Here is a 57,671-nt window from a genome sequence, read left to right on the forward strand (position 1 = left end):
TTAAGACTCAGCCTACTGAGGTGGCCAAACTATGCCTGATATCGAAAATCCTGTCTTAAACCGGAAAAAGTAAATAATTCACTCTGAATTACTGATGATTGATTTTGCATTTTATAAATTCCAATGTATTTTGTAATTTTGCAAAACTGAAAATACAGGTGGCAGTTGTCGCTTTTTTCAAATTTTGGGCAGATTTGTTTATTGTTCAGCCTTTTCAAAGAACTAATAAACGTTGAGGATATCGACTTCACTTATTTTAATATACCCCTAACGTTTTATTCTTCAGAAGATTAGGTAAACGAATAATCGTTTTGCCCATCTTGTCAGCAATACGTATTTATTGCTGATGGACCTTAAAATTTAAATGTACAGGTTATAATGATTATTCAAGAAGCATTAGAAAAAAGAATTCTTGTTATTGATGGCGCCATGGGAACCATGATTCAGCGCTATAAACTCGATGAGGAAGATTTTAGAGCAGAAAGGTTTAAGGATTGGCATCAGGATGTAAAAGGTAATAATGACCTGTTGAGTATTACCCGTCCTGATATTATCGAACAAATTCATACGCAGTATCTGGAAGCAGGTGCGGATATATTAGAAACCAATACATTCAGCTCAACAAGTATTGCACAGGCAGATTATGATATGAGTAATCTTGCTTATGAGTTGAATGTGGCTTCTGCTGCATGTGCCCGTAAGGCTGTCGACAAGTATCTGCAAACTCCAGCAGGAAAAGAAAAAGCAATGGTGTGGGTGGCCGGAGCAATAGGGCCCTTGAATAAGACCCTGTCCTTATCCCCGGATGTCAATAATCCCGGATACCGCGCCGTCAGCTTTGATGAAGTGGCCCAGGCTTATGAAGAACAGATTAAAGGGCTGGTCGATGGAGGTGTAGATTTGCTATTAATAGAAACCATTTTCGATACATTAAATTGCAAAGCGGCTATTTATGCCATTAAGAACTTTTTTCAAAAGGATGGCCGACCGGAACTGCCTATTATGATTTCAGGTACGATTACAGATGCCAGTGGCAGAACTTTAAGCGGTCAGACCCTGGAGGCATTTTATGTTTCTGTAAATCATGCCAATCCCTTAAGTGTTGGATTAAATTGTGCTCTGGGAGCCTCTGAAATGCGTCCTTACATTCAAGAACTTAGTACGATAGCATCCTGTTATACTTCAGCTTATCCAAATGCCGGTCTACCCAATGCAATGGGGGAGTATGATGAGACGCCTGATCAGACAGCACATTTTCTGGAGAATTGGGCTGCCAATGGCTTCGTAAATATAGTTGGAGGTTGTTGCGGTACGACGCCGGATCATATAAAGCATATAGCCGATTCGGTTAAAAAGCTTAAACCCAGGAAGCGTCCGGAAGTAGCCCTTACTTTATAAGGCTATTTGTTCAGGAAAACCTGTTTCTATGCAATTTTTATCATTACGCTTTTTAGTTTCATAAAATATCATGCTAAAACCTTATTTACAGTTAAGCGGCCTTGAACCTTTGTCAATACGTCCCGAAACAAATTTTGTCAATATTGGAGAAAGAACCAATGTGACAGGTTCCAAAAAATTTGCCCGGCTTATCAGGTCAGGGAATTATGAAGAAGCGCTTAGTGTGGCAAGGGATCAGGTTGAAAATGGTGCTCAAGTTATCGATATTAATATGGACGATGCTTTGCTGGATAGCAAAACGGCCATGACCACATTTTTAAACCTGGTACAGTCAGAACCTGAAATTGCTAAGATTCCAATTATGATTGACTCCTCTAAATTTGATATTATAGAGGCCGGTTTAAAATGCGTACAAGGTAAATGTATTGTCAACTCCATTTCGATGAAAGAGGGAGTGGAGAAATTTATTAAAGAAGCCAGAATATGTAGAAACTTCGGAGCCGCGGTTGTTGTGATGGCCTTTGATGAGCAAGGGCAGGCGGATACAATGGAGAGGAAAGTTGAAATCAGTTCCAAAGCCTATAAAATTCTTACAGAAGAAGTAGGGTTCCCTCCACAGGATATTATCTTCGATTTAAATATTTTTGCTATTGCGACAGGATTAGAAGAACATAATAATTATGCTGTCGATTTTATTGAGGCAACCAGAACTTTGAAGCAAAAGTTTCCCCTGGCTAAAATCAGCGGGGGAGTCAGTAATTTGTCTTTTTCCTTTAGAGGTAATGAAACAGTCAGGGAGGCCATGCACAGTGTATTTTTATATTATGCCGTTAAAGTAGGCATGGATATGGGAATCGTTAATGCTGGACAGCTGGTGGTGTATGACCAGATAGAACCCAAACTCAGAGATCTGGCAGAAAAGGTTATTTTAAACCAGAATAATGAAGACAATAGTGCTACTGAGGCGCTGATTACTTTTGCAGAAACAGTTAAGGCGAAAGGGAAAGTCGTGAAAAAAGACGATGCCTGGCGCAATGGTTCTGTACAGGATCGTTTAAGCCATGCGCTTGTAAATGGGATAACAGATTATATTGACCAGGATACGGAAGAAGCAAGATTACAATATGCACGACCTCTAGAAGTTATTGAAGGACCGTTAATGGTGGGAATGGATATTGTTGGAGATCTGTTCGGGTCTGGTAAAATGTTCCTGCCTCAGGTAGTAAAAAGTGCACGTGTTATGAAAAAAAGCGTTGCCTATTTATTTCCTTTTATTGAAAAAGAAAAAAGGATTAACCACGTTTTGCCTATGGAGCCAGCAGAGAGTAAAGATGCTTCCAAGCCAGTAGTGGCCCAGCAAATAAAACTTTCTGATATGCTGGCTAAATCGGAAGTCGCCACCGGGGATTTTTTAATAAATCAATCGATAGGAGTAGACCAGGTAACGGTAGACGCACTTTCTAAATCAGCTCATCTGGCAATAGTAATTAAAACAGCAGAAAATAAATTACTACCAGTAGCAGATGTCGAGGCGAATCCACCTACGAAAGAGGCTGAAGAGGCTGCTATCGCTCAAGAGACTTTATTAGAAGATCAGTTGGAACAATATGGATATCATTTACTTGCTATTTCTGAGAATGAATTGTTGGAAAATGCAGATTTGGTACAACATGTGATTACAAAAAAAATTGAACAGATTGAACAACTTGCTGCAAAACTAAAGGAAGCGACGGAGCAGGGTGCCCAAAAGTCTGGCGCAAAGAAAATTCTTATGGCAACGGTTAAGGGTGATGTTCATGATATTGGTAAAAACATAGTGGGTGTAGTACTTGGCTGTAATGGTTATCAGGTACAGGATCTGGGTGTTATGGTTCCTACAGAGAAATTATTGGATACTGCTATTAAGGAAAATGTAGATATTGTCGGAGTAAGTGGACTGATCACCCCATCTTTGGATGAGATGGTAGGGGTCGCCAAAGAAATGAAAAGAAGGGGGATGACCATTCCTCTTTTGATAGGAGGAGCCACTACTTCACGCATTCATACAGCGGTTAAAATTGCTCCCGAATATGATAATGGTGTTATTCATACATTAGACGCATCCAGATGTGTCACCGTTGTGGGCCAACTATTTAACCCGGATTTAAGGGACGAATTCTTAAAAGTGACAAAAGAAGATTATGTAAAGCTCAAACACCAATTTGAGAATAAAAAACCTGTAAAAAAATATATTCCATTTAGTGAAGCGCAGGGCAATCCAGTACAGATTAACTGGGAGGGGTATACACCTCCTATCCCGTCCTTTATTGGAACCAAGCTCTTTAAAAATTATGATTTAAGGGAGATTCGCAGTTATATAGATTGGAAGCCTTTTTTTATCAGCTGGGAACTACATGGCAATTTCCCGGATATATTAACCGATGAAATAGTTGGGGTGGAAGCCACCAAAGTATATAATGATGCAAATGCAATGCTGGATACCATTATCAATGAAAGGTGGCTACATGCAGATGGAATGGTTGGATTTATGGAAGCTGTAAAAACAGGGCCTGATACGGTAGAAGTTGCCATGGGTGATAAAAAGGCCACTTTACAGTTTATTCGCCAACAGGTAAAAAAAGCCGTAGGCCAACCCAATATTTCTTTGTCTGACTTTTTACGTCCTGCAAGTTATGGTAAAGATTATTTAGGCAGTTTTGCCGTTACCATCCATGGAATTGACCCTCATTTAAAAAGATTTATTGAAGACAATGATGATTATAACAAAATCATGATTCAGGCTTTATCAGATAGGTTGGTAGAAGCTTTTGCAGAAATGTTACACCAGAAAACGAGAACGGAACTCTGGGGGTATGATAAAGAAGAACAGTTTAGTGCTGATGATCTTATTCACGAAAAATATACGGGCATCAGACCAGCTCCAGGTTATCCGGCCTGTCCGGATCATACGGAAAAAATCAAGTTGTTTGATTTATTACAGGCCACTGAAAATGTAGGCATAGAATTAACAGAATCATTGGCGATGCATCCGGCATCAAGTGTTTGCGGCTGGTATTTCTCACATCCGCAAAGCCAATATTTTGGAATTGGTAAAATCATGCAAGACCAGTATGATGATTATAAGCAAAGGCAGGGTTGGAGCGAAGAATATGCAGAAAAATGGCTGAGACCTGTAATGGAATAAAGGAAATGGGGGGAGATTAGTCAATAAGCGCCATTTGACACAAAGTATTTGCAGGATTTATACTTTTAGAGTATCATTGTAGTGGAGATTATACGAATTGAATACAGTTAATTGAAATCTAAAGTATTGATAATCATGTATAAAAAAATAATGCAAATAGCGGCCGGGGCTATAGTGACCTTAGCTATTATGCCTGCCTGTGCTCAAAAGGCAAATACTCAAAAGCTTTTAGACAAGACCATAACAGCATCTACTACGACCAGTTTGCTATCAACCTTGTCAGCAGATGATATGGGAGGACGTAAAATTGGAACTCCCGGTATCCAAAAGGCGGCAGCTGTTATCGCGAATGAATTTAAAAAGGCCGGGTTAAAACCCCTATCCAAAGACAGCGGTTATTACCAAAATTTCACCTTGGTGAATAGTCAAATCACTCAGAAGTCAATTGAGGTGAACAGCATTACATTGCCAGATAGTTTATCAGCCATTATTTCAACTCAGGCAAAGATTGCAGCAAGCGATAAAAAAGGATATGAAATTTTGACTCCAAAGGATCAGCAAGAGATTTATAAAATGCTGATGTCTCGTCGCAATCCAAAAAATAATGCCTTGGTCGTACTGCCTAGCCGATTTCAGCGCTTGCTAAAATTGGCATCAAGACTTCAAAGCAACCAAATTTCTTCTCCTTATAATACCATCATAATATGCCTGGATGAACCTGTTGAATCTTTTGATGTTCAGGCGGAAAATCAATTGCAAATTACCCATTTAGCCAATATCGTTGGAATATTGCCGGGGAAAACAAAACCCGATGAAATTGTTATTTTCTCCGGGCATTATGATCATTTAGGTATTGACCCGCAGAACCCAGAAGATAGTATTTATAATGGCGCTAATGATGATGCTTCAGGCACTACAGCAGTCATGCAGCTGGCAAAATATTATACCAAGTTAGGGGGCAATGCCAGGACGCTGGTCTTTGCTGCATTTACGGGTGAGGAGGAAGGTGGATTTGGATCTACTTATTTTTCCAAACAATTCGATCCACAAAAGGTAATGGCTATGTTTAATATTGAGATGATAGGAACTCAAAGTAAATGGGGGGAGAATTCCGCATATATAACTGGGTATGAAAAAACAAATATGGGGGAAATTCTGCAAAAGAATTTAAAAGGTACCGGATTTACCTTTTATCCGGATCCTTATACAGATCAGCATTTGTTTTACCGTTCAGACAATGCAACCTTAGCCAGGTTAGGAGTCCCTGCTCATACTATATCCACCTCCAAAATGGATGCAGAACCCAATTACCATAAAGTATCCGATGAAATAAGTACGCTGGATTTACCAAATATGAACCGAATTATCCGGTGCATTGCTTTGAGTGCACGTAGTATCGTACAAGGAGAGGATACTCCTTCAAGAGTCAACACTGCGGAGCTAGATTAAAATAATTTTACTATATCCATAATTGTAGGCAGTAAAAAACCCGTTCATTTTATAGCTGAAAACTATCAACTATAAAAATGAAGGGGTTTTTTAGGGACACCAAGATGGCTAATTATTTGTTGAGAACTTAACTTGTTCCAATGCACTTATCATATCCTTACCGGTAGGAGACTCAAAAACTTCAAGCCCGAATTCGGGGGCTATGGTCAGTAAATGATCAAATATATCGCTCATGGTATCCTCGTAAGGGGCCCATCTGACATCTGCTGTAAAACACCATAACTGCAGAGGTAATCCTTCTGGCGTCGGATCCAGTTGACGAACAATAGTTGTGAGACTATGATTAAGTCTCGGATTAGCATCCAGGTAGTTTTTTGCATAAATTCGGTAAAGACCTATATTGGTCAGCCTCCTTGTATTTGCACTTATTTTCGCATCTGCACCCAGCTGCTGATTGAATTGTTTAATTTCATTTTCTTTTGTAATGATATAATCATGCAATAGATGATACCCTTTAAATTTTTCAATCATGTCTTCGTCGCAAAATTTAAAACTGCTCATCTTTAAATAAATCGGGCGTTTGATTCGTCTGCCGCCTGTATCGGTCATCCCACGCCAATTTTTAAATGAAGAGGTTAGAAAGCCAGCTGTAGGAACAGAGGAAATGGTTTTATCCCAGTTTTTTACTTTTACTGTATTTAAATTAATGGAGATTACATCCCCGTCCGTGTTATAATCAGGCATTTCAATCCAATCTCCAACCCGGATCATATCATAGGCTGAAATCTGGATACTGGCTACAAAGCCCAAAATGGTATCTTTAAAGATAAGCATTAATACTGCTGTCATGGCGCCCATAGCACCTAAAAAATAGAGAGGGCTTTTGCCCAATAAAACAGATAAAATCAGAATGCCTGCAATAAGGTAAACAAAAATATTTATAACCTGAATATAGCTAAAGATGGGCTTTTCCTTTAAAGTTGGCATTTCAGACAATGCAGCAGCTAGAGTATTTAATACGGCGACTATAACAATGGCAAAGATACCAATAATAAGTACATCCATCAATCCAAGCATGTAATGGCAGATTGTTGGCAAAGATGAAAAAATGATTGGTACAGCTGCCTTAATTATAAAAATTGGCAGTAAAGCACAAATTTTCAAAAATACCTTTCTTTTGATCAGATAATCATCCCATTTCGTTTTAGTCTTTTTGACGATTTTATGAACAACCAACAGACATAGTTTTCTGGCAATCCACCATATTAGACAGGAAAATAAGATTACACTAATTAATAAAAGAGGAATTTTAATGTAATTGATATGATCACCGGTTAAATGAAAATTTTGAATGATCCATTCATCCATGGTCTTGAACATTGAATTTGCAGAAACATTGACAATACCCAATAGGGCTTCTTTAGAAAATAGCATACATAATTATTTCAATTGCCGCATCGGCAATAATGAAGAATCATAAACAGAAAAATAGTTTTGTACTTCTGTTTATTAGAAACATAGGGTATTGACCCTAATACAAGGTTACTTTGAAATAACCTGATGGTGGCAAACATAAGCAATAAGGAAGTACAACCCAAATAAGTTAGCGTCTAATAAAAATTTATTAAGATTTTTAAACTAAGAATTAGCAAAGAATCATATGTTTTCTCCCTTTTATACGGGCAAAACAAAAGCCCCAATAGAAATTGGGGCCGCAAGTACAATGTAATAACTAACTAAGAAAAATTTATGGGTGTAATTTAATGAAAATTACACGAATTTTCCATTAGGGAGCCGGAGTAAAACGTAAATAAGGTTTTAACTCTCTAACTCCTTTAGGGAATTTTTGTTTTGCTTCTTCAGTAGAAATCTTTGGAGAGATAACTACATCTTCACCTTGCTTCCAGTTTGCCGGTGTAGAGAACCCTTGATTTTCAGTTAACTGCAGGGAGTCAATTACACGCAGGATTTCATGGAAGTTTCTACCTGTACTGGCAGGGTAGGTGATGATTAATTTTACTTTTTTATCTGGACCAATCACCAGCAAAGAACGTACCGTAGCAGTTGCAATTGCATTAGGGTGAATAAAATCATAAAGATTAGAAACCTGACGGTCTTCATCTGCAATGATTGGGTATTGAACATCAACATTCTGGGTCTCATTAATATCTTTGATCCAGCCTTTGTGGCTTTCGACACCATCCACGCTAAGTGCAAGCACTTTTACATTACGCTTTTCAAACTCACCTTGGAAAGCAGCGGTAGCTCCTAATTCTGTTGTACAAACAGGAGTATAGTCTGCAGGATGAGAAAACAAAACTCCCCAGCTGTCGCCAAGGAACTCATAGAAATCTATATCACCTATAGAAGTCTTAGCCTGAAAGTTAGGAGCGGTATCGCCTAATTTTATGGACATAGTTTTAATATTTAAAAAATGATAAAAGCGTTTAATGATGCAAATATATTATTACTCTACTAAAAAACAAGACTATTAATAAATATTTTTTAAATTAATATGTAAAAGCAAAATGTGACTAACTTGTATATATCATTTAATAACCATTTGTTGAATATCTCAAAACTTAACACGTTCTTTGCAGTATTAATTTATAATTAACTATTAAGAAGGGCGATCTATTCGAAGAAGAATTTATTTCTTTTGCATTAAAATTCTAAAATTATGTTATTGAGAAAAGCATTAAAACTTTTGGTAATCATGTTATTACCTGTTTTTGCCATGGCTCAGGTTACGACCAGTTCGATTATAGGAACGGTGAGCAATGAGTCAGGTGCCCCACTTGAGGGTGCAACCATCAAGGCCATTCATACTCCTTCAGGGACAGTCTATTCAACATTATCCAGAAGCGGAGGTAATTTCACCATTCCAAATATGCGTGTTGGCGGGCCTTATACTATTACAATTAGCTATGTAGGTTTTCAGGATTTAAAGTATGATAATATCAATTTGGATTTAGGTGATCCCACAAAACTGACACCTGTCTTAATTGATAGTTCCACCAACTTAGCAGACGTCAGTGTACTGGCACAACGTAATTCATTGATTAGTAAAAACTTAACAGGGACAAGTGTTTCTGTTGGTAGACAAGAAATGTCGATGCTGCCAACCATCTCCAGAAATATCAATGACTTTGCACGGTTAAGTCCAATTGCACAGGTTCGTACTAGTAGTTCTGATGGTAGTCCAATGGGAATAAGTTTTGGAGGACAAAGCACTAGATATAATCAATTTACAATTGATGGTGCAAATGCAACGGACGTATTTGGTCTTTCCAGTAACGGCACAAATGGTGGTCAAGCCGGAATTAACCCCATTCCATTTGATGCGATTGATCAGTTACAAGTGATATTAGCCCCATATGATGTAACCCAGGGAGGTTTTACAGGAGGGGGTATGAATGCGGTAACCAGAAGTGGAACGAACGAACTTCATGGTTCTGCGTATGGCTTTTTCCAAAACCAGGGATTAGTTGGCAAAAGTATTGATACACGTGATAAGTATGGGAAATTCTCAAATTGGCAATATGGTGCAAGGCTCGGTGGCGCCATTATTAAGGATAAGTTATTCTATTTTATTAATTATGAAGGGTTAAGTCGTTCTCAACCAGTAGCTAATCAGCCAGGGTCCGGCTCTTCAAATCTCGGCAGCGATGAAATTGCAGCAGCACAGGATTTGTCTGATTATCTAAAATCGGAATATAATTATGATGCAGGCGCAATAACAGGCCTCAATCAAACCAGAAAGTCTAATTCTGTTTTTGCAAGAATAGATTGGAACATTAATGATAAGAACAAATTAATGATCCGACATAATTATGTTAATGGTAATAATTACAGCATCTCCGATGCATCAAATTCAATGTCATTCGGTAACAATGGTTATACTTTCAGATCTAAAACAAATTCTACCGTACTGGAATTGAACTCAAGCTTCAATAGTGGCCTTTCTAATATGCTTCGTTTAACTTATACGTCAGTAAATGATAAACGTGATGTAGGAAGTCCGTTCCCAAGCGTTTCAATTACTGATAATGGTGCGACCTATAAATTTGGTAATGATTACAGTTCTCAGGCAAACAGTCTGGATCAGCACATCGCCACCCTTACGGATAACCTGAATATTTACAAAGGAAATCACACCATTACCTTAGGAACAGATAATGAGTTTTATACAACGAAGAATATATTTTTGCAAGGGTTATTTGGAGACTATACATATAAAAGCCTTGATGACTTTTATAATAATACCAATTTAAACCAGTACCAGACAACATATTCTACCAATTCAAATGATCCTTATGCACCTGCGAGTGTAAAAATGGGGCAATTTGGCTTATATGCTCAGGATGCCTGGAGCATTAAAAATAACTTTAAACTTACCTATGGTTTAAGAGCAGATTTACCGGTTTTCTTCAACGATCCAGTTGCTAATGATGATTTTAATTCTTCTGACATAGCAAAGGAGTTTAATGTTCAAAATAATCAACCACCAAAATCTAAAATTCTGCTTTCTCCCCGTCTTGGATTTAACTGGGATGTGTTTAATGATGCAAAAACTCAAATTAGAGGAGGTGTGGGCTTATTTACAGGTCGTGTACCAATGGTTTGGGTATCTAATCAGTATTCTAATACTGGTAAAGCCACTATTAAATATAAAGCAACAGCATCTGATGTAGCTGCAAATGGTATTACCTTTGATCCTAGCAATCCTTACAGAGGAACTCCAGCAGCCACAGCAACAGAAATTGACCTGACTGATCGTAATTTTGTCGCGCCAAGAACATTAAGAGCTAATCTGGCATTAGATCAGAAATTGGGTTGGGGACTTGTTTTAACTGTTGAAGGTGTATACACCAAAATTATTAAAGACATCATGTATCAGGATTTAAATCTTAAGGCAGCTGATACAACCCTGGATTTAGGCAACGGCGTGACCAGACCATTCTATGGCTATTCGCTTCGTGATTCTAGATTTACGAATGTTCTTTATCTGACAAACACTAATCAGGGACACGCTTACAATGTATACGTAAGATTGAAAAAGGAGTATTCCAGAGGTTGGATGGGAAGCATTTCCTACTCTCTTGGACATTCTTATGGGCTTAGTGATGGCACTTCTTCCACAGCGTTATCTAACTACCGTTTTGCCTATAATATTAATGGCTTAAATAATCTGGATGTAGCACGTAACAATACGGACCAAGGTTCAAGAGTTTCCTTAATGATTGGTAAGCAATTTAACTATGGAAAGTTTTCGACCAACCTGGGCTTGTTTTATAATGGACAGTCTGGTCAGACACTCTCTTATGTTGTATATGGAGACTTAAATGGTGATGATGGTTCTAAGTCTACTTCAATTAGTACTTCTGGCGGTGCTGATTTGATGTATATTCCTACAAGTGCAGATGACTTTGCTGCCTTTACAAAAAATGGCGCTACCGTTACCCCAGAACAACAATTAGAAGATTGGAATAAATATTTAGCATCTAACGATTATTTAAGCGCCAATAAAGGCAAGAATTTAAAAAGAAATGGCACTCGCCTTCCTTGGGAAAATCATGTGGATTTCAAATTTGCAGAAGATTTCCAAATAGCGGCTACTCATAAAATTACCTTATCCGTTGATATTTTCAATATTGGTAATCTGATTAGTAAAAATTGGGGTAAAGCTTATTATTCTGGGAACCAAGAGTTGACTCCATTGACTCTTAAAGGTTTCCAGACGACTAGTGACCCTAAAGTAATCAAACCAGTGTATACCTTTAACTCTGCCTACGGTTTAAATCAGTATACTAATAAGCCATGGGCTTATTCTGATTACTTATCCCGTTGGAGTATGCAAATCGGGTTAAGATATACATTCTAGTTTTTTCATAATTTAGTAAGATAAAAAGGACGGTGGATAATTTCATCGTCCTTTTTTATTGACTCAAACCTTTAATTCAATATTTTAGATTAGATATTAATCCCTAGATATTTATATGGATAAGATAATTGATGTTTTTATAAGGCTTAATAACCAATAGGTTAGGAGAGTATAATGGCTTTTATTAAAAAAGTGAAAAATAAAGGATAAAAAACTCTTTTATTAAGGTTTTTCACTTTACCTTTGCCCTGTAAATAAAGATATGTTGTTTTCAAAAACCTGCGAATACGCAATTAGAGCCTGTATTTATATAGCGCAACAGTCTGGGGAAGACAAGAAAGTTGCCATTAAGGAGATCGCTAAAGGCATTGATTCTCCGGAACATTTTATCGCAAAAATTCTACAGAACTTAAGCAAAAAAGGATTTATAAATTCCGTAAAAGGCCCTAATGGGGGCTTTTATATGGACAAAAAGAACATGAAAACAACTATTTCCGATATCGTTTTATTAATAGATGGAGATAGTCTTTTTACCAAATGTGTACTGGGCTTAAAGCAATGCTCCGAAAATAAGCCTTGTCCGCTTCATAATCAATACAAACATACCAGAAAGGAAATAATTGAATTGTTCAGAAATTCTAAAATCGGACAAATCAGTGAACAAGTTGATCTCAATGAAACCTTTCTGAAATTAAAATAAAAAATTGGTAATCCTATAAAGACTAGAGTCTGAAAAATTAGTCTGAATTTCGTTCTATTTTTTTAGAATAATACAAGATAAAAAGGTATTAATATCTATTATTTAAACTGACCATCTCATGAAAATTAAACGCTTCAAATTCCTATTTATGGTTATGTTCTTTGTCAGCTTACTCAGTACTACTGTGCCCGTCTTTGGGCAGGAACAAGCCGGCGTTTTTGCTAAAACTCATCCTCAGTTAGGCTTCATTTTGTTTATCGCATTGGCAACCATAGGCATAGTATCTCTGGCTGTTTGGCTTAAATCAAGGCAAGGACGAATCAATCAGGAGACTAAAAATTATGATGCTCCTGTACAAGAAGATAAATTGGACACTTATATAAAAAATATGGATAGCGAACAAATAGATGCGTTTTTAAAATTCAAATCCAGCTCACGCAAAAGCTCAGGAAAACCGGTCGGCATTATTGCCACACTGATTATGCTGTTACCGGCAAGTGCTCTTTTGGCGCAAGATCCTGAACCTGCTAAAACAGCAAACGATTTATTAGGGGAAACAGGAGTCATAATTACCATTGTCTTAATTCTGATACCCGTTTTGGTGGGATTAGTATTAATGGTACTTAAAACTTCAAATGTTTTAAGACAATTAACGAACAGAAGGCGATTAAAGGAAGCTGACCGCCTGGCAGAAATACTGGAAGATACTGAAGATCCTGAGTTAATTGCTTCTTTGGAAAAAAGAAGAGCGGCATTGGACTTTCAGTTAAGCAAAAGGGAACTCTCCGGTAATTTATCACCAGAAGATAACAGGGGGCTGATCAATATAAAATCAAATGCAGGTTTGCCAGTAGTGGAACCCAAGAAAAAGGCGGTAAAGCGGCCAAAGGTTGACCCCAAACTATCCAAAATGGTTCTCTGGTACCTTGGGTGTGCTACCTTTTGGCTACTATTTGGAACAACGGTGGGAGAGTATTTGGGAATTAAATTCGTAGCGCCAGATGCAGACTCTCTGGCATGGCTTAGTTTTGGCAGACTAAGACCCGTTCATACCAATGCCGTATTCTGGGGCTGGGCTTCTCTGGCCATGTTGGGGCTGGCAAACTATGTTGTTCCAAGAGTCGGTAATACCAGATTAGCCAGCTATAAAATGGGTTGGTGTTCCCTGATATTGATCAATCTGACTGTAATTCTGGGCTCCCTTTGTCTGATGGCAGGCATTAATAATGCCGGTGGTGAATACAGGGAGTATATCTGGCCAGTGATGCTGCCCTTTGCCATTGCTCTTGTACTTTCACTGATTAATTTTTTAAATACTGTTGCAAGACGCAAAACCACAGAAATATATATTGCCAACTGGTATATTATTGCAGCTATCATTTTTACAATTGTAATTGCGCTGGTCGCTTATTTGCCCTGGTGGCAAAATGGGCTCGGTGAGACCATTGCTCAGGGATATTATATGCATCAGGGAGTGGGGATGTGGTTTATGCTTTTTACCTTGGGTGTGGTGTATTATTTCTTGCCGCAGCAACTCAATAAGCCAATCTATTCCTATAGTCTGGGTATCCTGGCTTTCTGGACGCAAATTCTGTTTTATACCCTGATTGGTACTCACCATTTTATCTTCAGTCCGATTCCCTGGTGGTTACAGACCGTAGCCATTGTAGGAAGTATGGGCATGGCCATTCCCGTAATCGCAGGAACGACTAACTTTTTAATGACATTTAAAGGAGGTTGGCATAAAGTCTCTGGTAGCTATACCTTACCGTTTTTTATCGTGGGTATTATCTTTTATTTTACCGGCTCCATGCAGGGGACTGCAGAGGCCTTCAGGACTACAAACCTCTATTGGCACTTTACAGATTTTACGGTCGCCCATTCACATCTGACTATGTATGGTATAATTTGTTTCTTTATGTGGGCCGGAATCTATGCGCTGGTGCCTAGGCTGACAGGAAAGGAGCCGCCACAAATTCTGGTCGGAGCCCATTTCTGGCTGGCATTAATCGGACTAATGTTCTATACCGTTCCTCTGATGTATGGAAGTACTTTAAAAGGAATACTTTGGATGCAGGGTAAACCTTTTATTGACGGAGTTGTATTAATGGCGCCTTATTGGGTATGGCGCGCCGTAGGAGGCTCTCTGATGTGGCTTTCTCATCTATTCTTTGCTTATAATTTTTACCGCATGGTGGTTAAAAGAAAAGAAGTCAATGTCGCCAGCGCGGCTATTAAAAAACTAAACCCTTCACTGAATCAATCATTATAAACAGCAGAAATAAAACCGTCATGGAACTTTTTGATAATCATAAGAAGTTATTTACCACTGCCGCCGCCTTTTTTATCGGATTAACCACTTTGGTAGCCATTATTCCGGCAGTTCAAACTGATAAAATCAACCAGCCTTTGCCCGGTGCTGTAAAGTTGAGCCCCGATGCACAAAAAGGAAAGGCTATTTATGTTGCCAATGGTTGTATTGCCTGTCATACTCAACAGGTTAGGAATCTGGATATGGATAAAGTATGGGGTAAGCGTCCCAGCGTGGCTGCTGATTATGCCTTGGATAAAAGACCGGACGTATGGCATAATACAGCTACACTTATGGGATCTGAACGGACGGGGCCGGATTTAACCAATATCGGCAACCGGCAGCCTAGTAAGGACTGGAACCTGGTCCATTTATTCAACCCAAGAGCTGTTGTAAAAGAGTCCGTAATGCCCGCATACCCCTGGTTGTTCATATATAAGGAACAACCAGCTAAAACAGATATTGTAGTAAATGTACCTGCTGAATTTATGGAGGGTAAAACCGGAAAATATGTAGCCACCAAAAAAGCAATGTACTTACTGGCCTATCTACAGTCTTTAAAGCAAACGGATTTGCCAGACGGAACAACAGCACCGGATTTCTTATATAAACAAGCCGCAGCCAAAACTGACGCAGCAGGTGGCGGCGCTAAAGTCGATGGCGCCGCTTTATACACCGCTAATTGCCAGAGTTGTCACCAGGCGAGCGGTGAAGGGTTGCCCGGTGCATTTCCGCCACTCAAAGGCAGCAGTGTGGTCACCGGTGACAATCTGGAATTATATGTTGGTATTATTATGAACGGCTATACCGGTAGAGAAAAAGAAGGGTTTGGGCCCATGCCCAATGTAGGCACGACCGCCAATTTGAGTCCAGAGGAGGTTACAGCCATAATTAACCATGAACGAAGCAGCTGGGGTAATAGTGCTCCGGAAGTCAAAGTCGATGATGTTAAACGTTTTATGGATGCGGCCAAGTTATCTGCGGGGCAATAATATTTATAACCGCTTAAAAAACAACATTTTTTAACAACCTTACTTAAAAATAAGTTTTAAATTAGTGGAGAATCACCATTGATTATGCTATAAGCCGAAGCCGAGAATACTCATTAAGAGCCGGATATTTTACAAAACAACGCCGAGGCCGAATTCACTAAAATAAACTGGATTTTAAAAACCTTAAAATGTTGTGCAATGAAAAATTATGAAACAGTTACCGAAGCGGTAAATGACTTGAATCAAAGAGGATATACGCATGATTTTAATTTGGGCGAAGATTGCCTGATTTGTGGCGAAACCATTTCTTTATCGCCGACAGAATTTGAGATTGATGAGTTGTATCGTTTTGAAGGCATGACAGATCCTGGTGATGAGATGATCGTCTATGCCATCGCCTCTGTAGATGGTGATGTTAAAGGAGTATTAGTGAACGGTTATGGCTTATATGCGGACAGAGAAAGTTCTCTGATCATGAAAAAGCTTAGTGTTCCGGACCACAGACAACGTGGGAGTGTTTAACGCCACCTACTATTTTTAACATCGACTTCCATCTCGCTTTTAATATTATATATAATTAATATTTATGATATTCCGTAAAATAAATTGAGATGAATAAGCAAAAATTTTCCTTTAGGCCAATGAGTAAGGTTGTGTTAATACTGCTGCTTTGGGGCAGCAGTATTAACATGGGTAGTCTGGCATTCGCTTGCAGCATCTGCGAAAAGCAACAACCCAGGATTCTTAGAGGCATTACCCATGGAGCCGGTCCACAAAGCCGGTTCGATTATGTGATTATCTGGATAATGGTTGTAATTACCATGGCCACCCTTTATTATTCCGTTAAATGGCTGGTACGTCCGGGGGAAAAAAATGGGGGCCATATAAAAAGATTCATTTTAAACGAAGAGTAATATGGAAATGGTGTTAAACAAAACAGTAGCCTTAGAGGCAAGAAGCAGTATTCTCATCTTCATTGACGATGAGCCTAAACCCATTGCAGATTTTATATCTCCCGTAAATTTCGAGCTGGATACCACTAAATTAGTGGATGGTAAACATACCTTAAAGATTGTAAGCCGCGACCCCGACGGTAAAGAAGGGGTTAGGATGATCCCCTTTGAGGTACAAAACGGCCCGGCCATTGCCATTGAAGGCATTAAGGAAAATGCGGTCGTCGATGGAGTTTTACCGCTGATGATCAATGCTTACGGAAAGGGAAATGCACAAAATTTTAATATAGTGGGTAGCGAGTCTCCCAGAAGTATCCCGTCCTGGGTCTGGATTATTATTATCGGATTTTTTGGCTGGGCCATGTATTATTTAATTTCTTACCTACATTTGAGGCCACAATAACATTATGGAAAAATTAAAAGACATACTTACCCTGGAGGATTGTAAAACCTTAGTAGATAATTTTTATGGAAAGGTGCGCAAGGATCCTTTAATTGGCCCCATCTTCGATGCGGTGATACAGGACCGTTGGCCGGAGCATCTGGAAAAAATGTACCGTTTTTGGCAAACAGTACTATTAGAGGATCATACTTATTTTGGCAGCCCTTTTCCGCCCCATGCAACCTTACCGGTAGAATGGACGCATTTTGAAAAATGGTTGGAACTGTTCAATCAGACAGTGGATGAGCATTTTACGGGAGAAATTGCTGCAGAAGCGCGTTGGCGTGCAGGAAAAATGGCTGAAATGTTCAATTTTAAGATTCAATATTATAAAAACAACCAGGCAAAACCTCTTTTTTAAAATTACAAGAAAAGATAAAAAGGTCTTCTACTCCAAGAATCTTAAATTCACTAATAACCAGTTGGTTATTGTCTTAATTGATAAATATATTAAAAATGAATTCACAGGCTGAACAGCGCTATCCCTACGCATTACCCGCAGTTTTTTTATGGATTGGCTTTTTGATGGCCATTAGCTTTATGGAAGCCTGGTTGAAGTTCCGGGCGCCGGGTGTGACAATTACTATTGGCCTTGGCATAGGGAAATTGGTATTTGGCGCCTTGAATAAAGTAGAGTGGGTGTTAATTATAATTACTGCAGCTAATTTTTTCTTTGTCCCACAAAAATTAACCAGTTATCGCAATCTTATTTTTATAGGGGCAGCTTTGATGACTGCCCTGGAAACTTTTTGGGGCTTACCGGCTCTTGATAAAATAGCCGATCAGATTATTGCAGGTGGGGCGGATAATAGCCCGTCCGTGCATATTATTTATGTGAGCATGGAAGTATTGAAACTCATCCTGCTGATTTTACTAGGTACCTATTTAGTCAAAAAACATCAAAAAATCAATCATGCAAATTAGTAAAGAAACCATATTGGGTGATATTGTAGCAGAAAACTACCAGACAGCTGAAGTATTAGAAAAATACCAATTAGATTTTTGCTGTCACGGAACACGCAGTTTAGCAGAGGCCTGTCTGGGCAAAAATCTGGACACGGATCATGTTGCCAGAGAACTGCAGCAGGTAATAGATGGAAAGACCGGTATTACCGATGCCACGGCCGGTGTTCCTGCCGGTTTAAAAGACTGGCCACTGGATCTAATGGCAGATTACGTGGAAAAGACGCATCACCGGTATGTTACCAGGCAAACACCGCTCATTGAGGGATATCTTAATAAAATCGTACAGGTACATGGAGGTCGTCACCCAGAACTCTCTCAGATCAGGGACATCTTTTTGGAAACAGCCGGTGAACTGGCCATGCACATGAAAAAAGAAGAGCTGATGCTCTTTCCTTTTATTCGGAAAATCACTGTCGCTTCTATAAACGGAACCAGAATTGCGCCGCCGCCATTTGGCAGCATTGCCAATCCTGTGAATGCTATGCTGGCAGACCATGAAGCAGAAGGCGAGCGTTCCGCTAAGATTCGTCAACTCTGCAATGATTTTAATGCTCCTGATGACGCCTGCAATACCTATAGATTAACATTTAGGCTTTTACAGGAGTTCGAACAGGATTTACACCAACATATTCATATAGAAAATAATATACTGTTCCCAAAATCTATTGAACTTGAACCCAGTGTTTTAGCTTAATATTCTACTGCCTGAGCTTGTCACGCAATCAGTGTGACAAGCTTAGTGATAAAATTATTCCTTAACTTAGTTCATCTGGCAATTATGGCAATCCCGATAATAAACTTAAAAAGAGCTTTTCAACCCGCATCAGCTGATGATGGATGGCGCATTTTAGTAGACAGGCTATGGCCCAGAGGCATTAATAAAGACAGAGCGGCCATCAAACTTTGGTATAAAGTGATCGCTCCATCTATTGAGCTGAGAAAGTCCTTTGGTCATGAGGTGGAAAAATGGCCGGACTTCAGGCAAAAATACAAGCAGGAGCTCAGAGCCAATAAAGTAGCCTTGGAAGAATTACTGAATGTAGTACGTCAGCATCCGGTTATTACCCTGGTGTATGCGGCCAAAGATGAGGAGCATAACAATGCAGTGGTTTTAAAGGAAGTACTGACAAATCTCTTAAAAAAATAAAGTCATGGCACCCATCAAAAGAAGTGAATACCTGAAACCATTATCCAGGGAACATCATTACAGTCTGCTCTTTGGCTGGAAATTACGTCAAGGAATCAGCCGAGGGGTGAGTATAGATCGTATGGTGGATTATATCCGTTATTTTGAACTCCATATGTTGATTCCCCATTTCAAGGAAGAAGAAACCTGCCTTTTTATTTATAGCGATAGTCCTTATGTCCAGCAGGCCCTTGATGAACACAGGCATATACTTTCCATTATTGCCACTATGAAAGTAGAACCGGGAACCACTCATTATGCTGACCTGGAAGCTTTGGCGTCCTTAGTAGATAGTCATGTTAGGTTTGAAGAAAGACAGTTATTCCCTTATTTTGAACAAAATCTTACGCAGGCACAACTGGAAGCCGTGGCAGCAGCCATAAAAGATGGCCCGGCTGTTGGTGACGATTTTGAAGATAATTTTTGGGAATCGCCTAAAAACTAATAAAATAAGTTCAGAAGCATCCGGACATATAAAAAAGGGATCTATGTTTGATTTTATGTAACCATTTGTACGCTGTACACTGCCTTTAATCTATTTTTAGCTATTTTTTAGTTTCAATATTGCCATTCTCAATAAATCTTTGCTATATTAGAGTTTAGTATTTCTTTACAGGCCTCTATTAAAAAGATTCTTTATGCGCACTGGCTACCTGACGATATTATCCCTGCTTTTTCTTTTATTTCTTGGTTCCTGCCACACGAAACAGAGTGTAGATTTACTAATATATAATGCCACCATTTATACGGTAGATTCTAGTTTCTCAAAGGCGACTGCCATGGCTATTAAGGATGGAAAGATAATAGCAACCGGTGACACCAAAGATATCCAACAGGTGTATGTAGGTCAACAAAATATTGATGCACAAGGGAAGTTTATTTACCCCGGTTTTATTGATGCACACGCACATTTTTTAGCTTTCGGGCAAAGCCTGCATCAAATTGACCTGAAAGGAACCACCAGCTGGGAGTCTATTATAAAAAAACTAAAAGAATTTAAAAAAACAAGAGCAGCCAATGATACTGGCTGGGTAGTGGGTGATGGCTGGGATCAAAATGATTGGGCTAATAAGCAATTTCCTAATAAATCAGCATTGGACTCTTTATTTGCCGATGCCCCTGTGGTCTTAACACGTATTGACGGACATGCCATTATTGCCAATCAGAAAGCCCTGGATCTAGCCGGCATACATGCCGGCGATACTATAAAAGGAGGGAAGATTCTGGTTCAGGATAGTTTACTTACGGGTGTTTTGATTGATAATGCAACCAATCTTGTTTATCGTGAAATTCCTCATCCAAATACACTAGAAGCAACCAGTGCTTTGATGGACGCTCAAAGCAAATGTTTTGCTGCGGGGCTGACTTCCATTCAGGATATGGGAGAAGATGCCCGGTTAATACCACTGCTGGACAGTCTAAATAAAGCCGGACAATTAAAGATCAGACTATATGTTTTGCTCATGGATAATCCTTCCAACTTTGATTACCTGGTCAAAAAAGGCATCATTCATACTGAGTGGCTGCATGTACCCGGATTCAAAGTGTTTGCGGACGGCGCATTGGGATCCAGGGGCGCCTGTCTTCTAGAGCCCTATGCAGATGATTCCGCGCATGATGGTTTTTTATTAAATACAGTGAATCATTATGATTCTGTGGCCCGGTTCATTTATCAGCATCATTTTCAAATGGCCACTCATGCCATTGGAGACTCGGCTGTGCGTACCATGCTTAAGATATATGCCAAATACCTGAAAGGTCCCAATGATTTAAGATGGCGTATTGAACACGCGCAGATTGTTGACAGCAGCGATGTGCATTATTTCAACGACTATCAGATTATCCCATCCGTTCAGCCTACTCATGCTACATCTGATATGTATTGGGCTGAAAGCCGCCTGGGGCCGGGTAGAATCAAAAATGCTTATATCAATAAAACCTTATTAGATCAAAATGGATTTATTCCTTTAGGAACGGATTTTCCGGTAGAAGATATTTCGCCCATAAAAACATTTTTCAGTGCGGTATTCAGAAAAGATGCCAGTGGCAATCCGCCTGCCGGATTTCAAATGGAAAATGCTTTAAGCCGGGAACAGGCCATAAAAGGCATGACCATCTGGGCGGCAAGAGCGGCCTTTGAGGAGGATGAAAAAGGGAGTCTGGAGCCGGGAAAAAGGGCAGATTTTATTGTGACTGATAAAGATTTAATGCAAGCCGAAATGGGAGATATCTTAAAAACCAGGATTCTTATGACCTTTGTTGGAGGAGAAAAGGTCTATGACCGTTCCGGCAGACCGATTTTACAATAATCCTTAATCAAACAAACTGAGCTGTCTGGCCTCACCTGGTCTTTTGAATAATTCATGATTCAATTGTAATCTGGTTTCATTTAATTGATTTAAGCGAGCATGTAATTTAAAAGTCTGACCAATGATGCTGGCCAGGTGCCCTTCTCCGCGCATCCGTCTGCCAAAGACACTGTCATTTACCTTGCCTGCATGACATTGCTGGATACTATGATACACCTTTTCAGCTCTGTCTGGGAACGTTTTAAAGAGCCAGTCCTTAAAAATATCAGCTATCTGTCCATTTAAACGGACTATGGTATAACCGGCCCATTTCGCACCGGCCATGGCTACAGTCTTTAAAATCTGAGGAATTTCCGTATCATTCAATCCGGGAATTATAGGAGCCTCCATAATCCCTACAGGTATGCCTGCCGAAGATAATGATTCGATTATCTTTAATCTTTGCGTCGCAGTTGTTGTTCTGGGCTCTAGCTTTTGCCTTAATTTCTCATCCAGGCTGTTGATGGAGACATATACAGCACATAGCTGCATTGCCGCCATATCTTTTAAGATATCCAGATCTCTTAGAACCAGTGAATTTTTGGTGATTATACTAATCGGTTGGCGATATTCCAGGGCAATTTCCAATAACTGTCTGGTTAGTTTGAATTTTCTTTCCGCAGGCTGATAACAATCTGTATTGCCCGATAAGGAGATGGTATCCCCTGACCAGGATTTTTTATTCAAAAAAGCCCTGAATAGACCGGGTGCACCGGATTTAATCAGAATATTTCGTTCAAAATCCAATCCTGCACTATAACCCCAGTATTCATGAGAATTTCTTGCATAACAGTAGATACAACCATGCTCACAACCCTGGTAAGGGTTTAAGGAATAGGCCATTCCCACATCCTGACTATCCACCTTGTTGACAATGGTCTTGGCATTGGTTTTTATGAAATTCGTCTGAACATGCTCTTCCAAAGCCCAGTCATCAATACCCTCTGGCTCAAATTGTCCATAACTATGGTTCAAAAAGCGATTGTGGGGATTGGATTGTGCCCCCTGACCCTTTTGGTATTGTATATTTTTGGTATTTTCCTGGTCCATTTTATAATAAATTTACTGGAGTTATTACAAATATACTAATTAATTTAGATTGTCAGGAATGTTTTTTGTCAATTTTTTTGTATTTTTAAACTATGAACCTAAATAACCCGCAGCACACATCCGACAAAAAAACAAATAATAAGGCCCGATTTTCTGGCAATTGGATGCGTTACCTTAGTTATGGCATTCAACTGATGGCCACTATTGGTATCGGATTGTTTATAGGCTATAAGCTAGACGAGGTATTGAAGGTAAAGTTTCCCTTACTTGTATGGCTCTTACCCACCGTACTGCTCATTTATATGCTGGTCAAACTAGTAAAAGATTTTTCCAAAAATGGAAAGCAATAGTACGGGATCATTGTTTTGCCCGTAAAAGGAGTAAACTGGTTTGTTCATCAATTATTACGCAACAGGCAATCCGTACCATACTGCCTGACAATGCTGCGTCAGTCACCAAAATAATTACTATTTTTGCTACTTAATTTAAACGCATGAACAAATTCCGGTTACAAAGAAATTACATCAACTTGCTATTGTTGTTCTTGATTGTCAATGTCTTTTGTCTTCTTTACAGAGACGGATCCATCCATTTAAGTTTCTATTTGGATGTATATGTGGTGGTAATCGCTAATTTGTTGCTATTCCTGCTGGCCCTTTTAGGATCCTATCGGCATGCCAAGGCTTTAGAAGATAAAAATCCTAATGTCTTTATCCGATCCATCATGGGTATGACGGTGCTAAAATTCTTTGTACTAGTGGCTGCAGCATTGATTTATGTTTTTACTGCTAAAGAAAACAGGAATCTTCCAGGTATTTTGATTGCGCTGGGATTGTATATTCTGTATGCTGTATTAGAAGTAAGCGCTGCTTACCGACTGAACAAAAACAAGTCAAATTCCTAAAAGCAACTCTTTTCCAAAAACAAATGGCAAAAGCTGAACGCCATCCCTTATCTTCATTAAGCCATTATCTTCCGGATAATACCCTGGAAGATGTACTGTCCTTTATTAACCGGTACAAGGTCCAACTCACGATTACCAGGGCCAGAAAATCAGTTTTAGGGGATTATCGTAATGCGCATGGTACAGAAAATCATCGTATCTCAGTTAATGGCAACCTTAATAAGTATAGCTTTTTAATCACGCTGCTTCATGAATTGGCGCATTTAGTCACCTATGAAACTTATCGGCACCGCGTTCAACCACATGGCAGGGAGTGGAAGGATAGTTATGCGGCAATATTGCGGGTATTTTTAGAAAAGCAGGTATTTCCGGGTGATATAGCGATGGAACTCCACCGATCCCTGCATAATCTGGGTGCCAGTAGCTGTTCCGAGCCTGGACTGATGCGCGTGTTGAAAAATTATGACAATGATTCCATTGGCCTAAGCCTGGTTGAAGACCTGAAGCCTGGCGAGTGGTTCGTCACAAGGGATAATAAAGTCTATATTATGGAAAAGAAAATCAGGACACGTTATTTGTGTACTGCTTATCCTAGCAAGAAACAATATCTGTTTAACGGCCTTTATGAAATTAAAATCCTGGAACAGCATCCCGAGTTCCCCTGATCGAATCAAGGATGGGTGATCATTGAATAAAAAAAAACCTTAAAAAATAGATGCAATTCCATTTTTTAAGGGTTTTTTTGCTGACTACCGTTATTTTATTTAGAAAAATAACTCAGATTGGTAGAAGGACTTAGAGCCAGCAGACTTTGATACATGAGTTCAATGGTAGATTCAATATCTGAGCGGTGCAGCATTTCTACGGTTGTATGCATGTAACGTAAAGGGATAGAAATAAGCGCTGATGGACAGCCGTCATTGGCATAGGCAAAACTATCCGTATCCGTGCCCGTACTGCGGCTAGTAGCCCTGAGTTGAACTTCAATTTTTTGCTTAGCGGCCACATCCTGAATAAACTGCAACAATTTATTCTGAACGGCAGGTCCATAAGTCAGGGCTGGACCCTTTCCGCAGGAGGTATCTCCTTCAATATTCTTATTGATAAAAGGAGTTTGCGTGTCATGCGTCACGTCAGTGATGATGGCTACATCTGGTTTAATGCGACGTGCAATCATTTCTGCGCCCCGAAGGCCTATTTCTTCCTGTACCGCATTTACTATATAAAGTCCGAAGGGTAATTTCTTTTTATGCTCCTTGAGCAATCTTGCTACCTGAGCAATCATAAATCCTCCGATTCTATTGTCAAAGGCTCTGCCGATTAAATAATCATTGGCTAACTCATCAAAACCATCCTGATAGGTTACAACGGCACCTACGTGAATTCCAAGAGCTTCCACTTCTTTTTTGGAGCGGGCGCCGCAATCCAAAAACAGGTTGTCCACTCTTGGGGTCGGTTCTTTTTGGTCAGGAATGTGCCGGGTATGAATGGCGGGCCATCCGAAGACAGCTTTGACAGGTCCTTTTTTACCGTGGATCCAGACGCGCATGGCAGGCGCAATCTGGTGATCGACACCACCGTTTCTTTTTAAATAAATAAAGCCCTGTTCTGTAATATAATTAACAAACCAGGAGATTTCATCGGCATGGGCTTCTATAACCACTTTAAACGGATGCTCCGGGTTAATGACCCCGACGGCCGTGCCATATGGGTCCGTAAAATGTGTATCCACATAGGGCTTGAGATAATCCAGCCATAGTGCCTGACCACTGTGCTCAAAACCGACAGGGGATGCATTATTAATATAATCAGTTAAAAATTGCCAGTCTTTTTTGCCCAGTTTAGGGGCTATTGCTTTTTGTTTTTTTTCTTTTGCCATCAGTGTGCTGTTTTATAAAAATCAAAAGTACGCATTTTCGCGAAACAGTAAATATCCTAAAATTCCAGAAATGCCTTTTAAAAGCATTAGTCCGTCAATTACGATCAGATAAAATAAAATAGGTTTTCTTCTGTGCATGGAATAGGCAACAGCCAGAAGGCAGATAAAAGGCAAGGTATTGATTAGTGTCCTTGGCCAGCTAAAATGCTGGGTGGTGGCAAAACCCCAAAGCGCTATCAGGCCGATGGCGATTAATGGCAGTAAAATCCTGAATATGGTTTTTCTAAGCCCTACACGGACAACAAAGGTTTTCAGATGCTTATTATAATCATCCGCATAATCTTTAATATCAAACATAATGCAAAGAACAGATATATACATCCAGTTTTTAATCAAGAGCCAGACAGACATGACCGAAATTTCATAATGCTGGTTGATTTGCCATTTATAAAACATCACCGGATAAATAGTTACGGCGCCTGCCCATACAAACCCAATAATAAAAGGCTTTAACCATCCGGAGTTTCTTAAATTAATTTTTATTATCGGAAAATAATCATTGCCGTAATAAAAGAAAGCCACCAAAGGTACCGCCAACAGCATCAGCCATTCGTCGGCATGCAGGCTGAAGATTTCATGGAATTCTTTTATGACCAAATAAAGGGCCGCCGCTATAGCGATCAGTGTATAGAAAAACTGGGTGAGCGTAATGAGTTTATAGTTTCTGGTATACCAATCGGTTCTGCGATTATAGTAACTGTTGGTGGTCATGGATGTCCTGGGCCTGCCGACCAACTTGTTAAAAACATTCAACAAATGCAATTCACCCATATAAGCATACGTATAATAAACAAGAGTGCCGGTCACCAGCAGTACATAATAGGCAGGAGTATTTAAAGGGACCCCCTGCTGCAATGAGGCTTCCATAGACAGTGCCACCGTGCAGAGCGCATAAAAATAATTACCAAAAAATATAAACTCGGTTAATTTCTTTCTCAAAATACTGCTTTACACCTTGAAATAAATGATGCTCTGTTGTTTTTGATTAGCAAAGGCTCCTGCTTGCTTTTCAGGCCCTAAAAATAGACAAATTACCCCAGAAACCTGGGCAGCAAATGCAGTTTTGGGGCTGGTTTTTACCATAATCCGTCAAATACTGAAAAAAACGAGTATTATCTGTTCAAAATACTTAAATTTAGATTTTAGAACCTGCTTTTATTTTATTTCAACAATTTTTTAAACATTCAAACGGCATTACATGCGCAGAAGAAAATTTATTCAGCAAACAGCCTTATCTGCAATGGGCGCGACCATTGTGCCCAGGTTTGTGTTAGGAGGGAAAGGCCATACAGCCCCTAGTGACCGGCTGGTTTTAGGGTATATCGGTAATGGTAAACAGTCCCATGGACTGATGCAATATATTAACGGCCCCAAACAAACGATTATCGGTGCTGCATCTGATGTGGATTCAAAAAAGCTACATAAATTTATAGAATTATCCAATGCGCAAAACAGTGCCAAATTCAGTAATGCCAGCCAGGTGAAAGGTTATAAACAGTATAGGGATTTGCTCGCCAATAAAGACATTGATGCCGTAGTAATCGCCACCCCAGACCACTGGCATGCGCAGATAGCCATTGATAGCGCCAAAGCTGGTAAAGACATCTATTGTGAAAAACCCTTGTCCTTAACCATTGCAGAAGGCAGGGCTATGGTGGAGGCTACCAGAAAATATAAAAGGGTATTCCAGACGGGAAGCATGCAACGGTCCTCCTATAATTTCAGGCAGGCAGCGGAACTCGTTCATAACGGTTATATCGGTAAGGTTTCAGAAATCAATGTATCTGTTGGAGGCCCCGTGGTGCAATGTGATTTACCTACTCAGCCTGTACCGGATTATCTGGACTGGGACCTTTGGGTGGGGCCCTCTTTGTTTCGTGGCTATAATGAGATTCTGGCACCGCCTATCGAAGCTAAAGACTGGGCATGGTGGCGCGGCTACAGGGATTTTGGAGGTGGTTATATTACCGATTGGGGCGCGCATATGTTTGATATCGTTCAATGGGCCCTCGGTATGGATGAATCGGGCCCTGTTAAATTCATTCCCCCTAAGAATCCAGACAGCCAGGAAGGGCTCTATTTTTTGTATGATAGCGGTGTGCAGGTTAACCACAAAAACTGGGGAGAAGGGAACGCCATTCAATTTATAGGAGACAAAGGTAAAATAGAGGTTTCCAGAAGCTTTTTAAGAACCAACCCGGAGAACCTGGCCCAATTAAAATTTAAGGAAAATGATAAACGCCTGTATTTCAGTGATAATCATTATCAGGATTGGGTTACAGCCATTCAAAAAAGGAGCAGACCCATTTGCGATGTTGAGGTGGGCCACCGGTCGGCAACGGTTTGCAATGCCGTAAATATTGCTTATCAGCTTCAAAAAGATATCCATTGGGACCCCAAAAAGGAAAGGTTTGATAATGAATATGCCAATTTAATGGCCTCAAGACCGTATAGAGGCCCCTGGAATTTCAGGGCATTTTAAATCCGTAAAACAATTTGTACCTGTCGATTTTAGATGTTGCATGCGAAAGCCTATCGTGATTTTATGGAGATTCAGGCAGAAATCGGCGCTTTGTTTGCATCTGATGTTGCATCCTAAATAGTTGAATGGTAAATTAAATTAACATCCTATATGGATATAAGCCCTGCAATTGCGTAATTTTGCCCTCATTTAAAATATGGACAAAGTAGCGAAAATATTGATAGACAAGATATTCCAGATAAAGGAATTTGATCATCAACTGGCATTGGAGCTGTTTCGCTATCAATACAGTTTTGAAAACGGGGTGTATCGCCAGTGGTGCGATACGCTGGGAATTGATCCCGAACAGGTAAAAGACATCACTGATATTCCGTTTTTACCTATTTCCTTTTTTAAATCAAAAGAAGTCACGACCGGTCAATTTAACCCGGAACTTATATTTGAGAGCAGTGGAACTACCCAGACCGTAAATAGCCGTCATTTGGTTAAAGAGGCAAAACTGTATCAGAGAAGTTTTTTAAAGACCTTTGAGCAATTTTATGGGAACCCCAAGGATTATTGTATTGTAGGGCTTTTGCCTAATTATCTGGAAAAAGGACATTCCTCCCTGGTTAAAATGGTTCATGATTTAATTGAGCTAAGCGGTCATAAGGACAGTGGATTTTATTTGTATAACTTTGACCAGTTAGCAGAATTACTGTTTACGTTAGAAAAGCAGGGACAAAAAACCCTGCTGCTGGGTGTGACTTTTGCCTTGCTGGATTTTGCAGAAGTGTTTACCGGCTTAAAAAAACAGCATAATTTCTGCCAGCCGCTGAATCACACCATCATTATGGATACCGGTGGGATGAAAGGCCGTAAAAAAGAAATGACGCGGCAGGAAGTGCATGATGTTTTAACCGGAGCATTAGGGGTTTTATCCATACATTCTGAATACGGAATGACAGAACTGCTGAGTCAGGCTTATTCAAAAGGGGAGGGGCGCTATCATTGTCCGCCCTATATGCAGGTACTGGTCAGAGATGAAAGTGATCCTTTTAACTTGAAAACAAGCGGCAAAGGGCTGATAAATATAATAGATATGGCCAATATACATAGCTGCTGTTTTATTGCCACCGAGGATGTAGGTTGGGTACATTCAGGGTATTTTGAAATATGGGGCAGGCTGGATCATAGCGACCTGAGGGGGTGTAGTTTACTGATTGCCAATCAATAAATTACCTAAAGAAGACCTAAAGCGTTAAAAAAGCCCTGTTAGATTAAACCTAAAAGATAATTATATATCTAAAAAGTTGGTGACGATTCCCTTATATTTACATTTCTAAAATGTACCATATCAGGGGATTAGTTAAACAATGAAAAAACATATTAAAAAGGCCGGAACAGACCTATTAAATATTATTAAAAATTAACACATGAAAAAGCTATTCGTTGTATTATTTAGTTTGGCAACCACAGTGGGTTTTTCACAGATCCGCAATGGCAATACAATTATAGAAAGAACCAGAGTAGGCGTTTATGGCGGGCTTTCTGTAGCCAATCAGGTGACCATTGATCCTGTATACGGAGATGGCTATTCTGACAATGCCAAGGCAGGATTCATTGGAGGTGTTTCTGTGAGTGTCCCCATCAGCTATGGATGGTTTGTGCAACCTGAATTGAGTTATACGGGCATGGGAACGAATTATTATGATGATAATTATGGTGGCAATGTTAATCTGAACCTTGATTATATTAATTTACCGATACTGTTTCGATACAGTCAACCTTTTACAGGTTTAGGAGTATTATTCGGACCTCAGTATAGTTATTTAGTCAATGCGAATACCATACCTTCCGGTTCAGCTAAAGCTGATTTTCAAAAAGGATCTGTTATAGATGATTATAAGAAAAGTGACTTATCCGGGGTGGTAGGCCTGGAATATTATTTCCCTAATGATGGTTCAGGAGGTACACAGTTCGGTTTATCCGCCAGATACCAGTTCGGGCTGCTCAATGTAAATAATGGCGGTGTGACTTATGATGACGGATCCTGGGCAAAGTTGCATAATAATGCCTTCTTTATTACGGCAGGGATTCGCTTCTAGTCAGTAAATAAGGACAGGATTAGTATTTAATTATTGAAACGCAAGTTTTAAAAATGGGTAAGATGCATTTAATCAGCATTTTACCCATTTTTAACTTCCAGGGAGAAGCAGGCGTCCTGGATCAATTCTATTCTCCGTTTAAATTGCATAACTTTGCCCACATTCCTTTGGATTTTTAGGATAAATACCTGACCCAAACAGAAAATCATGCAAAAAGAAGTACACCTGCGACTCCCGGCCCAGGACTATCATCAATCCCGCCTTATTAAAAAACATATTGCCCAGGCTTTAACCGTTAAGCCGGGTCAGATTACCGGGTTTCAGATTTTGAAAAAATCAATGGATGCCAGGCAAAAACAGATTTACTATAATCTAAGTTTATTGGTATTTATAGAGGAAGCATTCCAGGCTTTCAGTCTGCCGGCCTTTCCGGCAGAACACGTAAGAGACGCTAAACATGAGGTATTGATTATAGGTGCGGGACCAGCAGGCTTATATGCTGCGCTCACTTGTCTGGAATATGGCATCCGGCCCGTCATTCTTGAGAGAGGAAAAGATGTACAGCAGAGGCGACGGGATTTGGCTGCACTTAATAGGCAGGGAGTCGTGAATCCTAATAGTAATTATTGCTTTGGAGAAGGTGGGGCAGGTACTTATAGCGACGGAAAACTTTATACGCGCAGTAAAAAAAGAGGAAGCATCCAAAAAGCCCTGGAAACTTTTGTCAGGTTCGGGGCAGATCCTTCCATATTATATGAAGCCCACCCGCATATCGGTACCAATAAGTTGCCAACCATCATTACCAATATGAGAGAAGCCATTTTGGCTTATGGAGGTGAAATTCATTTTAATCAACAAATTACGGATTTTACCCTACAGGAGAATCAAATCAGGTCAGTGATTACTCATACAAATGACCGGTTCGATGCGCGACATATCATTTTAGCCACTGGACATTCAGCCAGAGATATTTACCGCTTACTTCATTCCAAGCATATCCTGATAGAAAGTAAAGCTTTTGCATTGGGGGTAAGGGTGGAACATCCTCAAAGTCTGATTAATCAGATTCAATATAAGTGTAGCCCGGAGCAAATGGTTAGTCAGGATCTGCCGCCGGCCGCCTACAGCCTTGTAGCTCAGGTCGCAGACAGAGGCGTCTTTAGTTTCTGTATGTGTCCCGGGGGGATTATCGCACCGGCTGCAACTGATCCCGGTGAGCTCGTTGTAAATGGCTGGAGCCCCAGCAAACGTAACAATCCATTTGCCAACAGCGGAATGGTCGTTCAGGTAGATAATAAATCTGCTTTTGAATATTTAAAGCGTGAACTGCGGGGAAAATGTCCTGACCCGACTGACCCATTACTGCTGATGGATTTTCAACAGCAGGTTGAACAGGTTATGTTTCAGGCAGGCGGCGGTGGTTTTCGGGCGCCAGGTCAAAGGCTAACGGACTTCTGTAGTCAGAAAAAATCAAAAGATTTACCTACATGCAGCTATATTCCGGGAGTAACTTCCGCCAGATTAGATCAGCTATTACCTGATTTTATTGCTCATACACTGGCAGGCGGTCTCAGGGCCTTTGGTCAAAAAATGAAAGGCTACTATACGGATCAGGCGATTTTGGTAGGCACTGAAAGCCGTACCTCTTCTCCCGTTAGAATCCCAAGGGAAGAGCTTGGACTTCATCATCCTCAAATTACCAACCTTTATCCTGCTGCTGAGGGCGCAGGATATGCAGGAGGGATCATAAGTGCAGCCATAGACGGTACTAATATTGCGGCAACGATTGCTGCAAAACTGGGAATATCCTAATTAATCAACAAAAAAATTAGCACCGATGAATCTCCTTGCCCACGCCTATCTTAGTTTACAGGATCCTGAAATTCTGCTTGGGAATATGCTGGGTGATGATGTCAAGGGCAAACAAATCCATCTTTACCCTCCTAAAGTCAGAATCGGGATTCAGCTGCATCGTTATATTGATAGTTTTACGGATCAACACCGATTAACCACCGAGGCCAGAGATATCTATCGTCCTTATATCGGGTTATATAGCGGGGCCATAATGGATATCAGCCTGGACTACTTTCTGGCAACGGACCCTGCCGTTAACTCCCAGGCTATGTGGCAGCATTTTGCGCAGTGGGCCTACCAGTCCTTAGAGGCACAGATAAGCTGGCATACCGGTGGGTTTAAAAGATACTTCCCCTATCTGCGGAAGGAAAATTGGTTTGTACATTATGCACAAAAGCCCTTTATTGAAAATGCCATGGCCAATTTACTGAAAAGGGTAGGACGTCCCGACGGGACCGCTATGGTACTAAAAAGTTTTGAGCAACATCATGATTATCTTAAAGAAGTGTACGGTCAATTTTTTCCCCAGTTGGCAGACTATGTTCAATTAAAGGCGGCGGCCCTGATAACAAACCCCATTTAAAAGAACCTGAGGTGAGCTTGCAGATTCTGTTAAAGCTATAATTGCCTACTGATTTTGTAGACTTTTGTAACAATAAATTCTTTACCTTCGCTGCTCAATTGAATCATACTAAAAACTTATATAGATGGCAAGCGATTTAAACCAAAAGGGGATTGGTACCCAACTTATTCATGCCGGTGCAGAACCTGATCCTCTGACAGGCGCGATTATGACACCTATCTATCAGACCTCTACTTTCAAACAGAGTGCCCCAGGTGTAACAAAAGGCTTTGATTATTCCAGAGCCGGTAATCCTACCAGGCAGGCCCTTGAAACAGCGCTAGCTGCGATTGAAAACGGGAAATATGGCCTGGCGTTCAGTAGCGGTGTGGCCGCTACAGATGCGGTTATTAAATTGCTGTCTCCGGGTGACGAAGTCATAGCAGCTACGGATATGTATGGCGGAACCTATCGTTTGTTCGCAAAGATTTTTGAAAAGTTCGGCATTCATTTTCATTATGTGGATATGAAAGATCCTGCCAATATTGAAGCAAAATTAAATGCCAACACTAAACTCATCTGGACGGAAACCCCTACTAATCCGCTGATCAATATTGTTGACATAGAGACTGTGGCAGCCATCGCCAAAAAAGCGGGAGCCCTGCTTTGCGTGGACAATACCTTTGCTTCTCCATATCTGCAAAACCCGCTGAACTGGGGAGCCGATATCGTTGTTCATTCTGCAACAAAGTACCTGGGAGGACATAGTGACGTCGTTCTGGGCGCTGTTATTGTGAACGATAAAGCGCTTTATGAAAACCTGTATTTTATTCAGAAAAGCAGTGGAGCTGTTCCCGGCCCTCAGGATTGCTTTTTAATCCTGAGAGGTATCAAGACTTTACATGTCAGAATGGACAGACATGGTGAAAACGGCGCTAAAATTGCACAGGCTTTAAGAAATAACCCTAAAGTCGCAGTGGTGCACTGGTGCGGTTTTGAGGATCATCCAGGTTATAATATCGCCAAAAAACAAATGCGTAATTTTGGCGGTATGCTAAGCTTTGAGCTTAAAAATGATTCTTTGGAAGAGGTAAACCGCGTGGTTACTTCCACAAAGATTATCACCTTAGCAGAATCTTTAGGAGGAGTTGAATCCTTAATCAATCATCCGGCAACCATGACACATGCCTCCATCCCCAGGGAAGAAAGGATTAAAAACGGCCTAAATGATGGTTTAATCCGTTTAAGTGTCGGTATTGAAGACGCAGAAGACTTGATAGCCGATTTAAACCAGGCTATCGGCTAACAGGCCTGACCCGGGATATCAATTAATAGAAGATGATACAATAATCGCCGCAATAAAGCCAAAGGAGTTTTTTTGCGGCGATTTTAATAAACCCGGTTCCGTTTAGCACCTCTTACCGGCTTTAAAAAAAATTAGCAGGGAATTAAAGGGCTTCCTTAAGAAAGTTTTATGCGGGAATGTTACTTTTGGCAAGAATAATGCTTTTAGAATGTTGAAAATGTAATAGTCAGGTCATCTGCCTGCTATAACTAACAAAAACATAACCCAAGGTTCAGATAAGATTACTGTCACTGCTTGACTTTTTTAAGCCAAAAGCCGACAAAACAGTCAGTATAGCTGACCGCAAAAAGATGTACAGACAATGAAATCATTTTTACTGTGTATAGTCCTCGGTTTATCCTTGCTAATAGGTAAAACCACGCATGCACAGGATAGTATACCCGGCCCAAAATCTGTGGCAGACAGCCTGCCTGGAGATTCAACTAAACAGCTCATTGAAGAGAATAAGCTACTGAAAGATAGTTTACGTCAAATTCATGTGCAGGATAGTCTGAAGGCATTGACAGCTCTTCCAAAGGCCGTCAGAAAGGACAGTAGCCAGGATAGCAGTAAAATTGTGGATATTTTTGAGGAAATGGCCAAGGCGCAGGACCAACAGGACCAATCCATAAAAAAAGAAGCCAGCCAACAGCAAACGGAAAAAAAGAACATAGAACAAGAGGCGGAAAAAAAGAAAAAAGAAGAAGCGGATGCCGAACAAAAAGCCAAACAGGCAATCGACAATGCTAAAGCGGCTGCCAAATTGGATGCAATAAATGACTCCAATGCGATCACTGATTTAAAAAGTCAGACAGTTTTAACCCCTAAAAAGGACAGTGCACTTCAGGAGCCGGCTGCAGATTTGATTAAAAAAGATACCATTCAAAGCATTTTTACCTTGCCGGAGCCTGTTGAACAAAATTATCAGGACGCGAAGGATGTGCAAACGGATTCCACCAAAGAAATGTTCAAGGGGCAGCAGCGCAATAAGGATTCCTCCAAGGCCTCTTTGTCTTATCTCAAAAACGGGCAGACCGAAAATGCGACCAAAAAGCAGGTGAAAGATAGCCGGAACCAGCTATTTGATTCCACAATGGCGGCTGCAGATTCCAGCAGCCATCAAACCGCTCCCTTGGTAAATTCCGTCCCGGACACAGCACCAGTACAAGACGCCAAAAGTCACCTGACGGATACAGATACCAGTAGTCGTTTTGATTTTATTCAGGATAGTTTGCAGACAAAAAATACGCCATTTACAGAACTATTCAAGCCTTTTCGGACCTTTGATAAACAAACCAGTATTACGTCTACCACCAGCCTCACCATATTACAACAACAGGTAGACTATAAAACTTCAGCTGATTTTACAACCCAGTATCAAAGAACCGCTGAACGCGGGGGAAATTTTCTTTTTGACGTATCTGTTGTTAAGCTAAACACCGAAGTAGAGACGATGGGAGTTCAGTTAAAATATAATTCCAATCAGGGAACAGACAGTACCTCCACTTTTGCTAAACCATTATTTGATATCGTCGGCAAAAGGACCTTTATCCAGGTGGATAGCACCGGAAAAATCACGGCAGTGGATACCACTCAATTAGGCAGACAGGTGAATACAGTACTCAGTGGACTTTCTTTATCCGGGGGCGATTTTGAGGTGGGGAGTAACTTTGGATTACTGGCTAGTCGTTCTGGTATCAACCAGGCTGGTCAGAGTTGGACCGATTCAGTGGTCATCAATGGGAATAAAAGGGTAACGACCTATAAAGTGCAGAGCATTATAGACGGAGATATGTTGGTGACCATATCAGGGACCGTCAGCCAGACAGGGGTGATTAATAGTGACGGAGCCGTATTTAAAACGCATTTTTCGGGTACTCAAAAGGGTAAAATGTATGTTGATTTGGAAACGCTGCTGGTTAAATCCAGGGATCTGACTCTAAATATGAATGGAACAGTGGATTATAATGGTCAGTCTTTGCCGGCATCGGCTGTTTCCAAGATCAAAGAAAATGTGAGCCCAAATTGACGATCAACTGTTTGTCTGGATTGCCGTATCTTTACATCGTAATTATTTTTAAATTAAATAATTTTTTAATTTAATAAAACCCTTAAAAATATCCGTATGCAAACTGACAAAACCGCCACTACTAAAAAGGCTGCTGAAAAAACAGCCACTAAAAAGGCAACAAGTGCTACCAAGACTGCCACCCCCAAAAAAGCAGTGACCAAAAAAACAGTAACCTCTGCAAAGTCTGCTGAGAAAGCACCTGCCAAAACCGCTACAAAAACGGCCACTAAAACTGCCACAAAAACCGCTGCAAAAAAGACGGTTGCCGTTAAAGCTGGCGGTAAAGTAAAGGTCAGATTTGAGGTATTCTTTTCTACTAAATTCGGGGAGTCCATTATTATTTCTGGCGCACATCCTGCATTGGGTGCGGAACAGCTGGAGCAGGCTCCGGTATTAGATTATATAAATGAGAATAAATGGGGTCTTACCCTGGAGCTGGATAAAGACTCTATTAAGGATGGCAGTCTGACTTATACCTATCTGGTTCGCTATGACGATGGCGCGCTGACACTTTCAGCTCCTTATCAGTTGAACATACCGGCTACCTTCAACAGCATTACTGTTCGTGATAGCTGGAACGCTCCGGGATTTGAGCAAAACGCATACGAAACAGATGCCCTGCAGGTTATCACTCAGGCAGCACCAGCAAAAAAAGCGGCTGCTTCCAGAAAAAAATATACCCATCGTTTTATTATTTCTGCTACTTCCATACCGGCCGGAAAGGGGGTTTGCTTAATTGGCCAGGACGCGGAGCTCGGAGGTTGGGACCCTGCCAAAGCTATTTTGCTAGAACAGATATCCGCAACCCGTTGGCAGGCAGATCTGATTTTAAAACTAACTGAAACGTCCACCAGCTATAAGTTTGGTATTTACGATTTAGCGACTTCAAGTCTTGATGGTTATGAAAACGGAGATAACCGGGTTTTAGATCAGGATCCTACTGGTGCGCAGTTACTTGTCCTTCAAAATGGATTTATCCGCACCAACTGAAGGAAAATCAAAGCTGCCGGATTTATTATTCCGGTTTTCAGCTTACGGACTGAAAACAGCTTTGGAGTAGGAGATTTCACTGATTTAAAAAAGGCGGTGCTCTGGGCATCAGCGACCGGGTTAAAACTTATTCAGTTACTGCCCATCCATGATACTACAGCGACTCACAGCTGGCGGGACAGCTATCCGTATGCGGCAATTTCTGTCCATGCGCTGCATCCATTATATCTGGATGTGAATGGCCTAAGTCAGTCGACAGCTGCAACAAAACTGCTTGCCTCCATGGAGCCTATGCGCCAGGAGCTCAATCAACTGGAAGCGGTCGATTATGAAGCTGTTTTAAAATGCAAATGGCAGATTGTTAAGGCTATTTTCCCCAACGAGAAAAAAGCAGTATTTACTTCAGCCAGTTATCAGCGTTTTTTTCAGGCCAATAAGCACTGGCTGGAACCCTATGGTTGTTTTTCTGTTTTAAGAGATAAATATGGTACGGCCGACTTTACGACCTGGTCGGAGACAAAGTATCAGCCAGAATTGCCGGAGCGGTTAATGCAGCTGGATGCGGAAGCGCTACTTATTCAATATTATGTCCAGTATCATTTACATCAGCAATTAAAGTCAGCTGTGTCCTTTGCGCATGATCATCACTGTGTCCTTAAAGGAGATATTGCTATCGGAGTATTTAAAAACAGCGTGGACGTCTGGCAAAATCAGGATTTATTCAATGTCGGAGCACAGGCGGGAGCTCCGCCTGATGACTTTACCGTAAGTGGCCAAAACTGGGGATTTCCTACCTATAACTGGCCTCAAATGAAGGCCACGCAGTACCAATGGTGGAAAAGCAGGTTAAGACATATGGAGCAATATTTTGATGCCACCCGAATTGACCACATACTGGGCTTTTTCAGAATCTGGAGTATACCCGTAAGTGCAGTAGAAGGCATATTAGGTTACTTTCAACCTGCCATACCCATTTACGAAGAAGACCTCAAGCAGATCGGCGTTCATTTTCCCGTAAACCGTTTATATGAGCCTTATATTCATATAAAAGAACTTAAAAAGATATTCTCAGATTCATTCCAGCAAATTGCAGATGAGTTTCTGGAGATGGGAGAGGAGGGGTATTTTCAGTTCAAAGAACCTTATAATAACCAAAGAAAATTAGATAACTACTTTAAAAAACTCGCACCCACAACTTACCATAAATGGCTCAGACAGGCCTTAATGGATATGCATGCAAGCGTCGTTTTGATTAAGGATCCCAATTCGGACAATGGATATCATTTTAGGTTCAACATGCAGCATACGGCCAGCTTTAAATCCTTACATCTGAGCCTGCAGCACGCATTAAATGAACTTTACCATGATTATTTTTTTAACAGGCAAAATCAACTTTGGAAAAAAGAAGCGCTGGAAAAGCTTCCGGTTTTGAAAAATGCCACCCAAATGTTGATTTGCGGGGAGGATCTGGGATTTACGCCAAATTCAGTTCCTGAAGTAATGCATGATTTAGGATTATTGGGATTATATGTGCAACGCATGCCCAAGATGATGGGAGAGATGGCGGAGGATTTGTCAAAAGTGCCTTATTTAAGCGTCGTATCGCCTTCAACACATGATACCAGTAGTCTGAGAGGGTGGTGGCTGAGTTTAAGCCATAGTCAACAACAACTCTATTATCGTCAGGTCCTCCATCAACACGGAGAATCGCCAACGGGCCATGATTTACCGGGATGGCTCAACCAGTTAATCATCCGGCATCACCTGCAATCCCCGGCGATGTGGAGCATATTTTTGATGCAAGATCTGTTGAATATGGAAGATAGTCTGCATATAGCAGAAGTGGATAAAGAGCAGATTAATCACCCGGAAAATCCGGATCAGTATTGGCGGTATAGAATGCCTGTTTCCATCGAACAATTATTAGAACTTAAGGATTTTAATAAGAATTTAAAAGAAATGGTTGAATCAGCTGATCGTTAGGTAGAGCTTAAGTTATTGATAAATAATTGATTAAATGCCCGGTATTTGCAAAGAGCAACAGCCGGGTATTTAGTTTTATCAGGTTCGGACAGCTCTGGTACATATCTATTGAATCGCCACTAAAAAAAGTAAAGGCGAACCAAATGAATGGTCCGCCTTCCTATATTTAACCCTGCTGCTTGAAAAAAAATCATTAAAAACAAGAGATTCCCTTTTAAGACCTAAAATGGATTTCAAGGTTTAACCCACACCCTATTTTTTTATGGTTTCACCTGCTTTTTGTATAATGCTTAACATATAAAACTAATTCACCATCATTATTCACCAATAAAACAATTCTGTAAACCGTTTTTAAGTCAGATTGACCCTTAAAATAGCCCAGTTTCGCTTACTTTTGCCCCATGGAAAATAATCTGGAAGCACAACTGGAAAGGTTGGGTATAAAGGCGCTCAATGAGCTGCAAGAGTCAATGCTGAATGCGACCTTAAAGCAGGAAGATATATTGCTACTTTCCCAGACGGGGTCGGGCAAGACACTCGCATTTTTATTGCCTTTAAGCCGGGATATAAACCCTGATCTTCGCCAGAATCAGGCGATTGTTATTGCGCCCTCCAGGGAACTGGCTCTCCAGATAGAAAATGTATTCCGTTCATTACAAACCGGCCTTTCCGTCACTTGTTGTTATGGGGGGCATAAAAGAGAAATAGAAGAAAACAATTTAAGTGCAAATCCGGCGCTTATTATAGGGACCCCAGGCAGACTTGCCGATCATTTGCGCAGGGGCAATATTGATCCGACGGGAATAAAAACCCTGGTACTGGATGAATTTGACAAATGTCTGGAACTGGGTTTTTCTGATGAAATTACTTTTATCAAAGGCAGTCTTATCAATTTGGACCGTAAATGGTTGATTTCTGCTACTCATTTAATGGAGAGTCCGGCAGGCTTTGAATTGGAAAATATAAATACGCTGGACTTCAGATCTGCTCAAATGGAGTCAGCACCAAGACTGGAACAAAAGTTACTGAGTTTTGACAATACGATTAGCAGACAACAGGCCGCTTTTGAATTGATTTGTACCTTGCAGGGGCGTAGCAGTATAATATTCTGTAATCAAAGAGACCATGTCGAAACACTTTATCAATACTTAAAACAACAAGGACTGGATCTGGTGTATTATCACGGCGCCATGGAACAAAGAGACCGGGATAGCGCCTTGAACAGATTTCGAAACGGAACCGTTAACTTATTGATTACCACAGACCTTGCTTCCAGAGGACTGGATATTGCTCAGATCAGGTATATCATTCATTATCAGCTTCCTGAGACTGAACAAATCTTTATTCACAGAAATGGAAGAACCGCCAGAATGGATAAGTCAGGTGCCGCAATCGTCATGATAGGCCCCGAACAATACCTGCCGGAATATATGGATCCTGATATGGAAAAAATTATTCTGGATCCCAACCAACCCTTACCGCCAAAATCTAAATGGGTAACACTATACGTCGCAGCGGGTAAGAAAAATAAGGTTGGGAAAATAGATATCGTGGGTTTTCTCACCAAGACCGGAGGTGTCAAAAAGGAAGATATAGGCTTGATTGAAGTGAAGGACTTTAGTTCATTTGTTGCCATCAACCGGCATAAAGTCACCAAATTATTGACCAATATCAAAGAGCAGCGGTTAAAAAACAAAAAAGTTAAAATAGAAGTTGCTAAATAATTATATATCAAAGACTTGATTTGATTTGAAAACTACTTTTAAAGTGCCGATCTTTTATTAGGTGGGCACTTTGCCATTTTACCAGGTCAGCATTTTATATTCGAGCCTCCTGGTTGATTCCCTCGCAAAAAGTCCATTATTTATGTAGACTAATTATCTGTTAATCAATGGGTTTAGTGAAAATTGGCAAACTTTTAAAATTTATGCAGAAAATATCCTTTTATCCTGCACAGGTTCCATTTAACCCAAAATCAAACCTCTTAGAAGGAATTTTACTTAAATTGCCTTTCAATTAATTTGAAAACTATTTACTTATGCTTTTAAGATCAAAAAGCAGCCTCCTGATTGCGGGAGCGCTGTTGCTATCCATGGCCACGTCTGCTCAGAAAGTAAATTTTACCGAATACGACCTAGACAATGGCCTGCACGTGATCCTGCATCAAGATAACAAAGCCCCCGTAGTGGCGGTTTCCGTTATGTATCATGTCGGATCCAAAAATGAGACCCCTGGATTAACAGGATTTGCGCACTTTTTTGAGCACCTGTTATTTGAAGGCAGTCAGAATATAAAAAGAGGCGAGTTTATGAAAATTGTCTCAGCCGGTGGAGGGACCAACAATGCCAACACCACCCAGGACAGAACCTATTATTATGAGGTGTTCCCTTCCAATCAACTGAAGCTGGGCCTCTGGCTGGAGAGCGAGCGTATGATGCATCCTGTGATTAACCAGGTAGGGGTGAACACACAAAGAGAAGTCGTCAAAGAGGAAAAAAGAATGCGGGTGGACAACCGTCCTTATGGTCATTTGATGGAAGCTGTTTTTACAAACTTATTTGTCAAGCATCCTTACCATTGGCAGCCCATTGGATCGATGGATGATATCAACCGTGCCAAATTAAGTCAGTTTCAGGATTTCTTTAAAAAGTTCTATATTCCGGGCAATGCCGTTCTGAGTATTTCCGGGGATTTGAACCTGGATTCTACCAAAAAATTGATTGCTGAATATTTTGGACCCATTCCAGGCGGTCCTAAAGTCATACAGCCGGATGTTAAAGAAGATCCGATAACTCAGCAAATCATTGACACGGCCTATGATCCTAATATACAGGTTCCGGCTATTTTAACAGGTTACAGAACGCCTCCCGAAAATTCCAAAGATGCTGTTGTACTGGAAATGATTTCTTCCATTCTTTCTGGCGGAGCAAGCTCCAGATTATATAAAGAATTGGTAGATGATAAAAAAACAGCCCTGCAGGTAGCTTCCTTCAATTATGCTTTGGAAGATTATGGGGCTTACCTGATTCTGGGAATTCCTAATGGCAATACACCGTTAGACAGTCTGCTTCAGGCCTTTAATGAAAATATCAAGGATTTACAGACGAATTTAATCAGTGAACAGGATTATAAAAAAATACTTAATCAGGCCGAGATGGCTTTTGTAGATAAAAGTAATAGCAGCCTGGGTGTTGCAGAAGAACTCGCAGATAGCTATACCTTTTATAATAAAAATACCAATCACATTAATGAAGAACTCCAGGAAATAAGATCTGTAACACGTGAACAGATACGTGATGTCGCCCGAAAATATCTGAATCCCAATCAAAGATTGGTGCTTTATTATTTGCCAAAAGCTAAATAAGTAACGGGGTGTAACTATTTCCAAATAACTTTAGAAACTTCTATTATGCGAAAAATATTCTTTTTAGTTGCCGGAGCCTTAATGATGTCCGGTAGCTTTGCACAAAATATCGACCGGACCGTCCCTCCTAAACCAGGACCAGCGCCAGTCATAAAATTAAAGGACCCTGTAGTCTATACTCTAAAAAATGGTATTAAAGTCCTAGTGGTGGAGGACCATAGGGTGCCAACCGTTAGTGCGTCTTATTATATTTATACCGGACCCATTAAAGAAGGTGAAAAAGCCGGAGTGATGGGCCTTATGGGAGGAATGCTGAATGAAGGTACCCAGCATCTGACTAAAGCAGCATTTGATCTGGCGGCAGAACAGGATGGTACCAATATATCTCTGAACAGTAATGGAGGCTCAGTCGGGGCACTGACTCGTTATTTTGATAAAGGGTTGGGATTACTGTCTGATGGACTACGCAATCCGGCCATGCAGCCGGGCTCCTTTGACAAATTAAAGAAGCAAGAGTTAAGCAGTCTTAAAATCGGTGAAAAATCCATTAACACGATTGCCAGTAATGTAACGGGTGCCCTCGCATATGGCAAGGAAAGCCCCCTTGGAGAATTTGAAACAAGTGCTTCAGTAGAAAACATTCAGCTGAGCGATGTGAAGGATTTTTATCAAAAATACATAACACCTTCCAATGGTTACCTGACTATTATTGGGGATATTCAACCAGAGGACGCGCACAAATTGGCAGAGAAATATTTTGGAGATTGGACAGGCAGCAGCATTACCGTTTCCAAAATTGCAGCGGTGAGTAACCCGGCTACAACGGAAATTGACCTGATCGATGTGCCTTCAGCTGTCCAGTCTGTTATAAACGTCACCAATGTGATATCACTGCCCATTGACCATCCTGATTATTTTTCAACCTTAATTGCCAATCAGATACTAGGGGGCGGGGCAGATGCCTATCTGTTTAAGGATATCAGGGAAAAACATGGATTTACCTATGGAGCCTATAGCTCTGTTAGCGGAAACGTACATCAGACAAGGTTTAATGCCACTGCTTCCGTTCGCAATGAAGTAACGGACAGCTCTGTTATGTTGTTTATGCAAAATATAGACAAAATAAGAAACCAAAAAGTGGATGCAGATTTATTAAGGGATACAAAGGCTGCCTTTAATGGAAATTTCGCACTCGGAACGGAAAATATAGCCCGTATCGCTTCTTTTGCCAGAAATATAATGATCTACCACCTTCCTAAAGATTATTATAAGACCTACCTACAGAAAATCAATGCGGTAACTGCAGAAGATGTCCAAAATGCTGCTAAGAAATACTTTAACTATGGCAATACAAGAATCGTTATTGCCGGTAAAGCGGATTCTATCAAAGCGGGATTGACTAAACTTGGATATCCTGTGAAATTATATGACAAGGATGCAAATCCAGTATCTGCTGCCGACGCAGCAGCCGCCAACAAACCAGCAGCTGCCGCAGGTGATATCATCAATCGTTACCTGGAAGCAATTGGTGGAAAAGAAGCCGTGTCCAAACTTAATTCTACTATGGCTACCGGAACCATGTCAGTACAGGGAATGGAAATGCCTATTACCATCAAAACAATGGCCCCTAATAAGGAATCCATGGAAGTGAGCATGAATGGCCAGGTTGTCAGCAAATCCGTCTTTAACGGCACCACGGGTTATCAGTTACAGATGGGACAGAAAAAAGATTTATCTGAACAGGATAAAGCCAAATATAAAGATGCAAAAGCACTGATTCCGCAATTGTATTATTTGGATGGCACCTATAAACTGGTCCCAGGTAAAGTTGTCAAAATTAATGATAAAGATGCCAATCAATTGACGGTTACAGGTCCTTCAGGCAAATCTACCGTTGAATACTATGATGTGGCTTCGGGCTTTTTAGTCCGATCTGAGGCCAGTTCAGAAATGCAAGGTCAATCCATTCAGATCAAAACTGATTTTAGTGATTATAAAAAAATAGGCGATGTGTTTTTAAACCAGGCACAGACTATGACCATTACAGCTCCTCAGGGCAGTCAGGAAATGAGTATTAAATTTACGGACTACAAAGTCAATGAAGGGGTTACAGAAGCTGATTTTAATTAACCATTTGTTTCAGCTTAGGCAGATACCTGTATTAGTAAGCAATAAAAAATAAATTGTAAAGCGGCCGACTACCGGATTTATTTCCGTTAGCTGGCCGCTTTTCTTTAAGAAATGACTATACAGGGCAATGCATAGACGCTATGACTATGAAAAACCTTTACTTTTTAGCTTAAATAAATGCCTATTTAACCTTACTTTTCAGCTTGTGCATAAAGTTCAAAAAAGCCGGTTGCATTTCTGAAAATAGTTCCATTTGTTTGTTACGCATGATAACATCCCCCAGTAATTTAAGTCCAAGGACAAACTGTCTGGCTTCCTGGGGATTTTCAAAAAGTTGTTTTTCAGTGAGCATATCCATAATTTTAAAAATATCGTCGTGATTTTTAAATAACAGATTTACCTGCTGCTCATTTCCAGCATTACCTTTTATGTCTTTGATATGTTTTATATCGATCTGGTATTCATGGGCTCTTTTCTCAGTCATAATTTTCCGGATTTATATTTATAGATTAATATGGCACAGATTGCCAAACGTCAACTGGCAAAACTAATACGCACCATGCAAACAAGCAAAGATTTATAGCTATCCTTACGTTAATTCTTTTTCCTGAAAAACAGGGGGTTCCCGGCTTTTGATATTTTCCGGTTTCTTTTGACTAAAATATTTCCTGATTTATAGGCGAAAAGTCTGCTCTCAAATTTCTCCCCAAACAAACTTTCTTGCATGAAAATATTGGGTATCTGAAGCAAGGTGCCGTCTTTGAACTCTATAACGAAAAGCGCAAAATTAACGAGCGGGCTTCTACTGCCTCTATGCTGAATTTGTATAATTTTAGAAATATCTGATTTGTTAAAGGATTTAAAATCCGATGGGCTCCCAAAATAAAACAAATCATTGCCTTTAGAGAGCATCAATACTTTATCCCTTGCATAAAAGTAATAATTAAGGAATACCCAAAAATTGATGCCGCCAAATATAAATAGCATTAGAAACGCGAATAGCAGGCCCATTGCATTTATATGTTCCGTATTTAAGACCATACTGGGTAATATCCACCAGGTGAGTAAAACAAACCAGCTCGTATAAAATAAATAGCTGGCAGCAGATTTAAAGGAAACAGCATATGTAAAATCTTTGCTCACAAAATATTTATCATTGTGTTTCGACCAGGTGCTTTTTATTTTAAAATCATTCAGATCTAGCTGTTGTTCATAGAACTTCTTTATATAGAAATAACTGTCTTCAAGGTGAGGCAACACCTTTTGAAAGACTTTATTATGTCCGTTTAAAAAATACAGTATAAACTTTCGATTGTAAAACCAGGATAGCTTAAGAAACCTTCCGTCAGAGGTCTCAATTGTAATAGACGGGCCACAAAGGCCTACTTTGAATTGAGCATGCTGCTTTTCCCAGGGAAAAATTTCAATTAATGCGATTAACTGGTCATAAGATCTTAGTGCAGTCAGAATAAATTCTCCTGATTCAAAAGTACTGAACTGAATTTTACTAATGAGCTGCTGCATTTCGGTTGCAAAATTATAAGAAAGATTTTCTATTTATCTGATCTGGAAATATGCCCCGTACTGTCAACAAAGGTACTATTCCAAAAATAATGGCAAGTAAAACAAATGAATAAAAAACCACCGTAAAAAGTTTTCAGCTTTTAGCTGAATGACTTTTTACGGTGGCAGATTATATCCAGGCAGACCATTAAAATTAAGCCAAGTGGCTTTTCTCAGTATCCGTACTACCCAATAATTGTTTTCTGGTTTGTTGATAGGAAACACTCATTGAACCGGTAAAACTGATTATAGGGGGATTTATTTTTTTAATTGAGACTTTTACTTCCTCTGCTAACTGAAAACGCCTTAATATATCATTACCGATATTAATGACAAGCGTCTCCAACAGAGGTTCAGGTTTTTGCATATGTCCACGAATTACTGCATAAACCTCTGAATAGTCAATGGTCTCATGGATATGATAGGGAACCGTTTTGGGCAAATAATAGAGCTCTACGTCTAGTTTAAAATCACCCCCTAGTTGTTTCTCCTCTTCATAAAGTCCATGTCGCGCCCTGAACCAGAGATCCAGTAATTCTATTTTGAGCATTTCATTTTTATTTTCTGTTGATGGATGCCGGATTGATACATTAAGCCAGTCCCTGCTCGGTCAGGTAACGTTCTGCATCCAGGGCGGCCATACAACCACTGCCTGCAGCTGTCACTGCCTGACGATAAATCTTATCCTGGACATCCCCTGCAGCAAATACACCAGGAACATTGGTTTTGGAACTGCCGGGTATGGTTTTAATATAGCCCGCTTCGTCCATATCGATAAATTCTTTAAAAATGTCGCTATTGGGTTTATGACCGATGGCTACAAAAAATGCACTCACTGGGATCTGCTGTAATGCGCCTGTTTTTATGTTTTTAATACGCACAGCCTCTACCTTTGTATCCCCTAATACCTCATCCGTTTCACTGTCCCAGTAAATAGTGATATTAGGTGTATTCTTTACCCGGTCCTGCATCACTTTACTGGCGCGCATGCCATCTTCTCCTTTTCTGACAATCATATGAACATTAGAGGCCAGTTTAGACAGGTAGACAGCTTCTTCACAGGCCGTATCGCCGGCACCTACAATCGCTACTTCCTTTCCACGAAAGAAAAATCCATCACAAACGGCGCAGGCGCTGACGCCATAGCCATTCAGACGTTGTTCACTTTCAATATTCAACCATTTGGCAGATGCTCCCGTACTAATGATAACGGTGTCCGCTTCAATCCAATCCTTTTCATCAACCTGAACTTTATGTACCGGTCCGGTAAAATCTACCTTAGTGGCCAGCCCATAGCGAATATCCGTACCCATTTTTTTGGCCTGATTTTCAAAATCGACCATCATTTCCGGACCTTGAATACCTTCAGGATAACCAGGATAGTTTTCTACTTCAGTTGTAATAGTTAATTGACCACCTGGCTGTATCCCTTGATATAAAACCGGCTTCATGCCGGCACGTGCTGCATAAATTGCGGCCGTATAACCAGCGGGGCCGGATCCAATAATCAGACAATGTACTTTTTCGCTCATCAGTTTATCTTTATTAAAATGTTTTTAATTTCCAGTGCATTCATTTAGAATAAGTTGGTCAAAAAGCATGCTCACTTAGCAATGAATGGCTGCAAAGATAATAACTTTTACCACAAAACAGGAGAAAGCGAACAGTTGTTATAAGGTTTCCATAAAGGTAGGAGATTCCCTGTTTTTATAAAAAAAGCACCCGGGATTGCGGGTGCTTTTAGTCTATGCATTTGTTTGAATATCAATAATATATGATTTTATGATTCTAATGATTATTACGAGATTGCCATTTGGACCTTGTTTTTGAATGCCAGCAATAACACAATCTCTAATTTAACGGCTTTATATGCATATCGGTTCCGGGTGAACTTTTTTTAGCCGCTCCCTTTTCAACCTCCGGGTCTTTTTTATCGCCCTGTTCAGGTTCGGTATCGATTTTTTTTACTTTCTCCTTAGGGGCGGCCGATGGAGTAGGGGTCAGCGGTTTTAACTTTGCACCCTTGCCCGGGTTCCCTTGTTTTAGGAGCTGATCATCCTTAGGCGCATCCTCAAGACCGGTAGGGATCCCAAATTCCTTTTTAAGCCGTATTAATTCTTCTCTGTATTGTTTGAGGGTTATTTTCCTTTGTTTAAATAAATCCCATATTTTTTGTACCCTGATATTATAAGCGCTGATCCGATTGGTATTTTTCAACTGATTAAACTCATCAGCTATATCCACCGGCACCTCTGGTATTTTTTCGGGACTGGACGCGGGGAGTGGTCCTCCACCGGGTTGTCCGGCTCCTTCATTACCATCCGGGTCATCCGGGCCTTCAGGTTCCTGAGACTGCTGCACCAGGTAATTAGCAAGCACCTGTAACGGCTCTTTTAAATCCTTAAGTTCCCTTCTGATAATCTTTTTTAATAATTCACGTAACATGAAATATAGGATAACCAGAAATATCAAACCCAGCAGGATTTCCAGAATAATAAATTGAACCGTAACATACATAATTTATCATTTTTAGTGTCACCTAAAGATATTCTATTTTTCTTTGATTTGACTGTTTTTTCAAATAGAAGTTTAGTGAAATCACCTGTTTGCTCATTTCGGCAATTATTGGGGGGAACGCCAGTAATAAAAAACGGAGCCTCAAAAGAAACTCCGTCCCAACGAATAGCAGCAGGGGCTATTCTACCTTTAACACCTATTTCGAACAAGACAAGAAGGATACATTACCTTATTTTATGATGCTTTATGAGGTTAAAGAACCGGGTGCTGAATAATCCTTCAAATGAAAAAGGAGAATTACTTTACACCGTCATTTTTGCGCATAAACTCTAAGACACTTTTGGCATCATCGTCGCTCAGATTTTGATTAGGCATTCTAACCATACAGATTTCCAGCATTGCCTGAGCCTTAGGGTCTTTGTCCAGCATCTCATCAGTATTGGTAACAAAATTCAAGATCCATTCCGGTTCATGCCTGGAGGTAACACCTTTCCACCCCGGGCCTACTAGTTTTTCATCAGAAAGTTTGTGGCAAGAGGCACATTTTAATTCATATACTTTCTCTCCCTTGGTAGCCATGGCTGGATCTAATTTTTCACCTAGTTTCACATCGTGGAATTTACCCTCACCTCTTTTAGGATCATAGGTTGGATTAGCTGACGACTCATTATCCTTGGGACTCGTTGCAGTTGCGTCAGCAGTACTGGTGGCCGCTTCATCTTGTCCATTATTATTCCCTCCACAAGAAATAGTGAGTATAGCTGCAGAAAGAATTAACGAAAGAGAAATCATAAGTTTTTTCATAATAGTTTCAATTTTTAATGATAAGCAAATCTAGCGGCAGCGGGAATCTTAAATTATGACAAGAATCATATATTCAGTCATTCCCACTTGATTTAGCTCATTAGCCAAGCCCTGGATTTTTGGAAATTTGCATAGTAAATGAAAAGAGGGCAAAATGCCATTAACCTTTTTAATGCCTAAAACGAATGTCAGAGGAACGCTTTAAAACCCGATACTGGATAAAGATTGTATTTTTAAATTTCATGGTAGTGTCCCTGGCAGGATTATTAATGCGCTATAAAATCAATTTTTCCATTCCCGTCATCGACCAGAAAAATCTGATGCAAGGGCATGCTCATTTTGCCTTTATCGGATGGATTACCATGGCACTTATTGTTTTGCTTGTCCATTATTTAATCCAGCATCAGGTAAATACCAATTATCAAAAATACCATCTCATTTTAGCTGCACATTTAATGGTAGCGTACGCGATGCTGATATCCTTCACGCTCGAAGGGTATGGCGCATTATCCATTATACTTTCCACAGCCACCATCTTATTATCCTATCTATTTATTTATTTTTATTTGAAGGATCTCAAAAAAGTTCCTGGGAGACTGAAAAGTAAAAAATGGTTTAAGGCTGCTTTACTGCTTTGGGCATTCTCTTCTTTGGGGCCGTTTTCTCTGGCCTATCTGATGGCATGTCATGTCTCCAATCAGGATCTGTATGTCCTTTCCATTTATATGTATTTACATTTTCAATATAACGGCTGGTTTTTATTTGCCATATTAGGTTGCCTCTTTGGTTTTATTGAAAAACAAACCAATAATTTGGGGGTTTGCTCCTTGGAGTCTCGAGCGGATTTCTGGGGAATCCAATTATTTAAATGGATGGTTATAACCGTAATTCCCAGCTATTTTTTATCGACGCTCTGGTTAAACTTACCCAGGGTTATTGTTTGGCTGGCAAACCTAACAGCCCTGCTACAAATTGGTGTTATTATCTGTGTTATTCAATGGGTTAGAAAGCTGCCGACAAAAATATGGTCCCCGTTAAAACCTCAAATCCGCATGTTTTGGCTATTTGGTTTAACAGCGCTGATTATAAAAATTGCGCTACAGAGTTTATCTGTCATTCCTTATTTTACGCATTATGCCTTTGGTTTCAGACCAATTGTAATTGGATATCTTCATTTAGTATTTATAGGTATACTCAGCTTCTTTATAATGGGTGCATTGTTGAACTTGCCCATAATTTCGCAAATTCGTTACAAAAAATCAGGTCTTGTTCTGTTTATAACAGGTTTTATTTTGCAGGAAATAATATTGATGTTACAGGGTTTTGAGGCGTTTAACCAAACTAATATGCCGAGAGCCAGTATCCTGTTATTCTATTGCGCAATATTCATGGTTTCAGGATTGGCAATGATTGCTCATGGTTTATTTTATGGCAGACCTATAAAAAAAATACCGGTTGTTTCTATGAAGGTTATTTATAAACCAAAAGGTTAATTCAGTAAGGATTTTAATTTTTGTTCATTTAAAACCTTTACATATCCTACTTCGGCTTCAATTAATTTTTCTGATTTAAAATCTGCTAAAGTCCGGATTAATGATTCGGTTGTCGTACCGGCTATCCTGGCCAAATCTTCTCGGGACATATAAATTACAAAATCACTTTGACCCGCTTCTTTATATTTATTATAAAGGGTCATAATCGCATCTGCCACTCTTTTTCTAAGTGAATTATACGCCAGGCTGATTAACTGGCTTTCTTTTTCCGTGTTATTACGTGCAAGCAGTTTTATAAACCTCCCGGCCACCTCTTTATTGTTCTGAATCAACGAAGTAAAGTCTTCCCGACTAATGATATTGACCTCGCTGTTTTCCAGTGTTTCGGCACTTTCTTTATAGGCCGTGTTTTCAATAAGGGCATTATAGCCAAAAAAATCTCCGGAGGTATATAAATTGGTCGTTAATTCCTTCCCATTTTCATTGCTCTTATAAGTTCTGACCTTACCTGAAACCAGGTAGAAAAGGCCATGCGGATAACTGCCTTCCCCGTAAATACGTTGTTTTTTCTTAAAAGAGCTCATCGTTTCTGAAACCGTTAATTGCAATAAGGTATCCTGTCCTGACAAAGCGGCTTCAAAATCTTCCTGAATTAATATGTCACCTAGCCGTTGCTTGATAAAACTGCTTTTTTTAAGCCTGCTTTCAATGGCCGTCATTAATTCAAGGTCGGTAAATGGCTTGGTAATATAATCATCTGCCCCTAGTTCCATTCCTTTTCGAAAATCTGCCCGGTCGGTTTTAGCTGTTAAAAAGATAAAGGGGATGGCTTTAAGCTGTTCATGCTTATTGATTAAATGCAAGAGACCATAACCGTCCAGGACAGGCATCATGATATCACAGATAATAAGATCCGGATTAAAGGTCAGTGCCTGTGCGTAACCTTCCTTACCATTGGCAGCTACCGCCACTTCATAATTGGCAAGTTGCAATATTTCCTGTGCATTGTCCCTTATTTGTTCATTATCCTCAATTAATAATATTCTGGTCATTTTCTTAAATTAAAGCGTAACTAACTAATTACCTTACTTAACCCGCCGGTTTTTGATTCAATCCGGAACAAAGTTATTTTAAAATGGACAATAAAAATCCGGCTCAGCTTTGGCGGAGGACCTGTAGATTATTCTGGATTCAGCTGGGTATTAAAAACATGATTTTAATCATACCTGGTGATTTTTTTTGCAAAATCACCAGGTATTTCAAAAGAAAGCTTATCTCGGGTATTTTCTATTTTTGAATACCGGACAAAAGGTTTTGAAAATGCTATTCACTTCACCGGTTAATACATGAAAACATATATATTATATAAATAATATGATTATATGATGTAAATCATACCTCTGACATACATATTTTAATAGATATTTAAGAATCCTAAAACTCAGAATGGGTGCTTTTGGGTTTACCTGTTTCTGAAAATTAGCCGGAGGGTTGGATAGGTCGTCTATGGAATACATCTGTTTATGATTACAATTAAGGGAAGGATTGATCTAAATCATTCATACTGAACGGTGCATTACTGAATTTTACCACTTTAAAAGGCTAAGGTAAAATATCGGTCTATCCGCTGTCAAAGCAGCAGTATTTCCTTTAAACGCAAATCAGAAATGTACAATCATAAAAAAATTATTAATGGATTATGTCTGCTGGATTATATCCGACAGGAAAATGTTGGCTTAAAAGATCAGTTATCGGTTTTATTACAGCTGGAAATTACTCCCGGCGATATACGAACAGCAGAGTGGTTTCATCAGAAATTTATCGAGAACGATCAGATTGTAGAACTGCTGCGTTATGAAATTAATACGGTATACAGCCAGCGAAGAAGCCAGATTAAAACAAGCCAGAACCTGCTAATGAATAAGAGATTCCAGATGATTTATATAGATATACAAAATATAAAAAAGGAATTCTTATTACTAAAAGAGGACTTTAACCATTTTAAATCCGGTTTTGGACAATCACTACAATTTGATATACAAATCCTCTGATGATTTGTATCATAGGATAATGACGTGCAAATTGAGCCCCATCATTATTTAATCCTCAGAAGCTCAATAATATTGCACCATAAAATTGACAATCAGATTAATGATTCGATTTAAAATTCTTACCAATAAATTAAACAGATATGAAAAGTTCCCTGTTAAGGTTATGTTCACTGGCGGTTTTTCTAGGGGCAGCAGCCCTAGGATGTAAGCCCAAGAATACCTCTGATGCTATTTCAGGAGATGCCGCCTCTAAGGTTTATGTTGCTCCAGGCAAGTACGATGAGTTCTATAATTTTGTTTCCGGTGGCTTTAACGGACAAATGTCTGTTTATGGGCTGCCCTCGGGCAGGCTATTGAAAATAGTACCTATTTTTAGTGTATTCCCTGAAAACGGCTATGGATATAGTGAGGAAACTAAACCCATGCTCAATACCTCCCACGGATTTGTGCCGTGGGACGATCAGCATCACCTTGAGTTGTCTCAGACCGAAGGTAAGATTGATGGTCGCTGGATTTTTGCCAATGCGAACAATACTCCACGTATTGCCAGAGTTGATTTAACCACCTTTAAAACAGCAGAGATTCTGGAGTTACCCAATAGTGCGGGCAACCACTCGTCTCCTTTTATTACGGAAAATACGGAATATGTCGTTGCCGGTACCCGTTTTGCCGTTCCCATGGATGATCAAAATGGAGATGTCCCCATCAATACCCTTCGAAAAAACTTTAAATCTTCCATCAGTTTTATCAGTGTTAATAAAGATTCCGGCACTATGAGCCTGGCCTTTCAATTAAGACTGCCACCCATTGACTTTGATCTCAGCCATAGTGGCAAGGGGCCTTCCCATGACTGGTTTTTCTTCTCTACCTATAATACGGAACAGGCAAACACCTTGTTGGAAGTCAATGCGTCTCAAAGGGACAAGGACTTTATTCTGGCCGTTAACTGGAAAAAATTGGAAGCCTATGTAAAATCCGGAAAAGGCAGGACCGAGAGCGCAAAATATGCCCACAACATCTACAATGAGCAGACCCATTCGGCTACTTCCACCATTGAAAATAAAGTTCTGGCTATAGATGCACAGGACCTGAAAGATATCTGTTATTATATACCTTGTCCAAAGTCTCCTCATGGTTGTGATGTGGATCCAACAGGTGAATATATTGTTGGCAGTGGCAAATTAGCAGCGCTTATTCCGGTATTCAGCTTTACAAAAATCCAAAAGGCGATTGCCACAAAGGATTTTATTGGCACCTACGAGGGAATACCTGTTATCAAATATGAGTCAGCACTTTACGGAGAAGTGCAAAAGCCTGGTCTGGGACCCTTACACACAGAATTTGACGGACGCGGCAATGCCATAACTACTATGTTCGTATCGTCAGAAATTGTCAAATGGAATATCAAAGACCTGAAAGTGATTGACAGAAAGCCAACTTATTACTCACCTGGTCACTTGTCTATTCCGGGAGGAGATACCAGAAGTCCTAATGGTAAATATGTGATTGTATATAATAAAATAACTAAGGACAGATACCTGCCGACTGGACCTGAACTCGCTCAGGCCGCCCAGCTCTTTGATATAACGGGAGATAAAATGAAACTACTGTTAGATTTTCCAACGGTAGGAGAGCCGCACTATGCCCAGGCAGTGGAGGCGTCCTTAATTAAAGATAAATCCGTTAAATTCTTTAAGCTGGAGGATAACAAACACCCTTATGCCACCTTGGGAGAAAAAAATGCCAAGGTTGTCAGAAATGGCAAAAGGGTGGATATCTATATCACAGAAATCCGGTCACATTTTACGCCAGATAATATCGAAGGCATAAAAATGGGCGACCAGGTTTACTGGCATATGACCAACCTCGAACAGGACTGGGATGTGCCGCATGGATTTGCCATTAAATCGGCAGCCAATACGGCCGAACTTCTTGTAATGCCGGGTGAAACGCAGACGCTCTATTGGACACCCGAAAAACCAGGTATTTATCCTTTTTATTGCACCGATTTCTGCAGTGCCCTCCACCAGGAAATGCAAGGTTACGTACGTGTATCCCCAGAAAACAGTAATACACCGCTGAGCTTTAGCACGGGAACCAATCTGCCTGATTCTGCTAATACTCCGCAATACTTAAAGGAAAACCTAAATTAAATAACAGTGCTTAAGGATGACTTAGGTATTGCAAAGATGATCTAAGTCATCCTTTATTCACTCAACCGGAAAGGGTGGAACGGACGGCGGTTGCCCTTTTAATGGCTACCCCGTCAAAGCAAAAAATTAAATTTTATGCAAAAAAAATATTTCCTTCCACGTTACGTAAGTCTTCTTTTGATTTGTTGTAGCCTATTAATTTTCGCGGTCCTTTTTTTCCCGTTCTGGCATATCGAACTGCAAGCCCCTCAATATCCGGAAGGCCTGATTCTACTAATTTATGCGAACAAATTATCAGGTGATGTAGATATAATCAATGGACTGAACCATTATATCGGGATGAAAACGCTGCACACGGCAGATTTTTATGAATTTCAGGTGCTTCCTTATTGTATTATATTTTTTGCCGTTGCGTTCATAATCGTAGCTATTGTCAGAAAGCGCAAATGGTTAAATATCCTGTTTGCCGTTTTTATCTTCTTTGGTGTCATCAGTATGATAGACTTCTGGAAATGGAATTATAACTACGGACACCACCTGAATCCCAACGCCCCGATCATCGTTCCGGGAATGGCTTATCAGCCGCCCATATTGGGTTATAAACAACTACTCAATTTTGGTGCGTATTCTATGCCTGATGTCGGAGGTTGGATCTTTATCTCGGTAGGTATAATACTGCTTGGGTTGGTCCTCATTAGCAATCGAAAAAATAAACCTTCATGAATTCAATAAAAATTACATCCGCCAGATCCATGAGGCTGATAATGATCCTTTTGTTGGGCGCAATTATGAGCAGCTGCCAGATAAGACCTGAAGCGATGGTGCCAGGCAGAGATCACTGTGACTATTGTAAAATGCCTTATAATGATAACAGGTTCGGTGCTGAAATCGTTACAGGTAAAGGTAAGATCTACAAATTTGATGATATTCACTGTCTGCTGGATTTTATTCAGGAAAAGCGTTTTGATACTTCCAGGCCGTTCCAGACTTACTTCGTGAATTTTTTGGGCAATCATGAACTGCTGAATGCCGAAGCAGCTTTTTTGCTCAAAAGCGAGGCATTGCAAAGTCCAATGGGCGGTCAGACGGCGGCCTTTGATCAACTAGACAGTCTGACATTTATGCAAAAGCAATATCCGGGTAAAATTTATAATTGGAAAACCTTACCAAGATCGTGAAACCGATAATTCTAATCCTTTCCCTATTGTTATGCTGCTATCAGCCTGGCATGGCCGGTATTATAAAAGTTACGGCGTCGCAGCCTTCCTTTTCTATCCAGCAGGCCTTAAATGAAGCGCAGCCGTCAGATACGGTTCTCATCGGACCCGGACAATATAAGGTAGCGGATCTCCAGGTGAATAAGCCTGTTAGCATTATAGGAGAGGGGTTGCCTGTTCTGGATGGGCAGCATACCTATCAGATACTTTCCATACATGCAGATAACGTAAAAGTAAGTGGCCTAAAGCTGCAACATACCGGCATTTCAAGTTTGCGGGATATCGCAGCCATAAAAATTTACCAAGGCAAGGAGATCGTCATAAGTGATAATATTATTGAAGGTGCCTTTTTTGGGATCTACCTGTCCAAGGCCTCCAGGTGTCTGATTGAAAATAATCAGATCATCGGGCAGCAGCAAACTGATCAGAGAAGTGGTAACGGGATTCATGCATGGAAGTCTGATCAGATCCGTATAATACAAAACAGGATCAGTCATCACCGCGATGGAATCTATTTTGAGTTTGTCACCCATTCATTGATTTACAAAAACTTGTCCCAAAATAATCTGCGATATGGCCTTCATTTTATGTTTTCCAATAACGACCTTTATATTGACAATGTTTTTGGTCAAAATAACGCCGGTGTTTCTGTCATGTTTTCTAAGTATGTGACGATGATTAAAAACACCTTCAGGGATAATTGGGGTGATGGCTGTTACGGATTATTTTTAAAAGAAATCACTCATTGCAAAATTTATGGCAATAAGATCACGGGCAATACGACCGGTATTGCCGTGGAAGGGGCAAACCGGATGAGCATTGAACTGAATAGTTTTTCTGAAAACGGATGGGCCTTAAAAGTAGATGCCAGCTGTCTGATGAGTAGGGTTAATTCCAATAATTTTACCAGAAATTCATTTGATATCGTAACAAACAGCTCTGCGGTAGCTGGCAATTTTGATCATAATTATTGGGATAAATATGAAGGGTATGATTTAAATAAGGACAGAACCGGTGATATTGCCTATCATCCCGTCAGTTTATTTTCCATGATTGTTGCCAACAATCCTACAACGATGGTTTTATTCAGGAGCCTTATGGCCACTTTACTGGATAAAATTGAAAAAATAATACCGGAGTTCACTCCTGTGAGCTTAGTAGACAATCATCCGCTCATGCAAGCATTACCAATATGATATCCATTCAACAATTAACGAAAACATTTGGCAAATTAACGGCGCTCGACCAGATCTCCACCGAATTACCCGACAGTACCTGCCTGGCGCTGATTGGCCCGAA

General features: G+C 40.1%; 51 protein-coding genes (1 of these 51 running past the window's edge). 38 read left to right on the top strand and 13 right to left on the bottom strand.

Annotation, left to right across the window (positions count from 1 at the left end):
- Positions 1-378 precede the first annotated feature (378 nt).
- From BLU80_RS14395 to BLU80_RS14405, 3 genes are all read left to right on the top strand, one after another.
- Positions 379-1,398 carry a homocysteine S-methyltransferase family protein gene (locus BLU80_RS14395; RefSeq protein ID WP_170831250.1) on the top strand — a complete coding sequence of 340 codons (1,020 nt, stop codon included), beginning with the start codon at positions 379-381 and terminating at the stop codon, positions 1,396-1,398.
- Between the two features lie 70 nt (positions 1,399-1,468).
- Positions 1,469-4,582, top strand: coding sequence for a vitamin B12 dependent-methionine synthase activation domain-containing protein (locus BLU80_RS19900; protein WP_091399851.1), 3,114 nt, complete (start codon positions 1,469-1,471; stop codon positions 4,580-4,582).
- 135 nt (positions 4,583-4,717) lie between these two features.
- The gene (locus BLU80_RS14405) at positions 4,718-6,031 is read left to right on the top strand and encodes a M28 family metallopeptidase (protein WP_091399853.1); all 1,314 of its coding nucleotides are present in this window, start codon (positions 4,718-4,720) and stop codon (positions 6,029-6,031) included.
- 108 nt (positions 6,032-6,139) lie between these two features.
- On the opposite strand, the gene BLU80_RS14410 is transcribed toward BLU80_RS14405, so the two are convergent.
- Complete coding sequence (locus BLU80_RS14410; protein WP_211481863.1) at positions 6,140-7,108, bottom strand: mechanosensitive ion channel family protein; 969 nt, start codon at positions 7,106-7,108, stop codon at positions 6,140-6,142.
- A 709-nt stretch (positions 7,109-7,817) separates the two neighbouring features.
- Positions 7,818-8,447, bottom strand: coding sequence for a peroxiredoxin (locus tag BLU80_RS14415; RefSeq protein ID WP_091399857.1), 630 nt, complete (start codon positions 8,445-8,447; stop codon positions 7,818-7,820).
- A gap of 264 nt (positions 8,448-8,711) precedes the next feature.
- Here BLU80_RS14415 and BLU80_RS14420 point away from each other — a divergent pair, with 264 nt between their 5' ends.
- The 13 genes from BLU80_RS14420 to BLU80_RS14480 all read left to right on the top strand — a co-directional run bounded on the left by BLU80_RS14420 (position 8,712) and on the right by BLU80_RS14480 (position 21,774).
- Positions 8,712-11,915: a TonB-dependent receptor gene (locus BLU80_RS14420; protein ID WP_091399859.1), complete on the top strand. Its 3,204-nt coding sequence runs from the start codon at positions 8,712-8,714 to the stop codon at positions 11,913-11,915.
- A gap of 262 nt (positions 11,916-12,177) precedes the next feature.
- On the top strand, positions 12,178-12,615 hold the full coding sequence (locus BLU80_RS14425) for an RrF2 family transcriptional regulator (protein WP_317042145.1): 438 nt from the start codon (positions 12,178-12,180) through the stop codon (positions 12,613-12,615).
- Positions 12,616-12,733: 118 nt separating this feature from the next.
- The gene (locus BLU80_RS14430; RefSeq protein ID WP_244518939.1) at positions 12,734-14,887 is read left to right on the top strand and encodes a cbb3-type cytochrome c oxidase subunit I; all 2,154 of its coding nucleotides are present in this window, start codon (positions 12,734-12,736) and stop codon (positions 14,885-14,887) included.
- 20 nt (positions 14,888-14,907) lie between these two features.
- Complete coding sequence (locus BLU80_RS14435) at positions 14,908-15,918, top strand: cytochrome c (protein ID WP_091399860.1); 1,011 nt, start codon at positions 14,908-14,910, stop codon at positions 15,916-15,918.
- A 198-nt stretch (positions 15,919-16,116) separates the two neighbouring features.
- Complete coding sequence (locus tag BLU80_RS14440) at positions 16,117-16,440, top strand: phosphoribosylpyrophosphate synthetase (RefSeq protein WP_091399862.1); 324 nt, start codon at positions 16,117-16,119, stop codon at positions 16,438-16,440.
- Positions 16,441-16,529: 89 nt separating this feature from the next.
- The gene (locus BLU80_RS14445) at positions 16,530-16,832 is read left to right on the top strand and encodes a hypothetical protein (RefSeq protein WP_244518941.1); all 303 of its coding nucleotides are present in this window, start codon (positions 16,530-16,532) and stop codon (positions 16,830-16,832) included.
- A 1-nt stretch (position 16,833) separates the two neighbouring features.
- Entirely contained in the window at positions 16,834-17,274 is a 441-nt protein-coding gene (locus BLU80_RS14450; protein ID WP_244518943.1) for a cytochrome C, read from the top strand.
- Between the two features lie 4 nt (positions 17,275-17,278).
- Positions 17,279-17,674: a group III truncated hemoglobin gene (locus BLU80_RS14455; protein WP_091399864.1), complete on the top strand. Its 396-nt coding sequence runs from the start codon at positions 17,279-17,281 to the stop codon at positions 17,672-17,674.
- A 95-nt stretch (positions 17,675-17,769) separates the two neighbouring features.
- Entirely contained in the window at positions 17,770-18,237 is a 468-nt protein-coding gene (locus BLU80_RS14460) for a hypothetical protein (RefSeq protein WP_091399866.1), read from the top strand.
- Positions 18,227-18,973 carry an iron-sulfur cluster repair di-iron protein gene (ric, locus tag BLU80_RS14465; protein WP_091399868.1) on the top strand — a complete coding sequence of 249 codons (747 nt, stop codon included), beginning with the start codon at positions 18,227-18,229 and terminating at the stop codon, positions 18,971-18,973. Before BLU80_RS14460 ends, ric begins: the two co-directional genes overlap by 11 nt.
- Positions 18,974-19,057: 84 nt before the next feature.
- Positions 19,058-19,426, top strand: a complete 369-nt coding sequence (locus BLU80_RS14470; RefSeq protein ID WP_244518945.1) for a DUF488 domain-containing protein — start codon at positions 19,058-19,060, stop codon at positions 19,424-19,426.
- Positions 19,427-19,430: 4 nt separating this feature from the next.
- Positions 19,431-19,910 (top strand): hemerythrin domain-containing protein, encoded by a 480-nt coding sequence (locus BLU80_RS14475; RefSeq protein ID WP_091399870.1) that lies wholly within the window; start codon positions 19,431-19,433, stop codon positions 19,908-19,910.
- 193 nt (positions 19,911-20,103) lie between these two features.
- Positions 20,104-21,774 carry an amidohydrolase gene (locus tag BLU80_RS14480; protein WP_091399872.1) on the top strand — a complete coding sequence of 557 codons (1,671 nt, stop codon included), beginning with the start codon at positions 20,104-20,106 and terminating at the stop codon, positions 21,772-21,774.
- 3 nt (positions 21,775-21,777) lie between these two features.
- On the opposite strand, the gene BLU80_RS14485 is transcribed toward BLU80_RS14480, so the two are convergent.
- The gene (locus BLU80_RS14485) at positions 21,778-22,863 is read right to left on the bottom strand and encodes a PA0069 family radical SAM protein (RefSeq protein ID WP_091399874.1); all 1,086 of its coding nucleotides are present in this window, start codon (positions 22,861-22,863) and stop codon (positions 21,778-21,780) included.
- Between the two features lie 92 nt (positions 22,864-22,955).
- Here BLU80_RS14485 and BLU80_RS14490 point away from each other — a divergent pair, with 92 nt between their 5' ends.
- The 3 genes from BLU80_RS14490 (at position 22,956) to BLU80_RS14500 (ending at position 24,432) form a co-directional block, all read left to right on the top strand.
- Positions 22,956-23,213 (top strand): AtpZ/AtpI family protein, encoded by a 258-nt coding sequence (locus BLU80_RS14490; protein ID WP_091399876.1) that lies wholly within the window; start codon positions 22,956-22,958, stop codon positions 23,211-23,213.
- 143 nt (positions 23,214-23,356) lie between these two features.
- Positions 23,357-23,767: a hypothetical protein gene (locus BLU80_RS14495; protein WP_091399877.1), complete on the top strand. Its 411-nt coding sequence runs from the start codon at positions 23,357-23,359 to the stop codon at positions 23,765-23,767.
- Positions 23,768-23,790: 23 nt separating this feature from the next.
- The gene (locus BLU80_RS14500; protein ID WP_091399879.1) at positions 23,791-24,432 is read left to right on the top strand and encodes a SprT-like domain-containing protein; all 642 of its coding nucleotides are present in this window, start codon (positions 23,791-23,793) and stop codon (positions 24,430-24,432) included.
- A 95-nt stretch (positions 24,433-24,527) separates the two neighbouring features.
- Here the strand turns inward: BLU80_RS14500 and BLU80_RS14505 are convergent, their stop codons facing one another.
- Both BLU80_RS14505 and BLU80_RS14510 read right to left on the bottom strand, forming a co-directional pair.
- Complete coding sequence (locus BLU80_RS14505; RefSeq protein ID WP_091399881.1) at positions 24,528-25,646, bottom strand: M42 family metallopeptidase; 1,119 nt, start codon at positions 25,644-25,646, stop codon at positions 24,528-24,530.
- Between the two features lie 21 nt (positions 25,647-25,667).
- A complete protein-coding gene (locus BLU80_RS14510) occupies positions 25,668-26,645 on the bottom strand; it encodes a UbiA prenyltransferase family protein (protein WP_091399883.1) in 978 nt (325 codons plus the stop codon).
- 259 nt (positions 26,646-26,904) lie between these two features.
- Between BLU80_RS14510 and BLU80_RS14515 the strand changes: the two genes are divergently transcribed.
- From BLU80_RS14515 to BLU80_RS14570, 12 genes are all read left to right on the top strand, one after another.
- Positions 26,905-28,188: a Gfo/Idh/MocA family protein gene (locus tag BLU80_RS14515; protein WP_091399884.1), complete on the top strand. Its 1,284-nt coding sequence runs from the start codon at positions 26,905-26,907 to the stop codon at positions 28,186-28,188.
- Between the two features lie 196 nt (positions 28,189-28,384).
- Entirely contained in the window at positions 28,385-29,404 is a 1,020-nt protein-coding gene (locus BLU80_RS14520; RefSeq protein ID WP_091399886.1) for a LuxE/PaaK family acyltransferase, read from the top strand.
- A gap of 199 nt (positions 29,405-29,603) precedes the next feature.
- Positions 29,604-30,275 carry a porin family protein gene (locus BLU80_RS14525; RefSeq protein ID WP_091399888.1) on the top strand — a complete coding sequence of 224 codons (672 nt, stop codon included), beginning with the start codon at positions 29,604-29,606 and terminating at the stop codon, positions 30,273-30,275.
- 207 nt (positions 30,276-30,482) lie between these two features.
- The gene (locus tag BLU80_RS14530) at positions 30,483-32,087 is read left to right on the top strand and encodes an NAD(P)/FAD-dependent oxidoreductase (RefSeq protein ID WP_091399890.1); all 1,605 of its coding nucleotides are present in this window, start codon (positions 30,483-30,485) and stop codon (positions 32,085-32,087) included.
- Positions 32,088-32,112: 25 nt separating this feature from the next.
- On the top strand, positions 32,113-32,712 hold the full coding sequence (locus BLU80_RS14535) for an acyl carrier protein phosphodiesterase (protein WP_091399892.1): 600 nt from the start codon (positions 32,113-32,115) through the stop codon (positions 32,710-32,712).
- Positions 32,713-32,836: 124 nt separating this feature from the next.
- The gene (locus tag BLU80_RS14540) at positions 32,837-33,997 is read left to right on the top strand and encodes a cystathionine gamma-synthase (protein WP_091399894.1); all 1,161 of its coding nucleotides are present in this window, start codon (positions 32,837-32,839) and stop codon (positions 33,995-33,997) included.
- Between the two features lie 361 nt (positions 33,998-34,358).
- The gene (locus BLU80_RS14545) at positions 34,359-36,065 is read left to right on the top strand and encodes a hypothetical protein (RefSeq protein ID WP_091399896.1); all 1,707 of its coding nucleotides are present in this window, start codon (positions 34,359-34,361) and stop codon (positions 36,063-36,065) included.
- A 96-nt stretch (positions 36,066-36,161) separates the two neighbouring features.
- Positions 36,162-37,097 carry a carbohydrate-binding module family 20 domain-containing protein gene (locus tag BLU80_RS14550; protein WP_091399898.1) on the top strand — a complete coding sequence of 312 codons (936 nt, stop codon included), beginning with the start codon at positions 36,162-36,164 and terminating at the stop codon, positions 37,095-37,097.
- Positions 37,098-37,124: 27 nt separating this feature from the next.
- Positions 37,125-39,080: a 4-alpha-glucanotransferase gene (locus BLU80_RS14555; protein ID WP_244518951.1), complete on the top strand. Its 1,956-nt coding sequence runs from the start codon at positions 37,125-37,127 to the stop codon at positions 39,078-39,080.
- A 401-nt stretch (positions 39,081-39,481) separates the two neighbouring features.
- Positions 39,482-40,804, top strand: a complete 1,323-nt coding sequence (locus BLU80_RS14560; protein ID WP_091399902.1) for a DEAD/DEAH box helicase — start codon at positions 39,482-39,484, stop codon at positions 40,802-40,804.
- 314 nt (positions 40,805-41,118) lie between these two features.
- On the top strand, positions 41,119-42,444 hold the full coding sequence (locus BLU80_RS14565; RefSeq protein ID WP_091399904.1) for a M16 family metallopeptidase: 1,326 nt from the start codon (positions 41,119-41,121) through the stop codon (positions 42,442-42,444).
- A gap of 45 nt (positions 42,445-42,489) precedes the next feature.
- Positions 42,490-44,574 (top strand): M16 family metallopeptidase, encoded by a 2,085-nt coding sequence (locus BLU80_RS14570; RefSeq protein WP_091399906.1) that lies wholly within the window; start codon positions 42,490-42,492, stop codon positions 44,572-44,574.
- Between the two features lie 181 nt (positions 44,575-44,755).
- On the opposite strand, the gene BLU80_RS14575 is transcribed toward BLU80_RS14570, so the two are convergent.
- The 7 genes from BLU80_RS14575 to BLU80_RS19980 all read right to left on the bottom strand — a co-directional run bounded on the left by BLU80_RS14575 (position 44,756) and on the right by BLU80_RS19980 (position 49,847).
- Complete coding sequence (locus BLU80_RS14575; protein ID WP_091399908.1) at positions 44,756-45,058, bottom strand: DUF3861 family protein; 303 nt, start codon at positions 45,056-45,058, stop codon at positions 44,756-44,758.
- A gap of 110 nt (positions 45,059-45,168) precedes the next feature.
- Positions 45,169-46,098: a PH domain-containing protein gene (locus BLU80_RS14580; RefSeq protein ID WP_091399911.1), complete on the bottom strand. Its 930-nt coding sequence runs from the start codon at positions 46,096-46,098 to the stop codon at positions 45,169-45,171.
- A gap of 193 nt (positions 46,099-46,291) precedes the next feature.
- Positions 46,292-46,687, bottom strand: a complete 396-nt coding sequence (locus BLU80_RS14585) for a dihydroneopterin aldolase (protein ID WP_091399913.1) — start codon at positions 46,685-46,687, stop codon at positions 46,292-46,294.
- Positions 46,688-46,727: 40 nt separating this feature from the next.
- Entirely contained in the window at positions 46,728-47,669 is a 942-nt protein-coding gene (gene trxB / locus BLU80_RS14590; RefSeq protein ID WP_170831251.1) for a thioredoxin-disulfide reductase, read from the bottom strand.
- A gap of 319 nt (positions 47,670-47,988) precedes the next feature.
- Entirely contained in the window at positions 47,989-48,654 is a 666-nt protein-coding gene (locus BLU80_RS14595; protein WP_091399919.1) for a hypothetical protein, read from the bottom strand.
- Positions 48,655-48,951: 297 nt separating this feature from the next.
- Positions 48,952-49,458, bottom strand: coding sequence for a c-type cytochrome (locus BLU80_RS14605; RefSeq protein ID WP_091399923.1), 507 nt, complete (start codon positions 49,456-49,458; stop codon positions 48,952-48,954).
- A 266-nt stretch (positions 49,459-49,724) separates the two neighbouring features.
- Positions 49,725-49,847: a hypothetical protein gene (locus BLU80_RS19980; RefSeq protein WP_262482933.1), complete on the bottom strand. Its 123-nt coding sequence runs from the start codon at positions 49,845-49,847 to the stop codon at positions 49,725-49,727.
- A gap of 177 nt (positions 49,848-50,024) precedes the next feature.
- On the opposite strand from BLU80_RS19980, the gene BLU80_RS14610 reads away from it, so the two are divergent.
- Positions 50,025-50,951 (top strand): hypothetical protein, encoded by a 927-nt coding sequence (locus BLU80_RS14610; RefSeq protein WP_139188162.1) that lies wholly within the window; start codon positions 50,025-50,027, stop codon positions 50,949-50,951.
- Here the strand turns inward: BLU80_RS14610 and BLU80_RS14615 are convergent.
- Positions 50,948-52,003: a response regulator gene (locus BLU80_RS14615; protein ID WP_091399927.1), complete on the bottom strand. Its 1,056-nt coding sequence runs from the start codon at positions 52,001-52,003 to the stop codon at positions 50,948-50,950. The two genes, BLU80_RS14610 and BLU80_RS14615, sit on opposite strands and share 4 nt — an antisense overlap.
- A gap of 615 nt (positions 52,004-52,618) precedes the next feature.
- On the opposite strand from BLU80_RS14615, the gene BLU80_RS14620 reads away from it, so the two are divergent.
- The 6 genes from BLU80_RS14620 to BLU80_RS14645 all read left to right on the top strand — a co-directional run.
- Complete coding sequence (locus BLU80_RS14620) at positions 52,619-53,002, top strand: hypothetical protein (protein WP_091399930.1); 384 nt, start codon at positions 52,619-52,621, stop codon at positions 53,000-53,002.
- Positions 53,003-53,142: 140 nt separating this feature from the next.
- A complete protein-coding gene (nosZ, locus tag BLU80_RS14625) occupies positions 53,143-55,155 on the top strand; it encodes a Sec-dependent nitrous-oxide reductase (protein WP_091399932.1) in 2,013 nt (670 codons plus the stop codon).
- Between the two features lie 135 nt (positions 55,156-55,290).
- On the top strand, positions 55,291-55,878 hold the full coding sequence (locus BLU80_RS14630) for a hypothetical protein (RefSeq protein ID WP_091399934.1): 588 nt from the start codon (positions 55,291-55,293) through the stop codon (positions 55,876-55,878).
- Positions 55,875-56,333, top strand: a complete 459-nt coding sequence (locus BLU80_RS14635) for a nitrous oxide reductase accessory protein NosL (RefSeq protein WP_091399936.1) — start codon at positions 55,875-55,877, stop codon at positions 56,331-56,333. Before BLU80_RS14630 ends, BLU80_RS14635 begins: the two co-directional genes overlap by 4 nt.
- Positions 56,330-57,568 carry a nitrous oxide reductase family maturation protein NosD gene (gene nosD, locus BLU80_RS14640; protein ID WP_139188163.1) on the top strand — a complete coding sequence of 413 codons (1,239 nt, stop codon included), beginning with the start codon at positions 56,330-56,332 and terminating at the stop codon, positions 57,566-57,568. Before BLU80_RS14635 ends, nosD begins: the two co-directional genes overlap by 4 nt.
- Positions 57,565-57,671, top strand: partial view of an ABC transporter ATP-binding protein gene (locus tag BLU80_RS14645; RefSeq protein WP_091399940.1) — the start only. 604 nt of this gene lie beyond the right edge of the window; 107 of the gene's 711 nt are visible here — the first part of the coding sequence; it begins with the start codon at positions 57,565-57,567; the stop codon falls past the right edge of the window. The genes nosD and BLU80_RS14645 overlap by 4 nt, the downstream gene beginning before the upstream one ends.

Source organism: Arachidicoccus rhizosphaerae (assembly GCF_900107765.1).
Taxonomy (GTDB): domain Bacteria; phylum Bacteroidota; class Bacteroidia; order Chitinophagales; family Chitinophagaceae; genus Arachidicoccus; species Arachidicoccus rhizosphaerae.

What these genes read in the sequence shown, in the direction of transcription:
- BLU80_RS14395 (WP_170831250.1), top strand. Translation starts at nt 379, where the DNA reads ATGATTATTCAAGAAGCATTAGAAAAAAGAATTCTTGTTATTGATGGC.
- BLU80_RS19900 (WP_091399851.1), top strand. Translation starts at nt 1,469, where the DNA reads ATGCTAAAACCTTATTTACAGTTAAGCGGCCTTGAACCTTTGTCAATA.
- BLU80_RS14405 (WP_091399853.1), top strand. Translation starts at nt 4,718, where the DNA reads ATGTATAAAAAAATAATGCAAATAGCGGCCGGGGCTATAGTGACCTTA.
- BLU80_RS14410 (WP_211481863.1), bottom strand. Translation starts at nt 7,108, where the DNA reads ATGCTTGGATTGATGGATGTACTTATTATTGGTATCTTTGCCATTGTT.
- BLU80_RS14415 (WP_091399857.1), bottom strand. Translation starts at nt 8,447, where the DNA reads ATGTCCATAAAATTAGGCGATACCGCTCCTAACTTTCAGGCTAAGACT.
- BLU80_RS14420 (WP_091399859.1), top strand. Translation starts at nt 8,712, where the DNA reads ATGTTATTGAGAAAAGCATTAAAACTTTTGGTAATCATGTTATTACCT.
- BLU80_RS14425 (WP_317042145.1), top strand. Translation starts at nt 12,178, where the DNA reads ATGTTGTTTTCAAAAACCTGCGAATACGCAATTAGAGCCTGTATTTAT.
- BLU80_RS14430 (WP_244518939.1), top strand. Translation starts at nt 12,734, where the DNA reads ATGAAAATTAAACGCTTCAAATTCCTATTTATGGTTATGTTCTTTGTC.
- BLU80_RS14435 (WP_091399860.1), top strand. Translation starts at nt 14,908, where the DNA reads ATGGAACTTTTTGATAATCATAAGAAGTTATTTACCACTGCCGCCGCC.
- BLU80_RS14440 (WP_091399862.1), top strand. Translation starts at nt 16,117, where the DNA reads ATGAAAAATTATGAAACAGTTACCGAAGCGGTAAATGACTTGAATCAA.
- BLU80_RS14445 (WP_244518941.1), top strand. Translation starts at nt 16,530, where the DNA reads ATGAATAAGCAAAAATTTTCCTTTAGGCCAATGAGTAAGGTTGTGTTA.
- BLU80_RS14450 (WP_244518943.1), top strand. Translation starts at nt 16,834, where the DNA reads ATGGAAATGGTGTTAAACAAAACAGTAGCCTTAGAGGCAAGAAGCAGT.
- BLU80_RS14455 (WP_091399864.1), top strand. Translation starts at nt 17,279, where the DNA reads ATGGAAAAATTAAAAGACATACTTACCCTGGAGGATTGTAAAACCTTA.
- BLU80_RS14460 (WP_091399866.1), top strand. Translation starts at nt 17,770, where the DNA reads ATGAATTCACAGGCTGAACAGCGCTATCCCTACGCATTACCCGCAGTT.
- ric (WP_091399868.1), top strand. Translation starts at nt 18,227, where the DNA reads ATGCAAATTAGTAAAGAAACCATATTGGGTGATATTGTAGCAGAAAAC.
- BLU80_RS14470 (WP_244518945.1), top strand. Translation starts at nt 19,058, where the DNA reads ATGGCAATCCCGATAATAAACTTAAAAAGAGCTTTTCAACCCGCATCA.
- BLU80_RS14475 (WP_091399870.1), top strand. Translation starts at nt 19,431, where the DNA reads ATGGCACCCATCAAAAGAAGTGAATACCTGAAACCATTATCCAGGGAA.
- BLU80_RS14480 (WP_091399872.1), top strand. Translation starts at nt 20,104, where the DNA reads ATGCGCACTGGCTACCTGACGATATTATCCCTGCTTTTTCTTTTATTT.
- BLU80_RS14485 (WP_091399874.1), bottom strand. Translation starts at nt 22,863, where the DNA reads ATGGACCAGGAAAATACCAAAAATATACAATACCAAAAGGGTCAGGGG.
- BLU80_RS14490 (WP_091399876.1), top strand. Translation starts at nt 22,956, where the DNA reads ATGAACCTAAATAACCCGCAGCACACATCCGACAAAAAAACAAATAAT.
- BLU80_RS14495 (WP_091399877.1), top strand. Translation starts at nt 23,357, where the DNA reads ATGAACAAATTCCGGTTACAAAGAAATTACATCAACTTGCTATTGTTG.
- BLU80_RS14500 (WP_091399879.1), top strand. Translation starts at nt 23,791, where the DNA reads ATGGCAAAAGCTGAACGCCATCCCTTATCTTCATTAAGCCATTATCTT.
- BLU80_RS14505 (WP_091399881.1), bottom strand. Translation starts at nt 25,646, where the DNA reads ATGGCAAAAGAAAAAAAACAAAAAGCAATAGCCCCTAAACTGGGCAAA.
- BLU80_RS14515 (WP_091399884.1), top strand. Translation starts at nt 26,905, where the DNA reads ATGCGCAGAAGAAAATTTATTCAGCAAACAGCCTTATCTGCAATGGGC.
- BLU80_RS14520 (WP_091399886.1), top strand. Translation starts at nt 28,385, where the DNA reads ATGGACAAAGTAGCGAAAATATTGATAGACAAGATATTCCAGATAAAG.
- BLU80_RS14525 (WP_091399888.1), top strand. Translation starts at nt 29,604, where the DNA reads ATGAAAAAGCTATTCGTTGTATTATTTAGTTTGGCAACCACAGTGGGT.
- BLU80_RS14530 (WP_091399890.1), top strand. Translation starts at nt 30,483, where the DNA reads ATGCAAAAAGAAGTACACCTGCGACTCCCGGCCCAGGACTATCATCAA.
- BLU80_RS14535 (WP_091399892.1), top strand. Translation starts at nt 32,113, where the DNA reads ATGAATCTCCTTGCCCACGCCTATCTTAGTTTACAGGATCCTGAAATT.
- BLU80_RS14540 (WP_091399894.1), top strand. Translation starts at nt 32,837, where the DNA reads ATGGCAAGCGATTTAAACCAAAAGGGGATTGGTACCCAACTTATTCAT.
- BLU80_RS14545 (WP_091399896.1), top strand. Translation starts at nt 34,359, where the DNA reads ATGAAATCATTTTTACTGTGTATAGTCCTCGGTTTATCCTTGCTAATA.
- BLU80_RS14550 (WP_091399898.1), top strand. Translation starts at nt 36,162, where the DNA reads ATGCAAACTGACAAAACCGCCACTACTAAAAAGGCTGCTGAAAAAACA.
- BLU80_RS14560 (WP_091399902.1), top strand. Translation starts at nt 39,482, where the DNA reads ATGGAAAATAATCTGGAAGCACAACTGGAAAGGTTGGGTATAAAGGCG.
- BLU80_RS14565 (WP_091399904.1), top strand. Translation starts at nt 41,119, where the DNA reads ATGCTTTTAAGATCAAAAAGCAGCCTCCTGATTGCGGGAGCGCTGTTG.
- BLU80_RS14570 (WP_091399906.1), top strand. Translation starts at nt 42,490, where the DNA reads ATGCGAAAAATATTCTTTTTAGTTGCCGGAGCCTTAATGATGTCCGGT.
- BLU80_RS14575 (WP_091399908.1), bottom strand. Translation starts at nt 45,058, where the DNA reads ATGACTGAGAAAAGAGCCCATGAATACCAGATCGATATAAAACATATC.
- BLU80_RS14580 (WP_091399911.1), bottom strand. Translation starts at nt 46,098, where the DNA reads ATGCAGCAGCTCATTAGTAAAATTCAGTTCAGTACTTTTGAATCAGGA.
- BLU80_RS14585 (WP_091399913.1), bottom strand. Translation starts at nt 46,687, where the DNA reads ATGCTCAAAATAGAATTACTGGATCTCTGGTTCAGGGCGCGACATGGA.
- trxB (WP_170831251.1), bottom strand. Translation starts at nt 47,669, where the DNA reads ATGAGCGAAAAAGTACATTGTCTGATTATTGGATCCGGCCCCGCTGGT.
- BLU80_RS14595 (WP_091399919.1), bottom strand. Translation starts at nt 48,654, where the DNA reads ATGTATGTTACGGTTCAATTTATTATTCTGGAAATCCTGCTGGGTTTG.
- BLU80_RS14605 (WP_091399923.1), bottom strand. Translation starts at nt 49,458, where the DNA reads ATGAAAAAACTTATGATTTCTCTTTCGTTAATTCTTTCTGCAGCTATA.
- BLU80_RS19980 (WP_262482933.1), bottom strand. Translation starts at nt 49,847, where the DNA reads ATGGACAAGCAAAACAATAAGTGCCATGGTAATCCATCCGATAAAGGC.
- BLU80_RS14615 (WP_091399927.1), bottom strand. Translation starts at nt 52,003, where the DNA reads ATGACCAGAATATTATTAATTGAGGATAATGAACAAATAAGGGACAAT.
- BLU80_RS14620 (WP_091399930.1), top strand. Translation starts at nt 52,619, where the DNA reads ATGTACAATCATAAAAAAATTATTAATGGATTATGTCTGCTGGATTAT.
- nosZ (WP_091399932.1), top strand. Translation starts at nt 53,143, where the DNA reads ATGAAAAGTTCCCTGTTAAGGTTATGTTCACTGGCGGTTTTTCTAGGG.
- BLU80_RS14630 (WP_091399934.1), top strand. Translation starts at nt 55,291, where the DNA reads ATGCAAAAAAAATATTTCCTTCCACGTTACGTAAGTCTTCTTTTGATT.
- BLU80_RS14635 (WP_091399936.1), top strand. Translation starts at nt 55,875, where the DNA reads ATGAATTCAATAAAAATTACATCCGCCAGATCCATGAGGCTGATAATG.